General features: G+C 62.7%; 47 protein-coding genes and 1 pseudogene. 18 read left to right on the top strand and 30 right to left on the bottom strand.

What is annotated here, in order from left to right; genetic code table 11:
- Positions 1-60: 60 nt before the first annotated feature.
- The 8 genes and pseudogenes from DRB19_RS17605 to DRB19_RS17640 form a co-directional block, all read right to left on the bottom strand.
- Positions 61-381, bottom strand: coding sequence for a hypothetical protein (locus DRB19_RS17605; RefSeq protein ID WP_114187339.1), 321 nt, complete (start codon positions 379-381; stop codon positions 61-63).
- Complete coding sequence (locus DRB19_RS17610) at positions 372-1469, bottom strand: family 8 glycosyl hydrolase (protein ID WP_245439618.1); 1098 nt, start codon at positions 1467-1469, stop codon at positions 372-374. The genes DRB19_RS17605 and DRB19_RS17610 overlap by 10 nt, the downstream gene beginning before the upstream one ends.
- On the bottom strand, positions 1466-4048 hold the full coding sequence (locus DRB19_RS17615) for a cellulose biosynthesis cyclic di-GMP-binding regulatory protein BcsB (RefSeq protein WP_114187340.1): 2583 nt from the start codon (positions 4046-4048) through the stop codon (positions 1466-1468). Before DRB19_RS17615 ends, DRB19_RS17610 begins: the two co-directional genes overlap by 4 nt.
- Position 4049: 1 nt before the next feature.
- Positions 4050-6238, bottom strand: a pseudogene (gene bcsA, locus DRB19_RS17620) (UDP-forming cellulose synthase catalytic subunit).
- A gap of 164 nt (positions 6239-6402) precedes the next feature.
- Complete coding sequence (gene bcsN / locus DRB19_RS17625) at positions 6403-7284, bottom strand: cellulose biosynthesis protein BcsN (RefSeq protein ID WP_162815741.1); 882 nt, start codon at positions 7282-7284, stop codon at positions 6403-6405.
- A 337-nt stretch (positions 7285-7621) separates the two neighbouring features.
- On the bottom strand, positions 7622-8374 hold the full coding sequence (locus DRB19_RS17630) for a creatininase family protein (RefSeq protein WP_114187390.1): 753 nt from the start codon (positions 8372-8374) through the stop codon (positions 7622-7624).
- Positions 8371-9246 carry a Rid family hydrolase gene (locus tag DRB19_RS31705; RefSeq protein WP_114187342.1) on the bottom strand — a complete coding sequence of 292 codons (876 nt, stop codon included), beginning with the start codon at positions 9244-9246 and terminating at the stop codon, positions 8371-8373. The genes DRB19_RS17630 and DRB19_RS31705 overlap by 4 nt, the downstream gene beginning before the upstream one ends.
- 9 nt (positions 9247-9255) lie before the next feature.
- Complete coding sequence (locus DRB19_RS17640; protein ID WP_114187343.1) at positions 9256-10401, bottom strand: mandelate racemase/muconate lactonizing enzyme family protein; 1146 nt, start codon at positions 10399-10401, stop codon at positions 9256-9258.
- 138 nt (positions 10402-10539) lie between these two features.
- On the opposite strand from DRB19_RS17640, the gene DRB19_RS17645 reads away from it, so the two are divergent.
- Complete coding sequence (locus tag DRB19_RS17645) at positions 10540-11316, top strand: SDR family oxidoreductase (RefSeq protein ID WP_114187344.1); 777 nt, start codon at positions 10540-10542, stop codon at positions 11314-11316.
- On the opposite strand, the gene DRB19_RS17650 is transcribed toward DRB19_RS17645, so the two are convergent.
- From DRB19_RS17650 to DRB19_RS17660, 3 genes are read right to left on the bottom strand one after another with little or no spacing between them, the layout of a single operon-like run.
- Positions 11313-12197: a MurR/RpiR family transcriptional regulator gene (locus DRB19_RS17650; protein ID WP_114187345.1), complete on the bottom strand. Its 885-nt coding sequence runs from the start codon at positions 12195-12197 to the stop codon at positions 11313-11315. The genes DRB19_RS17645 and DRB19_RS17650 overlap by 4 nt on opposite strands.
- A 34-nt stretch (positions 12198-12231) precedes the next feature.
- The gene (locus DRB19_RS17655) at positions 12232-13224 is read right to left on the bottom strand and encodes a hypothetical protein (RefSeq protein ID WP_114187346.1); all 993 of its coding nucleotides are present in this window, start codon (positions 13222-13224) and stop codon (positions 12232-12234) included.
- Between the two features lie 24 nt (positions 13225-13248).
- Positions 13249-14220, bottom strand: a complete 972-nt coding sequence (locus DRB19_RS17660; protein WP_114187347.1) for an extracellular solute-binding protein — start codon at positions 14218-14220, stop codon at positions 13249-13251.
- A gap of 109 nt (positions 14221-14329) precedes the next feature.
- Here DRB19_RS17660 and DRB19_RS17665 point away from each other — a divergent pair, with 109 nt between their 5' ends.
- The 3 genes from DRB19_RS17665 to DRB19_RS17675 all read left to right on the top strand — a co-directional run bounded on the left by DRB19_RS17665 (position 14330) and on the right by DRB19_RS17675 (position 18487).
- Positions 14330-15409 (top strand): ABC transporter ATP-binding protein, encoded by a 1080-nt coding sequence (locus DRB19_RS17665; RefSeq protein WP_147021788.1) that lies wholly within the window; start codon positions 14330-14332, stop codon positions 15407-15409.
- The gene (locus DRB19_RS17670; protein ID WP_114187348.1) at positions 15406-17058 is read left to right on the top strand and encodes an ABC transporter permease; all 1653 of its coding nucleotides are present in this window, start codon (positions 15406-15408) and stop codon (positions 17056-17058) included. The genes DRB19_RS17665 and DRB19_RS17670 overlap by 4 nt, the downstream gene beginning before the upstream one ends.
- A 241-nt stretch (positions 17059-17299) precedes the next feature.
- On the top strand, positions 17300-18487 hold the full coding sequence (locus DRB19_RS17675) for a multidrug effflux MFS transporter (RefSeq protein WP_114187349.1): 1188 nt from the start codon (positions 17300-17302) through the stop codon (positions 18485-18487).
- Here the strand turns inward: DRB19_RS17675 and DRB19_RS17680 are convergent.
- Positions 18478-19374, bottom strand: a complete 897-nt coding sequence (locus DRB19_RS17680; RefSeq protein ID WP_114187350.1) for a LysR family transcriptional regulator — start codon at positions 19372-19374, stop codon at positions 18478-18480. The two genes, DRB19_RS17675 and DRB19_RS17680, sit on opposite strands and share 10 nt — an antisense overlap.
- 143 nt (positions 19375-19517) lie before the next feature.
- On the opposite strand from DRB19_RS17680, the gene DRB19_RS17685 reads away from it, so the two are divergent.
- Positions 19518-20714 (top strand): acyl-CoA dehydrogenase, encoded by a 1197-nt coding sequence (locus tag DRB19_RS17685; RefSeq protein WP_114187391.1) that lies wholly within the window; start codon positions 19518-19520, stop codon positions 20712-20714.
- A gap of 18 nt (positions 20715-20732) precedes the next feature.
- Entirely contained in the window at positions 20733-21908 is a 1176-nt protein-coding gene (locus DRB19_RS17690) for a CaiB/BaiF CoA transferase family protein (protein WP_114187351.1), read from the top strand.
- A 12-nt stretch (positions 21909-21920) separates the two neighbouring features.
- On the opposite strand, the gene DRB19_RS17695 is transcribed toward DRB19_RS17690, so the two are convergent.
- Positions 21921-22487 (bottom strand): TetR/AcrR family transcriptional regulator, encoded by a 567-nt coding sequence (locus DRB19_RS17695; RefSeq protein ID WP_114187352.1) that lies wholly within the window; start codon positions 22485-22487, stop codon positions 21921-21923.
- Between the two features lie 144 nt (positions 22488-22631).
- On the opposite strand from DRB19_RS17695, the gene DRB19_RS17700 reads away from it, so the two are divergent.
- Together DRB19_RS17700 and DRB19_RS17705 are read left to right on the top strand one after the other, a co-directional pair.
- Positions 22632-23765 carry an efflux RND transporter periplasmic adaptor subunit gene (locus DRB19_RS17700; RefSeq protein ID WP_114187353.1) on the top strand — a complete coding sequence of 378 codons (1134 nt, stop codon included), beginning with the start codon at positions 22632-22634 and terminating at the stop codon, positions 23763-23765.
- Between the two features lie 10 nt (positions 23766-23775).
- Positions 23776-26865: an efflux RND transporter permease subunit gene (locus DRB19_RS17705; RefSeq protein WP_114187354.1), complete on the top strand. Its 3090-nt coding sequence runs from the start codon at positions 23776-23778 to the stop codon at positions 26863-26865.
- 72 nt (positions 26866-26937) lie between these two features.
- Here DRB19_RS17705 and DRB19_RS17710 read toward each other — a convergent pair whose 3' ends face one another.
- From DRB19_RS17710 to DRB19_RS17740, 7 genes are all read right to left on the bottom strand, one after another.
- Positions 26938-27390 carry a Fur family transcriptional regulator gene (locus tag DRB19_RS17710; RefSeq protein WP_114187355.1) on the bottom strand — a complete coding sequence of 151 codons (453 nt, stop codon included), beginning with the start codon at positions 27388-27390 and terminating at the stop codon, positions 26938-26940.
- 185 nt (positions 27391-27575) lie between these two features.
- Positions 27576-27983 carry a Fur family transcriptional regulator gene (locus DRB19_RS17715; RefSeq protein ID WP_114187392.1) on the bottom strand — a complete coding sequence of 136 codons (408 nt, stop codon included), beginning with the start codon at positions 27981-27983 and terminating at the stop codon, positions 27576-27578.
- A gap of 143 nt (positions 27984-28126) precedes the next feature.
- Positions 28127-29302, bottom strand: a complete 1176-nt coding sequence (locus DRB19_RS17720; RefSeq protein ID WP_114187356.1) for a Gfo/Idh/MocA family protein — start codon at positions 29300-29302, stop codon at positions 28127-28129.
- A 5-nt stretch (positions 29303-29307) separates the two neighbouring features.
- The gene (locus DRB19_RS17725) at positions 29308-30384 is read right to left on the bottom strand and encodes a sugar phosphate isomerase/epimerase family protein (RefSeq protein WP_114187357.1); all 1077 of its coding nucleotides are present in this window, start codon (positions 30382-30384) and stop codon (positions 29308-29310) included.
- 128 nt (positions 30385-30512) lie between these two features.
- Positions 30513-31463, bottom strand: coding sequence for a substrate-binding domain-containing protein (locus tag DRB19_RS17730; RefSeq protein WP_114187358.1), 951 nt, complete (start codon positions 31461-31463; stop codon positions 30513-30515).
- A 63-nt stretch (positions 31464-31526) separates the two neighbouring features.
- Complete coding sequence (locus DRB19_RS17735) at positions 31527-32525, bottom strand: ABC transporter permease (RefSeq protein ID WP_114187359.1); 999 nt, start codon at positions 32523-32525, stop codon at positions 31527-31529.
- Positions 32522-34042 (bottom strand): sugar ABC transporter ATP-binding protein, encoded by a 1521-nt coding sequence (locus DRB19_RS17740; RefSeq protein ID WP_114187360.1) that lies wholly within the window; start codon positions 34040-34042, stop codon positions 32522-32524. The genes DRB19_RS17735 and DRB19_RS17740 overlap by 4 nt, the downstream gene beginning before the upstream one ends.
- Before the next feature lie 262 nt (positions 34043-34304).
- Here DRB19_RS17740 and DRB19_RS17745 point away from each other — a divergent pair, with 262 nt between their 5' ends.
- Positions 34305-35366 carry a LacI family DNA-binding transcriptional regulator gene (locus DRB19_RS17745; protein WP_162815742.1) on the top strand — a complete coding sequence of 354 codons (1062 nt, stop codon included), beginning with the start codon at positions 34305-34307 and terminating at the stop codon, positions 35364-35366.
- A gap of 57 nt (positions 35367-35423) precedes the next feature.
- On the opposite strand, the gene DRB19_RS17750 is transcribed toward DRB19_RS17745, so the two are convergent.
- The 4 genes from DRB19_RS17750 to DRB19_RS17765 all read right to left on the bottom strand — a co-directional run bounded on the left by DRB19_RS17750 (position 35424) and on the right by DRB19_RS17765 (position 41429).
- A complete protein-coding gene (locus DRB19_RS17750; RefSeq protein WP_373867373.1) occupies positions 35424-37952 on the bottom strand; it encodes a TRAP transporter permease in 2529 nt (842 codons plus the stop codon).
- A gap of 175 nt (positions 37953-38127) precedes the next feature.
- Positions 38128-39102 (bottom strand): TAXI family TRAP transporter solute-binding subunit, encoded by a 975-nt coding sequence (locus DRB19_RS17755; protein ID WP_114187363.1) that lies wholly within the window; start codon positions 39100-39102, stop codon positions 38128-38130.
- A gap of 96 nt (positions 39103-39198) precedes the next feature.
- On the bottom strand, positions 39199-40542 hold the full coding sequence (locus tag DRB19_RS17760; RefSeq protein ID WP_114187364.1) for an aspartate aminotransferase family protein: 1344 nt from the start codon (positions 40540-40542) through the stop codon (positions 39199-39201).
- Positions 40542-41429 (bottom strand): MurR/RpiR family transcriptional regulator, encoded by an 888-nt coding sequence (locus tag DRB19_RS17765; protein ID WP_114187365.1) that lies wholly within the window; start codon positions 41427-41429, stop codon positions 40542-40544. Before DRB19_RS17765 ends, DRB19_RS17760 begins: the two co-directional genes overlap by 1 nt.
- Before the next feature lie 88 nt (positions 41430-41517).
- Here DRB19_RS17765 and DRB19_RS17770 point away from each other — a divergent pair, with 88 nt between their 5' ends.
- From DRB19_RS17770 to DRB19_RS17805, 8 genes are all read left to right on the top strand, one after another.
- Positions 41518-42363 carry a beta-keto acid cleavage family enzyme gene (locus tag DRB19_RS17770; RefSeq protein ID WP_114187366.1) on the top strand — a complete coding sequence of 282 codons (846 nt, stop codon included), beginning with the start codon at positions 41518-41520 and terminating at the stop codon, positions 42361-42363.
- Positions 42364-42751: 388 nt separating this feature from the next.
- The gene (locus DRB19_RS17775) at positions 42752-44734 is read left to right on the top strand and encodes an AMP-dependent synthetase/ligase (protein WP_245439620.1); all 1983 of its coding nucleotides are present in this window, start codon (positions 42752-42754) and stop codon (positions 44732-44734) included.
- Positions 44731-45531: an ABC transporter ATP-binding protein gene (locus DRB19_RS17780; RefSeq protein WP_174799965.1), complete on the top strand. Its 801-nt coding sequence runs from the start codon at positions 44731-44733 to the stop codon at positions 45529-45531. The genes DRB19_RS17775 and DRB19_RS17780 overlap by 4 nt, the downstream gene beginning before the upstream one ends.
- A 9-nt stretch (positions 45532-45540) precedes the next feature.
- Positions 45541-46497, top strand: coding sequence for a branched-chain amino acid ABC transporter permease (locus DRB19_RS17785; protein WP_174799964.1), 957 nt, complete (start codon positions 45541-45543; stop codon positions 46495-46497).
- A 12-nt stretch (positions 46498-46509) separates the two neighbouring features.
- On the top strand, positions 46510-47595 hold the full coding sequence (locus DRB19_RS17790; RefSeq protein WP_114187368.1) for a branched-chain amino acid ABC transporter permease: 1086 nt from the start codon (positions 46510-46512) through the stop codon (positions 47593-47595).
- A gap of 82 nt (positions 47596-47677) precedes the next feature.
- On the top strand, positions 47678-49000 hold the full coding sequence (locus tag DRB19_RS17795; RefSeq protein WP_114187369.1) for an ABC transporter substrate-binding protein: 1323 nt from the start codon (positions 47678-47680) through the stop codon (positions 48998-49000).
- Positions 49001-49072: 72 nt separating this feature from the next.
- Positions 49073-49921, top strand: coding sequence for an ABC transporter ATP-binding protein (locus DRB19_RS17800; protein ID WP_114187370.1), 849 nt, complete (start codon positions 49073-49075; stop codon positions 49919-49921).
- 37 nt (positions 49922-49958) lie between these two features.
- Positions 49959-51191 carry a phenylacetate--CoA ligase family protein gene (locus DRB19_RS17805; protein WP_114187371.1) on the top strand — a complete coding sequence of 411 codons (1233 nt, stop codon included), beginning with the start codon at positions 49959-49961 and terminating at the stop codon, positions 51189-51191.
- Positions 51192-51203: 12 nt separating this feature from the next.
- Here DRB19_RS17805 and DRB19_RS17810 read toward each other — a convergent pair whose 3' ends face one another.
- A complete protein-coding gene (locus tag DRB19_RS17810; RefSeq protein ID WP_147021787.1) occupies positions 51204-51737 on the bottom strand; it encodes a hypothetical protein in 534 nt (177 codons plus the stop codon).
- Between the two features lie 346 nt (positions 51738-52083).
- Here DRB19_RS17810 and DRB19_RS17815 point away from each other — a divergent pair, with 346 nt between their 5' ends.
- The gene (locus DRB19_RS17815) at positions 52084-52464 is read left to right on the top strand and encodes a hypothetical protein (protein ID WP_245439622.1); all 381 of its coding nucleotides are present in this window, start codon (positions 52084-52086) and stop codon (positions 52462-52464) included.
- A 532-nt stretch (positions 52465-52996) separates the two neighbouring features.
- Here DRB19_RS17815 and DRB19_RS17820 read toward each other — a convergent pair.
- The 5 genes from DRB19_RS17820 to DRB19_RS17840 all read right to left on the bottom strand — a co-directional run bounded on the left by DRB19_RS17820 (position 52997) and on the right by DRB19_RS17840 (position 57582).
- Complete coding sequence (locus DRB19_RS17820) at positions 52997-53206, bottom strand: hypothetical protein (RefSeq protein WP_114187374.1); 210 nt, start codon at positions 53204-53206, stop codon at positions 52997-52999.
- A 115-nt stretch (positions 53207-53321) separates the two neighbouring features.
- Positions 53322-55172: an ABC transporter ATP-binding protein gene (locus DRB19_RS17825; RefSeq protein WP_114187375.1), complete on the bottom strand. Its 1851-nt coding sequence runs from the start codon at positions 55170-55172 to the stop codon at positions 53322-53324.
- 7 nt (positions 55173-55179) lie between these two features.
- The gene (locus tag DRB19_RS17830; RefSeq protein ID WP_114187376.1) at positions 55180-56352 is read right to left on the bottom strand and encodes a beta-glucosidase; all 1173 of its coding nucleotides are present in this window, start codon (positions 56350-56352) and stop codon (positions 55180-55182) included.
- A 478-nt stretch (positions 56353-56830) separates the two neighbouring features.
- Complete coding sequence (locus DRB19_RS17835) at positions 56831-57040, bottom strand: hypothetical protein (RefSeq protein WP_114187377.1); 210 nt, start codon at positions 57038-57040, stop codon at positions 56831-56833.
- Positions 57031-57582, bottom strand: a complete 552-nt coding sequence (locus DRB19_RS17840; protein WP_114187378.1) for a mechanosensitive ion channel family protein — start codon at positions 57580-57582, stop codon at positions 57031-57033. The genes DRB19_RS17835 and DRB19_RS17840 overlap by 10 nt, the downstream gene beginning before the upstream one ends.
- Positions 57583-57671: the final 89 nt, after the last annotated feature.

Below are 57671 nucleotides of genomic sequence, written 5' to 3' on the forward strand. Positions count from 1 at the left end.
ACGGATCGACCCTGGACGATCATGTCCCTCGGCCTGCGGGAGTGGGCGCACCGGTTCTGATCAGCGGGACTTGGTATAAAGGGTCCAGAGACGATCCACCAGAGGGTCCCGGACCACCACCGGCCCGGCCGACAGCTGCGACAGATCGGTGGGCGGGGTCCAGTTGGGATAGAGCGCGCGCAGCCTTGCGATCTCGGCGTCGACGCGGCGGGTATCACCCTGCGAGGCAAAGTATCGAAGCGCCGACTCGTCGACCTGCGGACCGGACGCGGGAGATGTTGCATTGGGCGCCGGGCGATTGTCGTCGCCGAATTGCTGAGCCAGAGCTGCAAAGCCAAGTCCCACGACCGCAATCGCTATGGCGCCACGAGCTAAAGGCATTTCGGGTACTTTTCACCAATCAGCGACATCGACAGGAGATACAGGGTCGAAGGGTAGTAGAGATCGGGCTCGAAAGTCCTGAGATCCGCCGGAACGGACGTTCCGTCGAGGGCGCAGGCCAAGGCGGCGGACATGGCCATGTAGCCCCGGTCCGTCAGCTTTTCCCGGACCTGTCCGGTCGTGACGTTGACCAGGCTCACGCCTTCCCCGCCCGACGACCAGCGCCGATGGGCCGTTCGAAGCCACTCCACATCAGTCATCCCCGCTCTCAAGAGGTAAAGGGGGATCCTTAATGAGTTGTAACCAAACTCGGGCGGAAAGCCCTCGGCCGGTCGAGTTTGCAGCCTGCTGCGGATCGAAAGCCAGTCTGCCGGAAGGCCGGCCCTACCGGATGTGGCTTGGCGCAGCAACACGAGGCCTTCGCGGCCAACTCCGGTCCAGTCATATTCCGGCGCCAGACCGGCCAGGACCGGAAACGCCTCGAAAATCCAGTAGGACAAGTTGATGACCGGGCCGTCCGGACGGTCGTCGGGTCCGAAACCCTGCGTACCTGGAAGAAGGAACACGCTGCCGCCATTGCGTCCGATGGCGTGCTTGCCGATGGCCTGAGCGAGCTTCTGCGCCGCCAGGGTGTACCCGCGATTGTTCCAGGCCGCGCCTGCCTTGGCCAGCGCATAGGCAATGAGGATATCGCCATCGCTGGCATTGTTGCGATCCGTCACGTGGGGCTTGGCGGCCGGATCCCATTTCCACACCGCAAGTCCGTCGTCGCGAATCAGGAACTCGGTTCGCGTGAAGGTCCAAATCTTTTCGAATGCTCCCTTGTCGTCCGCCGCGAAGGCGAGAAGCATTCCATAGCCCTGGCTTTCGCTGTGGCTGATATTGCCGTTGGCGTTGTCGACGACCCGCCCGGTGTTCTCGACGAAGCGCGATTGATAGGCGCCCCAATCGGACGCCGAGATCGTCCCGGCGATCTTCAACGGTTCGATGGTGGCGCCCCAGGACGGCTGCATGAGGCCCAACAGCATGAACGACGCGAGAAGAAAGCGTGTGAGGAAATGCGATCTTTCATTCGGGCGCTCCGTCATGACCGGCGTCCAAGACGGTTCAGGAGCAGGTAGGTCGCCGAGCCCAGCAGAATGCAGAAGATCACCATCACCAGGGCATACTGCAGGATGTTGATCGACATCCAGTTCGCAGCCACGAGCCGCAGATTCATGAAAGACAGAGGCTGGGTCTGGACGAACCCGACATCGTCGATTGGCCTGATGTCGAGCTTTGCTTCCGCCGGCTCGAGAGCCACGGCCTGGCCTGAGACCTGCGACCAGAGCAGCGGCGATGTCAGACGGGCCATTTCCTTGGCGAGCGCCTCCTCGGTCCGGGCTGTCACCACGGTCCATGATCCTGGTCCGCTGGTGCGGTTCTGAGCCAGGAGGAGGGTTGTGCGCTGGGGAGGTTCGTATGGAAGGTTGGTCGCGTCATCGAATTTCAGGGACGCCAGGGACAGGTTGAAGGTCTGCTCCATCCAGCCCCGGAGGGTGTCGAAAGTCTGCTGGAGAATGCCCCGACGCTGGAAGGTCTCCGTCCAGCGCTTGCGAATTTCCTCGGTCGAATTCAGATCACCCTGATCCAGGGTCATCCGGCCAGACGGAACGCCGCTACCCGCATTTCCGAGGAGCCCGTTGCTGCTTTCCGTGCCGCCAGGATTGAGGTTGGTCGGCGCGGGCGTGGATTGCCAGATCATACGGAGATTGTCCGAGACTTTCACGCGCCCCAGAAGCCCCGGCGGAAGCTGGTCGATGGTGCCGATGAAGATCACTGACTGATCGCCGGCGGTGGCCGCATTGGCGAATTGCGCACGCACGGGCTCACCCGAATCCCGCGCCATCCGGGCCAGGAGGGTGCCCGATGCGGCATAGTTCAACGGGTCGGGTCGGGCGAGAACGAAGGTTGCCGCCAGGTCGCCGTAAGGGAAGCCCCCGGTGCTCAACACGGCCAGATCCGGCTGGCGTCCCATCCGCCCGTAATCGGGAACGTCGAACGAGGTGCTGTCGAACAGAACGAAGCGATTTGTCTCCGACAGGGTCTCGCCGGGGGCGCACCGCTCGTCCGCATCGGTCAGGAGGATCGCCTCGAGCGACACGTGGTTGATCCCGGCCTTGAAGTTCTTCAGCGGAATCCTGATGAGATGCTGCCGAAAGACTCCGCTCCGGGACGTAATCGTCATCGTGGCGCTGATCCGGTCATTCACATAGATGTCGAAATGACTTCCAGGCTTGACGGCGGGCGTATAGGCCGCGTCCAGCATCAGAGCCGCCTCGCCATAATCGGTCGCATAAAAGTCCGACGGGAAATTGACCGCGAAGCGAACCCGGAGGCGACGCCCCGAAAACTCCTGCGTCGGCACGCCCATATCGGAGAAGCGGATCGAGCGCTCCCCAAGCACCGTGGGGATCTCCGGCCAATGCCACGATGCCGTGTCGACCGCGTTCCGCTCCACGCCGCGGGCATTGATCGCCGCGGTGCCGACGATGTTGATCGCGGTATCGAGATCGTTCCAGGTCGGTCCGGTCACGACCAGGAAAGGCGGGCTGTTCGTGGTGTCCTGCATCATGATCGAAAGCGGCTGCACGGCTGCCGCATCGGGCAGCGCCGCAACCATGCCGCGCAATTCGCTCGCGATGCCCATGATCACCCTGATGGTGCCGACCGGCGTCGGACCCGAATCCGACTCCACCACTTGGATGACCGGGTGCGCGTAGCGTCCCCGCAGGGCGATCATCTGAACGAGGCGCAGCAGGCGATCGCGGATCTCGGGGCGATACACCTTCGGGGCGACAACACGGATCGTCGTGACGCCCTTCACGTCGGCCCCGATGGCAGGCAGGTCCTCGAGGCTACGGAGAGTTCTGGTCGCACCGGCTGCGAAGACCAGTTTGGTGGATGCCGCGTCGACGTTGGTCCACAATTCGTAGGTCGACGCGATGGTGCAGTCGGTGCGGTGACGTTGGATCGCTTCCAGCCGGATGATGTTCTGCCCGCCGCGCAGAAGGCCGGCGCGGATCGGAATGACGGTCTGCTGAATGCCTTGAGCGGACGCGATGGGAATGTTGACGACGGTCTCTTCGTTGATCACAGCCCGCAGCCGCGAGGCTTCAGGCATCACAACCACTGCGTTCTGGTATCCGATGGAAATGCTTGCGCCGCTCGCGGCTTCATCGTGGGTCAGGTGGAAGGTCCAGCTCCGGCTGTCGTTCTCGCCGTCGAGGCGAACCGACTCGAAGGGCAGGAGCGGCCGCTCAAGCGGCTGACCGTTCCGCGACATGACGGAGTTCGTGGCGACTAGCTGCGCCGTGTCGGAGCGAGGCGCGCCGCTGGCCTGGGGAGGATTGGTGGCGCGGGGGCCTTGGGGCGCCATGTCGGGCGACGCTGGCGGTTTGGCGACCGGCTGCTGGGTCGACCGGGCCGGCCCGGCGGGAGCCGGCTGCATGCTGAAAGGAGCAGCCGTCGGAGGAGCGCCCTGTGGCCCGGATGGCGGCGGAGCCGGGGCTGTCGGAGCCGCGGCCGGCCGACCGGGCGACATGCTGAACGGCGTGCCCTGCGCGAAGGCGGGCTGAACCCCAGCAGCCCCGAAGGCGATCAGGAGGGAAGCCAGGAGCGCGCGCATGTCAGGCCTCCTTGACGGCCGGAGCCGGCGGAATGGAGGCGCCGAAACGCTGCAATCCCAGGAGATATCCGAGTCCGCGGCCGGTTTGGTAGAGCGACATGGTCAGGAACCATAGGGTACCGCGAAGTATGCCGATGTCCTGGTGCCGACGGGTCTGGAAGTGGCTCCACTGGTCCGAATTGGCAAAGGCCAGGTCGGCGATCAGACGGTGGTGCTCTGGTGTTTCGGTGAGAAAGCGGCAGCCGATCAGGACCCCCTTGTCGTCCATGCTCATCTTGCGGATCTCCAAGGGCAGTTGATTCACCGGAAGCTCGGAGAGCGGCTTGAACTCAAGGGTGCCGAGAGCTCCGCGCTTCATGCCCGGAAGGGATGATTGCGACAGGCGAATGTTGGCGCCTCCGACCGATACGTCCCGCACCGTGCCTTCGACCATCTTGTCGCCCATGAGGAACCGGCAGGGGCGATCGACGAGGACGCGATGGCTCTGTCGCCGGGTTGCCCGCTCGGAAACCACCCCGAGGGCGCAGCCTGCGATGATGAGGTTGACGAGGTTCCAGGCCCCGGTCACGAGGGTCACGTCGGCCTTGTAGGGTTCGGCCCAAACACGGACCGCTGTGGCCACGACCCCCAGCAGCAGGATTCCGAATACGATGAAGTAGGGGGCGCCCAGTTCCGACACCTGGCTCTGCCGCATGTCCTCGTTCTTCGCCGTGACCTTGAAGGTCGGCTTGCTCGGGTTGGCGATCACGGACAGGAGCGACGGCAGCAGATAGATGGTCTGAATGTACTCGTACAGATCCGAAATCCACGGCCAGCGGTAGCGGCCGTAGAGATAGTTCTGCATCATGAGGTTCACCATCATGTAGGTGGACGTGTAGGCCAGGAATTCGCCGCCCGACGCGGTAAAGATCTCCATCGAGAAGAACAGATAGCAGAGCGGCGAGATCAGGAAGCAGAAGCGGGTGAACGGAAACAGCCAGAACAGGGTGCTCGACATGTAGCACAGGCGCTGCGCGAACTTCAGGCCGCGCTTGAGCGGCGGGAAGCGGTAGCGCAGGATCTGCATCATGCCCATGCCCCAGCGGGAGCGCTGGCCGATGAAGCTGGCAAAGCTTTCCGGCTGCAAGCCTGCGATCAGCGGCTTGTCCACATAAAGGCTGCGCCAGCCGCGGGAATGGAGCTCGAGGGCGGTCTCGCAATCCTCGGTGATGCTCAGGCCGCTGAACCCGTTGGTCTCCTGCAGGGCGTCACGCTTGAGGATGGCAGCGGATCCGCAGAAGAAGGAAGCGTTCCATTTGTCGAGGCCGCGCTGGATGACGCCGTAGAACATCTCGTTCTCGGACGGCATCGTCGTGAAGGTGCCGAGATTTCGCTCCACAGGGTCGGGATTGATGAAGAAATGGGGCGTTTGGACCAGGAACAGGTCTTTTTCGGTGCTGAAGAAGCCGACGGTCTCGCGGAGAAAGTCCCGCGCCGGAGCATGATCGGCATCGAAGACGGCTACAAGGTCGCCGGTCGAGTGTTCGAGCCCGTTGTTGAGGTTGCCGGCCTTGGCGCTCTTGTTTCTCGCCCGTGTCAGGTAGTTGACCCCAAGAGCGGCGCAGAGTGCCTGGAGCTCCGCGCGGCGCTCCTGAGCCTCCTTGGCCGAGGCGGCGTTGGGGGAGTTGCACTTCTCATCCGTGCCGCCGTCGTCCAGAAGCCACACGGTCATCTTGTCGGCCGGATAGTCCATGCCCTTGGCGGCCGACAGGGTGGTGGCCAGCAGGTCGGAGCTCTCGTTGTAGCTGGGGCGAAGACGTCCACCGTCGGCACGTTCTCCGGATCGATTTCAGGCGGCTTGCGAGAGCGCAAGGGGCTGGAAACCACGAACAGGCTGAGAAACAGCATCAGGACGGAGTACATCTCCGCCAGGTATAGCAGAAAGGCCGGAATGTAGTTCGCCAGTTCCGAGATGGGCGGGAGCGTGCTGGTGGTTCGCCAGAGCACGTAGCGCAGGACGATTGCCGTGCCGAGAGCCAGCGCGATCAGGCGCCAAAGGCCCTGGGCGCGGAAGAATTTCAGCACGATCATGCTGGCGACGACCACCATGCCGGCGACAAGGTGCGTCTGAAGACTGATGGGAAGGGCGACGAGCAGGAAGATCAACGCAGCCGCCAAGGCCCAGAAGGCCACGATAAGACCCTTTTTCATCAGTCCAGGTTCTCTGTTGGCGGTTCTTGCGGGCGGTTGCTACGCATAATGGATGCCCTCTCAAGGGTCTATTACTATCTCCTTTGCGCCTTTGCTTCATATTTACGCAGCTATAGTGAACGAGTTCTGTGCGAAATCGTTCCAATGTAACATATGATAAGTTCTCAAGGAGTGGGCGGCGGAGGCACGACCGGATAGCCCTCGAGGGGGGCTGTTGGGCCTGCGGGAGGCGCGGGAATGACAGGAGCGGTTGGAATGGCGTCCGGCAGCACGGTGTCCTTGTCGACGAAGCCCGGCGTGTCTTTCTCTGTCGAGCGGACGATCGATCGCACCTGGGCGCGGGGCTGGCGGGTCACCGTGGTCTCGCTGGCTCCCAATCCAAGGGGAAAGATGGGCGCATCGGCTTCGCCGAGATGGGCCGGCGGCGCTGGCGGCGCACCATAGGGGTTCCATGATCCGGACCTGTAATAGGCCGGAATCGTAAAGCCGTACATGCTGCGCAGCAGTTGCGCTTCCGTCGCATCGGCGTCGCACAGCCGCAGCCGCACGGAGATCGACCCTCCGGGAACGAAAAGGGCCGCCTCCTTGGGCTCGATCAGCTGCCAGGCATAGAGGCAGTTGTCGCCTGCCGCCGAACGACCAACGGCAAATCCAAAAGGCCCATACTTGTTCTGGACGTAAAGAAGGGAGGTGCGCATGTCGACGCCGGGCACCCGCTCCTCCATCTCCTTCTGGACGATTTCCTGGTTCAGGCGGGGCGACCGCAGGGTGTCGTCGATCTCGGAGACGGTTTCCTGTTCCTTGGACAGCGTCACATAGAAGGCGTTCTGGCCCGTAGTCGCGGAGGCCGTCGACAGGGCAATCTCCTGTGTCAGGCCGTTCTGGTATTTCCGCTGGAGGACGGTGATCACCGCGGGGCCTCCCGGCGGGACAATGGCGGCCTGCGATGCCGGAACTTCAGTCATGAGCGTCGCGAAACCGAGCTCCCCCGGCGTCGAACAGCCGGCGGTGGCCAGCAGGGACGCCACAAGGGGAAGCGCCCTCAAGGCCCTTCCGGCCCAGAGCGCTCTGGGGCTGTGCCGCGAAGCTCCGAAACCTTTCCTATCCTCGGACGATGACTGGGGCATGGACCTAACTGATCTGGCGACTGACCGGTCAGCTGGCGTTGAGCTTGCGGGGCTTGGCCGGAGCTTCACTCACGCAGGCCAGCGCAGTCAGCTGGATGCTTAACCACACATGACCATTCATGGTTAACGAACCGTAAGGATGCCCCCGCTGGACCGGATTATCGCGGTCCGCTCCACCTTTTTGTCACGCCAGGCAGCCAGTAAGGGCTCGGGGGCGTCTGCCTGTGCCCCGAGAAGTCGCGACTGCCACGAGCCCTTATCGCATCGTGCGCACGATCTCCGACAGTGAGTCGACCACGAGTCCGGTAATCGCGCGTCCCTTCTCGGCCGAGGCGAGGCTGGGGTCCCCGACGACGCCGGAGCCCCCGGAGATTTCGGCCATGGTCCGAAACAGGGAGCCCTTGCCGCCGCGAAGCAGGTCGCTGTTCGCCCAATCGTACGTCATCACATGAGTGTGGCCCGGGATGAAATTGCGCCGAACGCTCGCATCGTCGATCAGGAGCATCAGCGACGTCTCGAATTCACAAGCATGTCCCACGCCGCCGAACGTGCTCTCCTGGACCCTGAGCAGCTCCTCCGTGGCGATGCGCCACCAAGTGAGCATCCCGATCCGGCAGTCCGGGTGGCGGGAGCCGAAGGATTCGAGGATGACCTGGCCGATGGCCTGATTGCCGCCGTGGCTGTTGAACAACAGGATGTTGCGAAAGCCGTGAGCCGCCACGGCACTCAGAATATCGCCCACATACGCGAGCAGCGTTTCATGGCGCACCGTGAGCGTGCCGGCGAAACTCATGTGATGCGCGGACGCGCAAACCACCACAGGCGGCAGGATGAGCACCCGATCGGACATGCGGGCATCCAGCTCGTTTAGGAAGTGCGCGCCGATGCGCGCATCCGTATCGAGTGGCAGGTGCGGGCCATGCTGCTCGATGGCCGCGATGTTGAGGATGACCGGGATCGACCGGTCGAGGGCTCCGATCTCCGGGCTCGTGAGCTTCTCCCATCTCATGGCTTCACCGCCCAAAGCTCGATTTCCACGATGAAGTCCCGCAGAAGCTTGGTCTCGACAGCGGTTCGGACAGGCAGCGGCGCAGGCATCATTTCGGCGTAAACCTCGTTGAAGGCGGGCCAGTCGTTGAGATCCGTCATGTAGACATTGACCTTGAACACATCGCCCAAGCCGCACCCGGCATTGCGCAGCTGCATGGCGCAGTTTTCCAAGGTGGCGCGTGCCTGGGTGCGGATGTCGGACCCAATAGTTTTGCCGTCCGGTCCGACAGCCGCCTGACCGGAAATCACCACCATCTTGCCGGGCGTGACCTCGAGAACCGGTGAGTATGGGCCCGAGCCGGGAGCCTGCATGGCGGCCGGCGCGCGCTTGACCGGGTCGGACGGGCAGCGGCTTCCCATGGGGTTGGGCAGGTAGCCCAGAAAACCGGCGATACGCCACCGACCCTCGACCAGGCGGCAGAAATATTGCGTCTGCCAGCGCAGGGTGATGGTCTCACCACCATCGAGCCGGATTGCACCGTCGAACTTTTTGCGCGCAAGGGCGAAGTCGCCCATGATCTCGATGTCGCGCAAGGCCGTCAGGCCGAAAATCGTATGGCGCAAAGGAGCGTCGCCGATCCGTCCCTTGAGCTCATCGGCGCCTGCGAGCCACGCCTCGCGATAACGGGCGATGTCCGCGTAAGTGACGCGCCAGCTGTCCGGATTGTCGGAGAAGCGGGCATCGATCCCGAAGAAGAGATCGGGCGCGAAATCCATGAAATGCGCATCCCAATCGCCGGCCACGAAGGCCTCGATATCCCGGCGGACCAGCATCTCCCAGATTGCATGCCGCGCCTCGTCGGCGGGCGGGAATGGGTTCACGTCGCTCATGATCGCCTCTTACTGGATGGTACGCTCGGAGACCTTGAAGCGGCGCACCGCGTCCTGATCGATTTCGATGCCGAGCCCAGGCCCCTCGGGCACGAGAATGTGCGGCGGCCGGATGGCGAGGGGCGTCTTGAGAAGGTCATGGGACCGGATCATGCGGCCGAAGATGTCGCTTGGCCACACGCAGCTCGCGGCCGCTGCCGCCTGATGGACATACATGGCTTCGAGAATGCCGAGATCCACCTCCGAACCGTGCCAGCAGTACAGGCCCGCCATATGCGCCAGGTTGGCCATGGAGTGAAATTTAGCGAGCCCGCCATTGAAGTTGAAGCCATCGACCGCCCCATGCGCGATAGCGTTCACCGCCTCATAAGGGCGCTGCCCCTGGAACACGTATGGCAGCGAGACGTGCAGCACCATCGGAATGGACGTGAACTGACGCAGGGCCGCGTAGTCCTGAACCATCCAGCGGGCAATGGGATCCTCAAGAAGCAGGACGTTTCCAACCTCCTCGAGCGCACGGAGGATCGGCCGCGCATTGCCGGAATTCTCCCAGCGCTGGTTGGGATCGAAGATCACCTTCATGCCGGGCGCGTATTCCTTGATCTTCCGGCACCAGGCAACCACGTCGTCGTCCAGGTCGCATTTGAACTTGATGCAGTCGAAACCCTGCTCATGGTACTGCCGCACCCATGGACCGATTTCGTCCACGGTACGGTGGCTCGACCAGGCGCTGATCTTCACATGAGAGCGGACCGCGCCGCCGAGAAGACGATGCAAGGGAACGCCGAGCGACTTGGCGTAAGCATCCCAGATGGCGCATTCGAATCCATCATATTCCCGGCACAGGGCAATGGGGAGATCCTGCAGGCACAGATCCGCGACGCTCTGGCCGAGGAGCAGATTCGAAATGCCCTCGATGGTGGCCCAGTTGTGGTCGCGGTAGAACTCGGACAGGCCGACTGTGCCGTCTTTGAGAGTCATGCGCATGATGAGCTTGGGCAGCTCGTCGAACTGGGTCGACCAGGCCTGCTTTCCGCCGACGGGCAGCATATGAAGCGGTTTGTTGAGGCTTTCCGAATTGATCACGCCCGGATGGGCCGGCACGATCACCTCCTCGAAATCGAGGCGCACGATGGTCTTGTCTTTGGAATCCATAAGGTCACCGGTCAGTCTTTGGTGACGAAACACTAGGATCAGAAACGTAGTTTAACAACGCATCTCTTCCATGAATTGCAGTTTCCCTGGCGAAAAATATCAATCAAGCTACATTTCGAATTCACGCGAGGACGCACCATGGGCCAGACGATCATCGTGACCGGCGGAGCAGGAGATATCGGACAGGCTCTCTGCCGCCGCTTCCTCTCGCATGGGCATACGGTTGCGATGCTGGACCGGGATGGCGGCGCGCTTGAGCGCGCCGCTATGGCCCTCGGCTCCCCGGCCGGTCTCGTTGGCGTCCAGGCGGACGTGACGGACCTCGCGTCCGTTCAGAACGCAGTTGCCCGCGTCGAAGGTCAATTCGGCGCAATCGACGTGCTGGTGAACAACGCGGGCGGTGTTGTCAGCCCGACGCTTGGCACGACCGGGGAGGCCGACTGGCTCGCCGATATCGAACTCAACCTCAACGGAGCCTGGCGCTGCGTGCGCGCCGTGCAGGACGGCATGGTGGCGCGGCGCAAGGGCGTGATCCTCAACATCTCGTCCGTGAATGGCTCCGGCATCTATGGTTATCCGGCCTACAGCTCCGCCAAGGCCGGCCTCATCCAGCTCACGCGATTCCTAGCGGTCGAATTCGGCCGACACGGCATTCGGTCGAACGCCATCGCGCCGGGCAGCGTCAAGACGCAGGCCTGGAAGGAGCGGGTGGAAAAGAACCCGGAGATCTTCGAGCGGCTGAAGCGCTGGTATCCGTTGGGTGACATCTGCCTGCCCGACGACATCGCAGGCGTCGCGGCGTTCCTCATCGGCCCGGACGCCCGCATGATCACCGGTGCGGTTGTCCCTGTGGATGGCGGCCTGTCCGTAGGTTCTGCCACGATGGCGCGGGAATTCTGCGGCGCTGAGTTTTAATCCCCGATCGGCTGGGCGTCCGTGTGCCCGTGCAAGGCCAGCAGCGTTGTCCTGATCCGGTGCAGCTTGCGGGCCGAGACCGGCTGCTTCAGGGCTCCCACGAGAGCCGACAAGCAATCGATGACGAGGAGCTGTCCATAGCGGGTTCGGTTCGGGAAGTTGAAATGCACCTCGTCGCCTGGAATATCCAAGGGCAGGCGGATGCTGGCCTGGAGCGCGAGGGGACTGCCCGGCATTGTCACGGCGACGACGACTGCGCCGCGCCCGGCGGCGATTGCTGCCGTATCCACGAGAGATTGGGGCTTGCCTGTCACCGAGAAGAACAGGAAGGCGTCGCCCTTGTCGGCGATAGCCGCCAGCATGTTCTGCTTGTAGGCATCGGCCGACGCCGTCACCGCAAGGCCGAACCGGAAGAGGCGGTTCTCCATCTCTTGCGCCATCACGGCCGAGGAGCCCCCGACGCCAAGGCACACGACCTTCCCGGCCTTGGCGATCACGGACGCGGCGGCCTTCAGGGCCTCCTCGTCGAGGCGCGCGAACGCCGTCGCGAGAGCGTCGAGCCCTGACTGATAAACCCTCTGCGCAATGGGTTCGGCATCGTCTGACTGAGCCTTGCGCTCCGCCTCGATATACATCCGCCCTACGGCATAATCCTGAGCCAGGCGGAGCTTGAAATCGCTAAAGCCGTCGCAGCCGATCCGGCGCGCAAACCGCATCACCGTAGGCTCGCTCACCTCGGCCTGGGCCGCGAAGGACTTGATGCTGATCCGGGTGGTGCCTTCGATATCCTGGAGAACCATTTCGGCAACACGCCGCTCCGCCTTTTTCAGGGTCGGCGCGATCTGCTCGATACTCTCGATCAGGCTGGCGGGGCGGTTCATTCTCTTGTCCCGGGAACGCCGAGCGCGTTCGTCTTTAGAATTTGACGCCCAGATAGGTGCGGTCGTCGGACCACATGGAGGTGGTCGAGCCCTTGGGCGAGGCATAGAGCAGGACCTTGGCCGGATCCGCGCGCTCGGCCTCCGCGAAGGCCTGCTCCCACGCGGCGACGCCGAAGTCATCCCCAGGTTTGAAGTAGCCGTCCGAGAAGATCTCGATCGTTTCCACTGCCTTGCGAGGGAGCCGCTCGACCCGGATCATGCGCTCCGGGACTTCGAAACCGTCGAGGCAGGGATAGCCGAGAAACAGGGCGGCATTGTTCTGGTAGCCGCCTTGCGCATTGACGATGCCGCCTTGGACGAGATTTTCGATGTCCACCCGGGGAACGTGGGGCAATGCCTCGAGATTGGCCGTAGTGGCCCGCTGCTCGATGAGCGCCATGTCGGAGGCATCAAGCGTGTCGGCCACAGCCTCCAAGGGCTGGCGGGTGCCGTGCCACGTGACCCGGCGAGACACCTGTTCGTGCTTGTCGGGATCGGCGGTTTTTCCGCCAATCACCGGCCAGGCCTGCCGACGCAGGATCGCGGTGATCAGGTCGAGGTCCTTTTCCACCCGCACGGTGTGGTCCCGGTTGATGCGCACGCCGCTGTCCCCAACCAGAACGATGTCCAGGGTTTCGTCCTGGACCAGCACGAGCGCAAGAGCCGCCGAAAGGCGCACGTTCCAATCGGATTGGGCCGCGTCGAAAATATTGTGCGTCTTGTAAGCGCCCCGGATCTTTTCCGTCAGCGTCCGGACCACGTCGAGGCCATCCCTGGGAGCATTGGGCGCGCTCAGCATGTGCTCGAGCGCGCCCTGGACGATGAAAGCCGCATACTGGCCCGAGAGCATCCCATCATAGCGAGTCCCAAGTCGGTCCGTGACCCCATCGATCACCGCATAGGCGCGGCCGGGCAGGATCACGAGGCGGTCCTCGTTGGTGTGAGGCGCGGACGGGTCCTTCGCCTCGGAGAATGCTTCGATCAGCATGATGGCTGCGCTGCTTTTACAGGCTCATCGGTTCTGCAGAGCCGTCTTCCACTTGGCGACCCAATCGTTTCGGTTCTGGGCCACCTTCTTGATGTCGTATTCCACGAGCTTGATCTCGCTCATCGGCTTGAGGCCGGCGCCGGTCACATCGTTGCGGACCGAGCGGCGGCCGATCTCCGAGACGAGCTGCTCCTGCACGGGCTTGGACAGAAGCCAGTCGATGAACGCCTTGCCGTTTTCCGCATGAGGCGCGCCCTTCACGAGCGCAACGCCGTCGGCCACCGTCGAGGATCCATCCTGCGGGTACACGATCGCCACGTTGCCGCCGCCCTTCACGTAGTCGAGGGCATTGTCTTCCAGGGTCAGGCCGACCAGCGCTTCGCCGTCATTGACGTAGCGCGGAACGGCGCCCGACGAATCCGACAGGTTCACGTTGGCCAGAATCTTGTTGTAGACGTCCCAGCCTTTCTCGCCATGGCCGATCAGAACAGTGGCAAGCTGCTGGAACGAGGAGCCCGAGGTGTCGGCGCGGGCTGACGAGATCTTGCCCTTCCATTTGGCGTCGCCGAGTTCCGCCCATGTCTTGGGATAATCGGCGGGCTTCAGTTCCTTGGTATTGACCGCCAGCACCAGCAGGATGCCCGTATAGGGGATCCATTCCGGGCTCACCTTGTAGTTCGGCAGGATGGCGGCGTCTTCCTTGGGCTTGTAGGTGGCGAGGAGGTCCTTGTTGTCCTCGAGCTGCTCGCCGCCGATGCTCCAGATCACGTCGGCCTTGGCCGAGGACGATTCCGCCTTGACGCGCTTGATGATGTCGCCGGATCCGGCCTTGACCACATCGACCTTGATGCCGGTTTCCTTCTCGAATTTCGGAACCAGCGCATCCACGATCGAGGCCTTGTGGGCCGTGTAGACGACCACTGATTTGTCCTGCGCCATGGCGGCGGCGCTCAAAGACACGAGCACCACGCCTGCGGTCAATCCAACTTTCAACATCCCATCCTCCCCGGATTAAGTAGCAAAGCTACGGCATTGTTGCTGAATGCCAGCAATTTTGTAAAGTCGTGCCCAATCAAGACGTAGTTATACGAAACAGGAGTGGGGCGTGGCCGATTTGAAGATCCAGGGTCTGGCCAAGAGCTACAGGGATGTGCGGGTCCTGGAGAACATCGATCTCGACATTGCGTCGGGGGAGTTTTTCACCCTTCTAGGGCCCAGCGGCTGTGGAAAAACCACGCTTTTGCGCACGATAGCGGGCTTCCAGCACCAGGACTGGGGCGAAATCATCGTCAAAGGCGAGCGCATCGACCACAAGCCGGCCCATAAGCGCGACATCGGCATGGTGTTCCAGGATTATGCAGTGTTTCCCCACCTGACGGTCGCCGAGAACGTGGCCTTCGGCCTGAAGGCGCGCGCGCTTCCCAAAGGCGAGATCGAAGCGCGCGTGGCCGAAAGCCTCAAGATGGTTCGCCTCGAAGGGTACCAGGACCGCCTGCCGGCGGAGATGTCCGGCGGCCAGCAGCAGCGCATCGGCCTAGCGCGTGCCATGGCGATCCGCCCGACCCTGCTTCTCATGGACGAGCCCCTGTCCAATCTCGACGCGAAGCTGCGTATCGAGTTGCGGGAGGATATCCGCGACATCCAGCGCCGCCTCGGCATCACCACCATCTACGTCACCCATGACCAGGAGGAGGCGCTGGCGGTCTCCGACCGCATCTGCGTCATGAACAAAGGCAATGTCGAACAGATCGGCACGCCCTTTGAAATCTACCGCAAGCCGCAGCGCCGGTTCGCCGCGTCCTTCGTCGGCACCATGAATTTCCTGCCGGGCCTGCTCGAAGGCGGACGCCTCGTCGTTGGACGCCAGACCGTTGCGTTCCCCGGCGCCGGTAGCCCCGGCATCGTCGAAGTCGCCATTCGGCCTGAAAACGTGCTGCTCGCCGGCATGGCAGGAAGCGGCCCGGCGATCTCCCTGGCGGGCGAGGTCCGCAAGGTCACCTTCCTGGGACGCGAGGCCCATTACACCCTCAAGACCGAAGCCGGAGAGATCGTCGCCCAGGTGGCCGATCCGGAACGGGACTTCATCGAGATGGAGGGCCGCCCGGTCGAAATCCGGTTGCCGCTGGACAAAATCGTCCTGTTCAGCTCGAACGGGGACGTGATCGATCTGGGAGCGGCCCGATGACGAGACGCCTGCGTTTCGATCTCTGGACGTTCGTGCTCATCGGCGCATGGGCGATCCTGCTGATCCTGCTGATCTGGCCGCTGTCGTCGATCCTGCGCGCGAGCCTGCTCGACAATGAAACGGGAGCCTTCTCCCTCGTTCATTATGTTCAGATCGCCACCACGAAGGTTTATCAGCGCGCCATCGGCAACACCCTGATCGCCGGCTTCGGCGGCATGACCGGCGCTCTCATCCTTGGCGTGACCCTGGCCTTCGTGACCACGCGGTTTCATATCTATGGCCGCGCGCTCATCCAGACGCTTGCCGTGGTTGCCCTCGTGTCCCCGCCCTTCATCGGGGCTTATGCGTGGATCGTGCTGTTTGGCGCAAGCGGGGTGGTCCGCAGGGGGCTGGATGCCATCGGCATTTCCATCCCGCCGCTCTACGGGGTCGCGGGTGTCATCCTGGTCTTCGCTTTCAAGTTCTTCCCGCATGTCTTCCTGATCACCTCAGGAGCGCTGGCGGCCATCAACCGATCCGTCGAGGAAGCCGCTGAGAGCCTGGGTGTTTCTCCGATGAAGCGGCTCTTCACGGTAACGTTTCCGCTGATCCTGCCGGCTATTTCCGCAAGCGCGCTTCTGACCTTCGTTCTGTCGATCGCGGATTTCGGCACGCCCCGCATCATCGGGCGCGACTTCAACGTGCTGGCCACGGAAGCCTTCAACCTCTATGGCAGCGAGGTCGGCGGCAATCCCGGCATGGCATCCGCGCTCAGCATCGTGCTGATCATCCTGTCGATGATCATCGTGTTCGGGCAGCGCTGGGTTCTGCGCAAGAACGTGTATCACAGCAATCTGATCAAGAAGCCGGAGCGCCAGCACGTCAGCGGCCTCAAGGCCCTTGGGCTGAACGCCCTGGCCTACGCCATCGTGCTCGTCGGCGCGTTGCCGGCCATCATCGTGGTGCTGTTCTCGTTCCGCCGCACCAGCGGGCCGGTGTTCCAGCCGGGCTTGAGCCTCCAAAGCTACGAGAGGGTGATCTCGACGGTGTCGGACCCGATCTGGAACACGCTCATCTTCTCGTCGATCGCGGTGGTGGCCATCGTCATTACAGGCACCCTGATCGGCTATCTGATCTCCCGGCGGCCGAGCATCGCCACGGGCGCGCTCGATGCGATCCTCATGGTTCCCTACGTGGTCCCGGGAATCGTGATGGGCATCGCCTTCATCACGCGCTTCAACGATCCGCCGTTCGCGCTGACCGGCACGGGCCTCATCATCATCATGGCGGTGTTCATCCGGCGTCTGCCCTATTCGGCGCGTTCGGTGGCAGCCTCCTTGAAACAGGTGGGACCGAACCTGGAGGACGCGGCCGTAAGCCTTGGCTATTCGCCCGGCAAGGCCTTCATGAAGGTGACGGTTCCGTTGATCGTGCCCGGCATTCTGGCCGGCGCGCTCATGAGCTTCGTGACCGCCATGAACGAGCTTTCATCCTCCCTGGTGCTTTATGTGGGCCGTACGATCACCATGCCGGTCCGCATCTATCTTTCGGTCATGGATGGCGAATACGGCACGGCCTCGGCTCTCTCCACCATCCTCCTGGTCATGACCGTGGCGGCGGTCTATGCCGCCTTCCACCTTTCGGGCCGGAAGGAGAGCGCGCTCCTCTGACCGGATCGCGCCTTGACTCCGCCTGAGGGCGCGCTTGCTGAGAGTACGCGGCCTCAGGATGAGATTCCCGTCTTGACCTCGGTGCGCCGTGGAATAAAAAGCAACTGTGCAACATGCGTGGATTCGTCCCGCGCTTGCGCCGGCTCCAACGCGTTGTCCTGTTGTTTTGCCTCCTACGTTTCATGAAAACGCGGGCCGTTTTCTCTTTCCGGTCCAATACCGGGTCCACGGAAGTCTTTTCATGAAATCCGCTTTCCTACGCAACGCGCTCGTCCTGGGCATGCTCTCGGCCATCGGGCCCTTCGCCATCGACATGTACTTGCCAGCCTTTCCGGCGATCGCGCGCGATCTGCAGGCCTATGTCAGCGCCGTGCAGATGAGCCTGATGAGCTTCTTCGTGGCGGTGGCGGTCTGCCAGATCGTCTATGGGCCGCTCTCCGACCGCTTCGGCCGCAAGCCGCCGATCTATTTCGGCCTGTCGCTCTTCATCCTGGGAGGCATCGGGTGCAGCTTCGCCCAGAGCGTGGAGGCGCTCATCGCTTTCCGGTTCCTGCAAGGGGTCGGCTCCTGCGCCACCATGGTGATTCCGCGGGCGATCATTCGCGATCTGCACACCGGACACGAGGCGGCTCGTCTCATGGCCACGACGATGCTGGTTTTCAGCGTCTCGCCGATTCTTGCTCCCCTGGCCGGAAGCACCCTGACCGAGTTCTTCGGCTGGCGGGTCATCTTCTGGGCCATTGCGGTTATTGGTCTTGGAGGATTGGCGGTCGTGTTCTTCCTTCTGCCGGAGACCCGGCAGGAGAGCGATGACAGGAAAGGCGTGGCTCAGGCATTCGCCACCTACAAAACTCTCCTGAAGGACCGGCATTTTCTCGGGCTCACGTTCATCGGCGGCTTCAGTCAGGCGAGCTTCTTTTCGTACCTGGCCGGTTCGTCGGTGATCTTCATCGAGCATTTCGGGCTATCGCCGTCCGCCTACAGCCTGGTCTTCGCCTCGAACGCCATCGCGTTCATCGGCAGTGCGCAGTTCAACAGCGTCTTCATGCGCCGCTTTGGCGCCGAGCGGGTGGTGCGCACCGCCATTGCGGGAGTCGCCGGGCTCACCAGCCTTCTGTTCATCCTGACGGTGGCCGGAATCGACAACGCCTACGTGCTGTGGGGCCTGCTGTTCCTGTCCTTCGGCTGCCTCGGTTATGTGATTCCCTCGACGGCGGTGCTCGCCCTGGAGGAGCATGGCTCCATCGCCGGAACGGCCTCGGCTCTCATGGGCACCCTGCAGCTCAGCACGGGCGCGGTGATGATCGTCCTGGTGAGCGCGTTTTATAATGGAACGTCGCTCTCCATGGTCTGCGCCATCCTGGCCTGTGGACTCATCGCCTTCACGTTGAGCCGGAGGACGTTGAAGCCGAAGCGCATCTATCCCTGACGGGTCTTGGCGATAAGCCAGTCGCGGAAGGAGCGTACAAGCGGGGCCTCCGCCTTGGGCTCAGGGTAGACCAGGTAATAAGCGCCGCTGCTCATGAGACTTTGCCGGAAGAGAATTTCGAGGCGGCCCGAGGCGAGTTCGTCGGTGATCAGGAATTGCGGGATCAACCCTGCGCCAAGGCCCGCCATCGCGGCCTGGGCCACCATGGCGAATTGCTCGAAGCGGGGACCGCGCAGGGGATTGCCGAGCTCCACCTGAGCACCAGCAAACCATTCGGCCCAGGCGGTTGGCCGTGTGCTCTGCTGGAGGAGCGTGGCCCGGATCAGGTCCTGAGGCGTCCGGATGTTTTCCTGCCGCCGGTAGGCCGGGCTGCACACCGGCACGCATTCCTCGTCCAGGAGATGCTCGCAGATCGCGCCGGGCCAGTGAGGTTGGCCGAAATGGATGGCGGCGTCGAAGGGCTCGGCGACGAAATCGAACGGCACGAGACGGACGCCGAAATTCACCGTGGCGTCCGGGTGCCGGGCAAAGAATTCCGGCATTCTCGGAATGAGCCAGCGGGTTCCGAAGGTGGGAAGAACCGCAAGGTTCAGCACGCCGCGGGTGCCCGACAGGGCAATGGCCTGATGGGTCGCATCGGACAGTTCGGCCAAAGTGGAACGCACGTTGGCCGCATACATGCGCCCCACATCGGTGAGCATGACGCGCTGCCGCGACCGGTGGAACAACGAGACGCCAAGGGAGTCCTCCAGTTGCTGGATCTGACGCGAGACGGCGCTCTGCGTCAGGTTCAGCTCTTCGGCCGCTCGGGACACGCTGCCATGGCGCGCCGTCGCCTCGAAGGCCAGGAGGTTGCCGACATTGGGGAGAAAGCCGCGACGGAGCAAACGTTCATTCCGTTTGAGAATAACCTGCTGCGAAGATGTCGCTTTACTTCGCCGCCGTCCAGAGCGATTTTGCGGCCCGAATTCAACGGGTTTGGCCGCCGCAGGCGGAAACCTCGACGCGACGCACGAGAAGGACATTCATCATGGCTGGCGCTCAAGACCTCGCAAAACTTCAATGGGAAGATCCGCTTCTCCTCGACGAGCTCCTGACGGACGACGAGCGCATGATCCGGGACACGGCCAGGGCCTATGCCCAGGACAAGCTTCTGCCGCGGGTCATCGAAGCCTACCGCGAGGAGCGGACCGACCGCGCCATCTTCAACGAAATGGGTGAGCTTGGCCTGTTGGGCGTGACCCTGCCGGACGATTACGGCTGCGCAGGAGCCTCCTATGTGGCCTATGGCCTCGTGGCGCGCGAAGTCGAGCGGGTCGATTCCGGCTACCGCTCCATGATGAGCGTTCAGTCCTCTCTGGTCATGTATCCGATCTATGCCTACGGCTCCGAGGAGCAGCGCCAAAAGTACCTGCCGAAACTCGCATCCGGCGAGTTCGTGGGCTGCTTCGGCCTGACCGAGCCGGATGCGGGCTCCGATCCCGGCGGCATGAAGACCCGCGCCGAGAAGATCGACGGCGGCTATCGCCTGACCGGCACCAAGATGTGGATCTCGAACTCGCCGATCGCGGACGTGTTCGTGGTTTGGGCCAAGTCGGCCGCCCATGACAACCAGATCCGCGGCTTCGTGCTCGACAAGGGCCTGAAGGGCCTGTCGGCTCCCAAGATCGGCGGCAAGCTGTCGCTTCGCGCCTCGATCACCGGTGAAATCGTCATGGACGGCGTCGAGGTGGGCGAGGATGCGCTTCTGCCGAACGTGTCCGGCCTGAGGGGGCCCTTCGGCTGCCTCAACCGGGCGCGCTACGGCATTTCCTGGGGGGCCATGGGCGCCGCCGAGGATTGCTGGCACCGGGCGCGTCAGTACACCCTCGACCGCAAGCAGTTCGACCGGCCGCTCGCCGCAACCCAGCTGGTGCAGAAGAAGCTTGCCGACATGATGACCGAGATCACGCTGGGCCTCCACGCCTCCCTGCGCGTCGGCCGTCTCTTCGATGAAGGCCGCATCGCGCCCGAGATGATCTCCCTCGTGAAGCGCAACAATTGCGGCAAGGCTCTCGACATCGCCCGCACGTCCCGCGACATGCACGGCGGCAACGGCATCCAGGAAGAGTACCACGTGATGCGTCACGCCCAGAACCTGGAAACGGTCAACACCTACGAGGGCACCCACGACGTCCACGCCCTGATCCTGGGCCGCGCGCAGACCGGCCTTCAGGCGTTCTTCTAAGACAGGGCGGACCACGTCATGACGAAGCCGCTGGAGGGCCTCAAGGTCCTGGAGCTTGCCCGCATTCTCGCCGGTCCGTGGGTGGGGCAGCTTCTTGCTGATCTCGGGGCCGACGTGGTGAAGGTGGAGCGCCCCGGCGCGGGTGATGATACCCGCGGCTGGGGGCCGCCCTTCATCGAAGGGTCCGACGGCGGCGATCTCTCGGCGGCTTACTTCCACTCCTGCAACCGGGGCAAGCGCTCCATCGCGGCGGATTTCGAGACGCCCGAGGGGCAGGAGTTGGTGCGCAGGCTCGCGGCGCATGCGGACGTGGTGATCGAGAACTTCAAGGTCGGGGGCTTGAAGAAATACGGCCTCGACTACGAGAGCCTCAAAAGCGTCAATCCCCGCCTCGTCTATTGCTCGATTACGGGCTTCGGCCAGAACGGACCCTATGCGGCCAGGGCCGGCTACGATTTCATGATCCAGGGCATGGGCGGCATCATGGACCTGACCGGCGACCCTGACGGGGAGCCGCAGAAAATCGGCGTGGCGTTTGCGGACATTTTTACCGGCGTCTATTCGGTTGTTGGCGTGCTGGCGGCCCTGCGCCGTCGCGACCAGACCGGGGAGGGGGCTCATTTGGACATGGCGCTTCTGGACGTGCAGACGAGCGTGTTGGCCAACCAGGCCATGAACTACCTGGCGTCCGGCCGCTCACCCCGCCGCATGGGCAATGCCCATCCGAACATCGTGCCCTATCAGGTCTTTCCCGTCGCCGACGGGCACGTGATCGTTGCCGTGGGCAATGACGGGCAGTTCGCCCGGTTCGTGGCGGTGCTCGGGCAGCCTGAGCTTGCCCAGGACAAGCGTTTCAACAGCAATGCGGGTCGGGTCGGTCACAGGGCCGAGCTGGTGCCCCTTTTGACGGAGCTGACGCTTAAATTCACCCGGGATGCGTTGCTGTCGGCGCTTGAGAAGCAGGGTGTTCCGGCGGGTCCCATCAATACCGTGGCGGATGTGTTCGCCGATCCGCAGGTCATCGCGCGGGGCATGAAGATCGACCTTCCCGCGCCCGACGCCAAGGCAGGCTCGATCCCGTCGGTTCGTTCCCCCATTGTGCTGGATGGAAAGCCGATGGCGGCCGAGCGCCCGTCGCCCCGTCTCGGGCAGCATACGGATGAGGTCCTGAGCGATCCGTCCTGGATGGCCTGACCAGCAGAGAGCTTAAGCCGCAATACCTTTGCTGAGAAGGCGGCCGACGGCCTGCACGACGCGCTCCCGGTCCTCTTCAGAGAAGGGGCTGATGTCGTGCATCTCCATGCTTCTAATGCCTTCGACCGCAAGCCAGGCCAGGAGGCTCGCGTCCACGTCCTCCGACGTCGTCTTCAATTGCTCGAGGGTTTGCTTGACCGTTTCGCGGACCGGTTCGAGAAGGCGCGGGTTCTCGGAAGAGGCTGCCAGCATGCCGGTGGCGACGTCCTTCATCTTGCCGCCACACATATTGAGCAACGTCTGGGTGCACAGGCGCGCCTCTAGGTTCGGACCTGGCTCCGCTCGCTGCCGGAGGGCCTCCTTCTCAGAGGTCACTTGGTCGATCAGGCGCTGGATCATGGCCTGAAGCAGCGCTTCCTTAGTAGGGAAATTGTAAAGAAGACCGCCTTTACTCAGGCCAGACCTTTCTGCGACAGCGTCCAACGTCAGGCGTCCCGATCCGATCTCGCTGACCAGCTCTGCAGCGGCATCGAGAATCTTCTCTCGGGAGCTCTTTCGACCTCGAACGCACGCGAACATTTACACCTCTTGCGCCTAAACCGTCCAGACGGTATATAAATAGCCCCATCGCCTTGGCGTCAAGTATACGTTGAGCTAAGGCCTTGTTGCGACGCTAAGACGAAGGTCCGGCTGCCGGACCCTGGAAAATCGGAAAAACCACCTATGAAACGGCGCATTGTAGTCTCCCTTGTGTTCATCCTCGCGATCGGACTCTGCGCCGGCTTGGTCTGGTTCAACTTCTTCCGCGACAAGATGATCCAGAACTTCTTCGCTACAATGCAGCCGCCGGCCCAGACCGTGTCGGCCGCCAAGGTCGAGACGAAGACCTGGACGCCCAGCATCACGGCGCTTGGCACGGCCAGAGCGGCCAACGGCGTCGACCTTGCGTTCGAGACGGCCGGCATCGTCAAGGAGATCAAGTTCAAGGCAAACCAGAACGTCCGCGCCGGCGAGGTTCTCGTTCAGCTTGACGATACGGTGGAGCGCGCGGACCTGACCGACGTGCAGGCGAATGTGAAGACAGCCGAGAGCAATTTCGAGCGTGCCAAGACCCTGTCCTCCCGTGGCTACGGCACGGAAGCGAATTTCGACCAGGCAAGCGCCCTCCTGGCCGCAGCCCGGTCCCGCCTCGCGCGCTTGCAGGCTACCATCGAGCAGAAGGCCCTGAAGGCGCCTTTCTCGGGCGTGATCGGCATTTCGCGGATCGATATCGGGCAATATCTGCAGCCTGGAACGGTCATTGCGAGCTTCCAGGACTTGTCCTCGATGAAGGTGGACTTCACCGTGCCGGAGCAGGACGCCGGCCAGGTCAAGCTCGGTCAGGAGGTGCGCCTCGGCGTAACCGCGACGGATCTTCCCTTCAAGGGCAAGGTCATCGGAAAGGATCCGCAGGTCGATCCGAAGACGCGGCTCGTCTCCGTCCAGGCTCTTGTGGAGAGCAACAAGGACCAATCCATCCTGCCGGGTCAGTTCCTCCACGTGGAGGCGATCCTGCCGGCCGAGCCGAACGTCATCACCGTGCCACAGACGGCCGTCATTACGAGCCTCTACGGAGATTACGTCTATACGATCGAGCAGGAAGAGAAGGCGGGCCAGCAGGTTCAGGTGACCAAGCAGGTCTTCGTGAAGACAGGGCGCCGCCGCGGGGGGACCCTGGAGGTTCTCTCGGGGCTGACGCAGGGTCAACAAGTCGTGGCGTCCGGCCAGAACAAGCTTCAGGCTGGTTCGACCGTCAAGATCGACAACACCATCGATGTGACGAAGTTCGACGCGACGAAGCTCGCCAACGGGCAATAGGCATACAGACATGAGTTTTACAGAGCTGTTTATCCGCCGCCCCGTCCTGTCGATGGTGGTGAGCCTCCTCATCCTGTTGCTTGGCGCACAGGGCTTGATGAGCCTCCAGGTGCGTCAGTACCCGGAGGTGGAAGAGACCACGATCACGATCACGACCACCTATACGGGTGCGAGCGCCGATCTGATGCAGGGCTTCATCAGCACGCCCATCGCCAAGTCGGTCTCCAGCGCCGAAGGCGTGGACTACGTCACCTCGCAGAGCCGTCTGGGCCTGAGCACGGTTTCCGTGCGCATGCGCCTCAACACGGATCCGAATGCGGCGCTCACGGAAGTGACCTCGAAGGTGCAGCAGGTTCGCGCCCAGTTGCCCACCGATGCGGAAGATCCGGTCATCGTGAAGGGAACAGGCCAAACCTTCGCCCTGATGTACATCACCTTCGCCAGCACCGAGATGAGCTCGGAGCAGGTTTCCGAGTTCCTGACGCGTGTCGTGCAGCCGCGCTTCGCCACCCTTGAGGGCGTCGGCGCGGCGGATATTCTCGGCGGCCGCGACTTCTCCATGCGCGTGTGGATCGACCCTGTCCGCCTTGCGGCCCGGGGCGTGACGGCCGGCGACGTGGTGACGGCGATCCGGTCGAGCAACTTTCTGGCCGCGCCCGGCAAGACCCAGAACGAATTCGTCGCTTATGCGCTCGAAATGCAGACCACGTTCCAGACGCCGGAGAGCTTCGGCACGCTTCCGATCCGCTCCAACGGCGATCAGGTCGTGCGTTTGAAAGACGTGGCCGACGTGGAGCTGGGGCCTGAGAGCACCGACACCAAGGTCAGCTTCAACAGCAAGGAAGGCACCTTCATCGGCATCACGCCGACGCCGGCCGCCAACCCGCTGACGGTGGCCGAGGAGGTCACCAAGGCCATCGACTCGATCCGTCCGACCTTGCCCAAGGGCATGACGGTCGAGATCGTCTATGACGCGTCGAACTTCATCTCGGCTTCGATCGAAGAGGTGTTCAAGACCATCGGCGAGGCAGCCCTCATCGTCGTGGTGGTGATCCTCCTGTTCCTCGGGTCCTTCCGGTCGGTTCTCATCCCGATCGTGACGATCCCGCTCTCGCTCGTGGGCGTCTGCTTCGTGCTTTATGCGTTGGGCTATTCGATCAACCTGCTGACCCTGCTGGCCATGGTGCTCGCCATCGGTCTCGTGGTGGACGACGCCATCGTGGTGCTGGAGAATATTCACCGGCATATCGAGGAGGGTCTGAAGCCTGTCGATGCGGCCATCGTCGGCATGAAGGAGATCTTCGTTCCGATCGTGTCCATGACGATCACCCTTGCGGCCGTGTACGCGCCGATCGGGTTCACGCAAGGCTTGACCGGCACCTTGTTCCGGGAATTCGCCTTCACGCTTGCAGGCTCGGTCATTATCTCGGGCATCATCGCCGTGACGCTCTCGCCCATGATGTCGTCGAAGCTCCTGAAGCCTCACGGACACGGTGGGCAGAAGGGCTTCGCGGGCTTTGTGGATCGCACCTTCACGCGTCTTGAGAACTGGTATGGGAGGCGGCTTTCGGGTTCGCTCAACTCCCGTCCGGTCACGCTCGTCATCGTCATCGCGCTGCTCGCCACCACGGCGTTCATGTTCACCAAGACCTCGTCGGAGCTTGCGCCGGAAGAGGATCAGGGCGCCTATCTGGGCATCGTCAATGCGCCGCAATACGCGACCGGTGACTACACCCAGGCCTTCGCGGCCCAGTTCACCGGGGCGGCCGAGAAGATCCCTGAGATCGATGACAGCTTCCTCATCATCGGCATCGATGGCGGCGGCGGCGGTTTCGTGGGCTTCAAGCTCAAGGAATGGAGCGAGCGCCAGAAGAAGGGTGCCCAGACCAAGCAGGAGATCCAGAACCTCCTGAACGAGAACGCCGGCCTGCAAGCCTTCGTGTTCGCGCCTCCGTCCCTGCCGGGTGCAGGCGGCGGATTGCCGATCCAGTACGTGCTGCGCACCATCAGCGACCCCTCCCAAGCCTACGAGGTTGCGGAGCAGGTCAAGCAGAGGGCCATGAAGTCCGGCAAGTTCATCGTGGTTCAGAACTCGGTGAGCTACCAGACGCCGCGGGCGCGCATCATCGTGGACCGGGACCGGGCGGCAGCGCTCGGCGTGCCGGTCAGCGAGATCGGCAACACCCTCGGGGCGCTCGTCGGCGGCGCGCCGATTTCCAAATTCGACCGCGACAACCGCAGCTATGACGTCATCAGCCAGGTGCGTCAGGTCGATCGGCTGAATCCGGAGCGCCTGGGCGACTACTATGTCCGCGCGGCCGACGGCTCGATGGTTCCGATCTCGGCGCTCGTCCGCATCGAGACCAACGCTGCGCCGGCGGCGATCGAACAGTTCAACCAGTTGAACGCCGCGACCCTTTCGGCTCTGCCCCTGCCGGGCGTGACCACGTCCGAAGGGCTTCAGCTTCTGCGCTCGATCGCCCAGGAGGTCATGCCGCAAGGCTTCTATGAGGATTATGCCGGTCAGTCGCGGCTGGAGGTTCAGGAGGGGAGTTCGATCGCGCTCGCCTTCGGTCTCGCCATCATCGTGATTTATCTGGTGCTGGCGGCGCAGTTCGAGAGCTTCCGGGATCCGTTCATCATCATGATGTCGGTGCCGCTCTCCATGTTCGGCGCCATGATCTTCCTGAATCTCGGGCTTGCGACCCTCAACATCTACACCGAGGTCGGTCTGATCACCCTTGTGGGCCTGATCACCAAGCACGGCATTCTGATGGTGGAGTTCGCAAACGACCTCAAGGAGAAGCGCGGGGTCGGCAAGCGGGAGGCCATCGAAGAGGCCGCCCGGGTGCGCCTGCGGCCGATCCTGATGACCACGGCCGCCATGGTGCTCGGCGTGGCGCCGCTGCTCTATGCCAGCGGCGCGGGCGCGGCGGCTCGGTTCTCCATGGGCCTCGTGATCGCCTCGGGCATGTCGATCGGCACGATCTTCACCCTGTTCGTGGTTCCGATGTTCTACACGTACATCTCCCGCGAGATCCCGCGACGCGAGAAGGCCGAGGAGCCTCAGGTTCCACACCGGGCCATCGCGGCGGAATAACGAAAAGGCCGGGCAATTGCCCGGCCTTTTGATTCGTACGGTATGGCAGGCGCTCCGGCGCCTGCCTGCCTGTTAGCGGGCGATCTCGCCTTCAACCTCGACGAACGGGGACAGGGCCTTGAATCCCGCCTGCTCGGCAGCCTTCTTGACGGCTTCCGCCACTTCGGCCGAATGGATCTCGACCGTCTCGCCGGTCTTCGCGTCCACGAACATGACCTTCATGGCGTTCATTTCCGGCTGGCCATGGGACACGACGTAGGAGTTCTGCGTTGCGAGGCGATGGACCAGGCCAGCATCGCGAAGGAAGTCCAAGGCCCGGTAGATCGTCACCGGCGCGAGGCGCTTCTTGTCGCTGCTCAGACGGTCGACGAGGTCGTAGGCGCCAACCGGTCCTCCGCTTTGAACGAGTTCGCGGTAGACACGCTCCCGGATCGGCGTCAACCGAAGGTTATTCTCCCGACAAAGATCGTCGGCACGACGGAGGAGGCTTTCCTCCTCTTCTTTCCTGAGGGCTCGGGCGCTCATGAACCTAGCTCCTGTTACTAAGACACCTATACGTTCATATAGGTAAAGCTTCGCTTGTACAATGTGTTATCGTTGCAATTTGTGCTTGCATTCGTGCACAATCTGAAGCCGCCCGTCCAGTTTTTTGCATGCGCCGAGGAACGTGGGTAAAATTTCCTATGAGGCGATTGTGCGCCTGGGGCCGGTCACTTGGCGCAGGAGTCACAAAGGCCGCGAACTTCGACCGTTACCTTCTTGGGGCAGAAGGCGTTGGCGTCGCTCCAATGGGCCAATCGCTCGCCGATCATGGAATCGGTGAACTCCTTCACCGACCCGCAGGCTTCGCAGATGGCAAAGGCCGCCATCTCGTGATGATGGGGATGCTTGCAAGTCACATAGGCGTTGAGGCTCTCGAGCCGGTGGGCGAGCCCCTTCTCGATCAGCTTGTCGAGGGAGCGATAGACGGTCGGTGGGGTGACCGCCCCCTGGGCGCGCATAAGGTCCAGCACCTCATAGGCCGAGAGGGGGCTTTGAGCCGCGTCCAGAATCCGGTGAACGCGCTTTTGCGTCTCGTTCAATTCATCCAGAGCGTGGTGGTGATGCGTCGAGGCCATGAGGAAATCCAGCTGCTCCGGATAGATAGGATCCGCGGACGCCATTGTGAATGAGCGTCACACGGCCTTCGTGACGGAATACCCTCATGCTGGCAAGCATCGACGTCGCAACGTTGGGCCCGGACAATCGGACCCACCTTGTGCTAGAGCTCGACCCACGCCGCCTTCCGCTGGGATGATCGCACCGCCGCCTCGATGAAGCGAACCCCCCGAACCCCATGCTCCACCGTCGGAGCCTGCAGGGAGAATGTGTTGGGCTCCCGGCCCTCGAGCCTTGCGGCGATCTGCTCGGCAATATCGACGTATAGTTGCGCGAAGCCCTCCAGATATCCCTCGGGGTGACCGCCTGGAATACGGGAGGCTGCCTGGGAGACCTCGTTCGAGCCCGCCCCATTGCGGCGGATGAGACGAGGCGGCTCGCCCAAGGGGGAGTAGATCAGGACGTTGGGGTTTTCCTGCTGCCAGTCGAGGCCGCCCTTCTCGCCATAGACCCGGATGCGAAGGCCGTTCTCGAGCCCCGCCGCCACTTGGCTGCACCACAGCATGCCCCGGGCGCCGGATGCGAAGCGCAGCATCATGTGGGCGTTGTCGTCGAGCCTGCGCCCCTCCACGAAAGTGTGGAGTTCGGCGGAAAGCGCCTCTACCTCATCGCCCACGATGAACTCGGCGAGATTGAACGCGTGGGTGCCGATGTCCCCCACGGCTCCGGCCGGTCCCGAACGCGCAGGGTCGGTCCGCCACTCGGCCTGTTTACTCCCGGATTCCTCCACGCGGGTGGCAAGCCAGTCCTGGGCGTATTCCACCTGCACCACGCGGATTGGTCCGAGATCGCCGGCCTTCACCATGGCCCGGGCCTGCCGCACCAGGGGATAGCCCGTATAGTTGTGCGTCACCGCGAAGACGAGGCCTGATTCCTGCGCCAGCTTGGCGAGCTGTTCGGCCTCCCGCCTCGTGGTCGTCAGAGGCTTGTCGCAGATCACGTGGATGCCGGCCTTCAAGAATGCTCGCGCGGCTGCCGCATGGGCGTGGTTTGGCGTCACGATGGCGACCGCGTCGATCCCGTCCTTCAGGCGGCGTTCCCGACGGGCCATTTCGTTGAAATCGCCATAGACGCGATCCGGCTTCAAGAGCAGGTCCTGGCCCGACAGCCGCGCCCGTTCCGGGTCTGACGAAAGAGCGCCCGCCACCAGCTCCCACCGGTCGTCGAGCCGGGCCGCGATCCGGTGCACCGCGCCGATGAAGGCGCCGCGTCCGCCGCCGACCATGCCGAGGCGAAGGCGGCGGCTCAACTTCTGGTCCTGTGATCCCGTGATGCTCATGAAGGCTACTCCGCCGCTGCCCGAAGGGACTCGATGCCGAGCATCCGCCGGTTGGCGGCCTCGTCCGTCCCGCCAGCCGCGAAATCGTCGAATGCCTTTTCCGTCACGCGGATGATGTGGGCCTTGATGAATTCCGCGCCCTCGCGGGCGCCGTCCTCCGGGTGCTTGAGGGCGCATTCCCATTCCAGCACCGCCCATGAATCGTAGTCGTACTGGGCAAGCTTGGAGAAGATGGCCCCGAAATCCACCTGCCCGTCGCCGAGCGAGCGGAACCGGCCTGCGCGATTGATCCAGCTCTCGTAGCCGCCATAGACGCCGACGCGCCCTGACGGATTGAACTCCGCGTCCTTGGCGTGAAACGCCTTGATGCGCTCGTGATAGAGATCGATGAAGGCCACGTAATCGAGCTGCTGCAGCAGGAAATGGCTCGGATCGTAGTTGATGCAGGCCCGCTTGTGTCCGCCGACCGCATCCACGAAGCGCTCGAAAGTCGCCCCGTCGTGGATGTCCTCGCCTGGATGGATCTCGTAGGCCACGTCGCAGCCTGCATCCTCATAGGCATCCAGGATGGGACGCCAGCGCCGTCCCAATTCCTCGAAGGCGGTTTCTACAAGACCGGCGGGACGCTGCGGCCACGGGTACATGAACGGCCAGGCGAGCGCGCCCGAGAACGTCACGCTGGCATTCAGCCCGAGACAGCGGGAGGCTTTCGCCGCCAGGAGCATCTGGTCGACCGCCCAAGCCTGCCGGGCTTTCGGATTGCCTCGGACCTCCGGAGCCGCAAACCCGTCGAAGGCCTCGTCAAAGGCCGGATGAACCGCCACGAGCTGCCCTTGCAAGTGGGTCGACAGTTCGGTGATTTCGAGCCCATGGCCGCGAACGATGCCTTGCACCTCATCGCAATAAGCGTCCGACTCGGCGGCCCTTTTCAGGTCGAAGAGACGCGCGTCCCAGGTCGGGATCTGGACGCCCTTGTAGCCAAGGGACGCTGCCCAGCCGCAGATGGAATCGAGCGAGTTGAACGGGGCCTCGTCGCCGGCGAACTGGGCGAGGAAGAGGCCAGGGCCCTTCATGGTCTTCATGAGCGAACTCCCGAGGTGGCAAGGTGGCGTCAAGCAACAAGAGGACAAAGGAAAGCCGCCCTGACGGATCAGGCAGCTTACCGTTGTCCTCGCCCCTCCCGGTCGGGAAGGGCGAGAGACTTCGGAGCTTAGAACGGTGAGTTCGGGAAGTAGTGGTTCTTCGCGTTGTCCTTCGTGATCAGCTCGGCGTTGATCACGTAGGTGCCGCGCATGGGCGCATTGGCGAAGAACTGGCCCGCCGTCACGTACATGGCGGTGGAGATCATCGCCGGCGGATACGACACGTTGGCCGGGGTCATCTTGTCGCCGTCCATGACGCGCTTGACGATGTCCTTCATGCCGGCGCCGCCGAGGACGAACTTGACGTCGTCGCGCTTCGCCTGCCGGATGGCTTCCATGACGCCCAGCGCCATGTCGTCGTCCGAGGCCCAGACCGCGTCGATCTTCGGGTGCTTGGACAGGTAGTCCTGCATCACCCGGAAGGCGTCGTCCCGGTTCCAGTTGGCGTATTGCTTGTCGATCACCTTCACGCCCGAGCCTTGGAGGGCTTTCTCGAAGTTCGTGACGCGCTCCTCGTCGATCACGGTCGGGATGCCGCGGAAGATCACTACGTTGCCCTGCTTCAGGTTATCGACGAAATACTTGCCGGCGACGCGGCCGAATTCCGGGTTGTTGCCGGCCACATAGATGTCCTGGATCGACGGATCTTTCAGGCCACGGTCGACCACCGTAATGAACGTGCCGCGCTTCTTGACCTCGTTCACCGGATTGGTGAGCTCGTCCGAGTTGAACGGCAGGACCACGAGGGCGTCGATCTTCTGGGCGGACAGATCGTCAAGGGCGTTTGCCTGCGACGCGCCGTCCGGAGATGTCTTCACCACGACCTTGAGGCCCGGATAGGCCTTTTCCAGCGCCTTGGCGGTTTCCTGGGCGTGATAGACCACGCCGCCGGTCCAGCCATGGGTGGCGGCCGGAATCGAGACGCCGATGGTCACGCTCTTCTGTTGGGCCAGAGCGGCCGTGGTCAGCCCTGCCAGAAGGCCTGCCGCGGTTGCCAGTTTCAGTGCCGTTCCTCTCATGTATTCCTCCCTGAGGGGTTTGTTGATCGAGCCCTTCTCGGTTCCGGCGGGCTCGCACCGGCTTCATCGCCCGCGCTGAAGAGAGCGCTGCACGAGCATGGCGATAATGATAATGGCGCCCTGCACCGCGCCCACGAGAAACTCGGAGACGAAGTTCGACAGCACCATGATGTTGGCGACAAGTTCCAGAATGATGGCGCCGGCCACCGTGCCCCAAACCCGGCCGAGGCCACCTCTAAGGGCTGTTCCGCCGATCACCACGGCGGTGATCGCCTGCAGCTCCCAGAGCAGGCCGGTGGTGGGCGTCGCCGAGCCGAGGCGCGGCACGTAGATCAGAATGGCGATGCCGACGCAGATGCCCTGGATCACATAGGTAAGGGTGCGCACGCGCCAGATCGGAACGCCAGAATAGCGCGCCACGTCCTCATTGGAGCCAAGGGCGATCACGTGCCGGCCGAACGACGTCTTGTAGAGGATGAGCGCTCCGATGGCGGCGACGACCACGAACGCGATGATCGGGACGGGAACGCCCGCGATGTCGCCGAAATAGACAGGTCGATAAAGCTCGCGCAATTCGGAATTGCGCATGGTGATGGTACCGCCCGCCGCCAGCCAGATTACCAGCGAGCGGAAGATGCCCATGGTGCCGAGGGTCACAATGAAGGGTTCGATGCGCCCGAAGGTGACGATGAGCCCGTTCGCCAAGCCGCAGGCCGCGCCGAGGGAAACCGCCACGAGCATGCCGAGCGCAAGGGTGCTCACGCCCGGAGCACCGAGCCAGTTCAGGGTCAGGATCATGACGCCTGCCACCAGCGCCGCCATGGAGCCGACCGAAAGGTCGAGGCCGCCGCCGGAGATCACGAAGGTCGCGCCCACCGCGATGATGGCGATGAAGGCCGAACGGGTGACCACGTTGAGAATGTTCGAAGCCGTCAGGAAATCCGGATTGATGAGTGCGCCCGCGATGGCGAGCACGATAAGGGCCAGGAAAGGCGAGAGGGCTCGCATATCCAGGCTGAACTTGCGCCTTGAGGCGTCGGTGCGAAGCGCGGTTTCCGTCATACGTGGCCCGCGGCGATTTCCGCCGCCCTTTCCTCATGAACACCAGTTGCGAGATAGACGATCGCATCCTCCGAAAGATCGGCCTGCTCGACCTCTCCGGCGACCTGTCCGTTGCGCATCACGACGACCCGATGACACAGGCCGATCAGCTCCTGCATCTCGGACGAGATCACGATGACGGAGCGGCCCTGCTCGGCCAGGGACGCAATGAAGCGATAGATCTGTTCCTTGGTGCCGATATCGACGCCGCGCGTGGGCTCGTCGATGATGACGATGCGGGGCTCGATCAGCATCATCTTGGCTAAGAGGAGCTTCTGCTGGTTGCCGCCGGAGAGCTGCCCCGCCAGAAGATCGCGCCGCCGCGTCCGGATGTCGAAATCCTTGATGGCCTCGTCGAGGGTCCGCTCCTCGCCGGCCACGTCGATGAAGGAGCCTCGGGTGAACTTCTCCAACGCCGCGAGCGTCAGGTTCACGCGCAGGTTCTGTTGCAGCAGCAGGCCCTTGCCCTTGCGGTCTTCCGACAAATAGACGACGCCTGCCGCCATGGCCTCCCGGGCGTCGCTGAAATGAACCTTGGTGCCGTCGAGGGTCACCGCGCCCTGGCTCGGACGCAGGCCCACCAGGCCCTCGAACAGCTCGGTGCGGCCCGCGCCGATCAGGCCGCCGAACCCGAGGATCTCGCCGCGCCGCAGCTTAAAGGATGCGTTCTCCACGTAGCCGGGCACGCTCATGTCCCGAACCGTCAGGATCGTCTGATCGGAGGCGGTTGCGGGTTTTTCCGGGTAGAGTTTGGACATGTCGCGCCCCACCATTAGCCGGGCCATTTCGAGGGGCTCAAGTCCCTCGATGTCACGGGTCGTGATCAGGCGGCCGTCGCGCAGCACGGTGACACGGTCGGCGACCACCTTCACCTCGTTGAGGCGGTGAGAAATGTAGAGAACCGCCACTCCTTGGGACCGCAGGCGGCGGATGATCTGGAAAAGGCTTTCGGCCTCGATCGGGGTCAGCACGGCCGTTGGTTCGTCGAAGGCCACCACCTTGTGCGGGACGAGCAACGCGCGGGCGATCTGAACGAGCTGGCGGTCCGCAATCGACAGGCGGCCCACAACCCGGTCCGGATCGATGGAAACGCCGAGTTCGTCAAGAACCGCGCGGGTCCGTTCCCGCATGGCCCTGTCATCGACAAAGCCGTAGCGCCGCAATTCGCGCCCGAGGAAAAGGTTTTGTGCAACGGTGAGGTCTTGGGCGAGCAGGATTTCCTGGTGGACCAGGACGATCCCCTTGCCCTCGGCCTCCACCGGGCCGGAAAAACTGATGGGCTGGCCGTCGAGATGGAGACTACCCTTCGTCGGCGTCAGATGACCCGACAGGATACGCATGAGGGTCGATTTCCCGGCGCCGTTCTCGCCGATGACCGCATGAACTTCGCCCGCCTGCAGGTCGAGCGAAATGCCGCTCAAGACCTCGATCGGGCCGAAGGATTTCGAAATGTGATCTGCGCGAAGAACAGAAGCCATAAGCTGCTCCGGCCCGTGTTGAACGGAATCGGCCCGCCTGCCTGTGGAAGGCGGTTTATCGGCGCGGTTGCGCCGGCCAAAAATCAGCCAAATGGAATGTGAGCGTGCATCTGTTTCCTCCGGCCTCTGGTGCAGTCCTCTTCTGGGACTTTTCGATCACGTCAGGCATTGCCAAGACCGGCAGCCGCATGATGTAATCGATTACATCCACTTTACCGCAATGGGCGCATCTGTCAAACAGGGCCCCGAAGGGCAGGGGATCATGGACGAGGTTGGACGCACAGGCGCAGCGCAAGCAGATGATGCGCCCGCCCGGGCTGTGCGGATCCAGGACGTCGCAAGACTTGCCGAGGTCTCGACTGCGACAGTCAGCCGGGCGCTGGCAACGCCCGAGCGGGTGTCCGTGGAGGCGCGGGCTCGCGTGCTGGAGGCCATCGCCAGGACCGGTTACGTTCCCAACCCCGCCGCACGGTCCCTGCGCTCGCAGAAGACCTACATGGTGCTGGTGGTTCTGCCGGACCTGTCCAACACGTTCTTTTCAAAAATTCTGCGGGGGATCGAGGAGACCTTGTTCGAGGCCGGATACGGCATGATCATCAGCGATCTCGATGGCTCACCGGAGAAGGAAGCGCATTTCGCCGCCTTCACGGCCGCAGGACGCGTTGACGGTGCCATTCTTCTCAACGGCCACCTCTTCGGGCAAAGCCGCGACGGCAAGGGATCGGCCGCTAAGCTCAACATCCCGCTCGTGGCGCTCTGCGAGGCCATCCCCGACGCCGACATTCCCCAAATCGAGATCGACAACAGGGCCGCGGCGCGCCGGATGACGCAGCATCTCGCCCAACTCGGGCACAGAAGCATCGCGTATGTCAGCGGCCCTGCGCAGAACGTGCTCGAGCGGGAGCGGTTTCGTGGCTATCGCGACGGTCTGCGCGCATCTGCCCTCCCATTCGATCCTGATCTCGTCGTGTCAGGCGACTACACCCTCGAATCCGGTGTGCGGGCAGGCGAGGACCTGCTGGCCCGCGCTAAGCGCCCAACAGCGGTCTTCTGCACGAGCGACGAAATGGCGATCGGCCTCGTCCGCACCTTGTCGTCTGCGGGCGTCAGGGTGCCCGAAGATATCTCGGTCGCGGGCTTCGACGATATCGAATTCGCCGCCGTGGCCCAACCGGCTCTCACGACGATTCACCAGCCCCGGCGGGAACTCGGCCAGACGGCAGCCACCGTGCTCATCGATCTGCTGCAGGGACGCACGACTCCCAAGCGCATCCGGCTGAAGACGGACCTGATCACGCGGAACAGCGTCTCATCGCCTCGTTGAACACAGAACCAGGCAAAGCTCGCGCAGTCATGCAAGTGTTGCCTGGCTCCATTTCAGTCAGGTGGCCGGTTTCGCTGTGGCGGCGACCGGAGCCCCTATGACGCTTGATGACCTGACCCGCCGCCTCTGCAGCCACCAGATCGCTACCGCTAGTGCGAGTGCCGGAAGATAGACCCAGAACAGGGACGGACGGCCCGGAGCCGGCTGGATCACGGAGACGACCTGGAAGCCCGGCTCGAGCCCGATTCGTTTTGCATAGGAGCCGAACACCACATTGCTGATGGTCACCTGATCTCCTAGGCCCGTCACGGTCAGACCTGCCGCGCGCAGCCGCTCCTGAGGCGTCGGCTTGGGATCACCAAGGCTCAGGCTCACGGTCTTGCGGATGTCGTCGCCTTCGATGTTCATGCCCTCGACCACAAAGGCGATTCGCTGGTCCGCCGGAGCCTCCGCGACCTTCGTCATCAACTCGCGTGCCGGCAGTTCCACCGTTGCCGGATAGAGCTGGTTGAGCCACCAGTCCGGACGGAACAGGGCGAAGCACACGACAAGCAGAACAGCGCTCTCCCACAAGCGGCTGCGGGTCGCGAAGTAGTTCATGGTGGCCGCCGAGAAGAGCAGGATCGCCACCATGTTGACCGCAACGACGATCGCCGTGTCGGTCCAATTCTCGACGCCAATGAGCAGCATGGCTGGGTTGAAGATGAAGACGAACGGAAGAATGGCGGTGCGCAACGAATAGAGCGCGCCCTGGAATCCCGTGGCGATCGGGTCCTCCCGGGAGATGGCCGCCGCCGCAAAGGCCGCGAGCCCCACCGGCGGGGTGATGTCCGCCATGATGCCGAAATAGAACACGAACATGTGGACCGCGATAAGCGGGATCGCGAGCCCCGCCTGAGCGCCGAGCTCGACCACGACGGGCGCCATGAGTGTCGCGACGAGGATGTAGTTCGCGGTGGTTGGAATGCCCATGCCGAGGATCAGGCTGATGACCGCGATCAGGCACAGCATGACGATGACATTGCCGCCGGAGATGAACTCGACCACTTCCGTCATCATGAGACCGAGGCCGGTCAGCGTGATCGTGCCGACAACGATGCCTGCCGTCGCGGTCGCGATGGCGATGCCGATCATGTTGCGGGCGCCGAGCGCAAGACCATCGACCAGATCGGCAAACGCGGCGCGCGCGGCCTGCCCGATGGATTGCCTGCGGAACAGGGCAAGCAGGGGACGACGGGTTGCCACGATGGCGATGATCGACGTGGTCGCCCAGAAGGCCGAGAGCCCAGGAGACATCTCCTCGATCATCAGGCACCACAGGAGGACCACCAGCGGGATGAGGAAGTCGAGCCCCGTCCGCGTCACGTCCCAGGCCCGCGGAAGGATGAGGATCGGCGAGTTTGGATCGTCCAGCTCCAGATCGGGGTAGCGCGCCGCATAGGCGAGGGTCGCGAGATAGATCGCGAGCGCCGCGACCCCGAGAATCCATGGGGCGCTCGCGCCGAACGCGGCTTGGGCCCCCAGGACGCCGTAATAGAGGAGGCACAGGACCAAGACGGAGCCGCTGAGGCCGAGGCCGGTGCGCAGAAGACGCGTCTTGGCAGGCAGCGCCTCGCGCGGGATGGGCTTCGCGCCGATCTTGAGGGCCTCGAGATGCACGATGTACAAAAGCGCCACGTAGGAGGCGATTGCAGGAAGCAGAGCGTGCTTCACGATCTCCGAATAGGGGATGCCGACATATTCCACCATCAGGAAGGCGGCGGCACCCATGACGGGCGGCATGATCTGGCCATTAATCGAGGAGGCGGCCTCGATGGCGCCGGCCTTCACGCCGGACAGACCGGTTCGCTTCATGAGCGGGATCGTGAAGATGCCGCCCGACACGACGTTCGACACAGAGGAGCCCGAGACGACGCCGTTGAGGGCAGACGACACGACGGCGACTTTTGCTGGCCCGCCACGCAGGTGGCCGAGAAGCGCGATGGAGATCTGCATCATCCAGTTGCCGGCGCCCGCCTTATCGAGAAGCGTGCCGAACAGGACGAAAAGGAACACGAAACTCGTGGAGACACCGAGCGCGATGCCAAAGACGCCTTCGGTCGTCAGCCATTGATGCTGAAGGAATTTCGACATCGACGCTCCCTTGTGAAGCATCACGTCGGGCATGTACGGACCGGCGAACGTATAGAAGATGAACACCGAGGCGACGATCACCATGGGAAGGCCGAGCGCCCGGCGCGTTGCCTCCAGCAGCAGCAGGATGCCGATGCCCGCTGTGACGAGATCGATCATGATCGGCTGGCCGGGGCGCGTCGCAAGCTCCCGGTAGAATAGGAACAGGTAGGATCCCGCAAAGGCTCCCGCGAGCGCCAGGATCCAGTCCGCGATGGGCACATAAGCCCGTGGGGACGACTTGAAGGCCGGATAGGCCATGAAGGCGAGGAAGAGGCCAAGGCCGAGATGAATGGCGCGCGCCTCCGTGTCGTTCAGGATGCCGATGCCGAACGTGAAGGGAAGCGGCGAGGCGTACCAGATCTGGAAGAGCGACCAGGCAATGGCCACGGCCGTGATGATCGTTGCGGTCAATCCGGTGGGCTTGCGGCCTCCCGTATCGGCCTCGGCCACCAGCTGCTCCAGTTCCGCGGACGGGGCGAGGGCGGGCTTCTCAATCGTCGACATGGCAAATTTCCTTCGTCCCCAATAAGGTAAGGGGCGGCATCAGCCGCCCCTATTGTACTCGGCCTGAGGCTGGTCGCCCAGCTTACTGCAGCCAGCCCTTTTCCTTGTAGTACTTGGCCGCGCCCGGATGCAGCGGAGCCGAGAGGCCGTCCTTGACCATCTTGGCCGGGTCGAGGTTCGCGAAGGCCGGGTGCAGGGACTTGAACTCGTTGAAGTTCTCGAACACGGCCTTAGTCACCGCATAGACCGTCTCGTCCGGCACCTTGGCGGAGGTTACCATCGTAGCGAGCACGCCATAGGTCTCCGTCGGCTGCGGGTTGTTGGCATAGAGGCCGCCCGGGATCGTCGCCTTGGCGTAGTAGGGCTTGTCGGCCAGGAGCTTGTCGACCGCAGGACCCGTGATCGACACGAGCTTGGCGCCGCAGGTGGTGGTCGGGTCCTGGATGTTGGCGGACGGATGTCCGACGCCGTAGAAGAACGCGTCGATCTTGTTGTCGCACAGCGCCGGGCCGTGCTCGTCGGCCTTGAGCTCGGACGCGAGCGAGAAGTCGGAAAGCTTCCAGCCCAGCGTGGTGAGGAGCTCTTCCATGGAGGCGCGGGTGCCGGAGCCCGGATTGCCCACGTTCACGCGCTTGCCCTTCAGTTCCTCGAACTTTGTGGCATTCGCTTCCTTGCGGGCCAGAACGGTGAACGGCTCCGGGTGAACCGAGAAGACCGCGCGCAGATCCTCGAAGGCGCCGCCTTCCTTGAAGGCTCCCATGCCCTTGAGGGAGTTGAACTGCACATCCGACTGGGTGAGGCCGAAATCGAGCTCGCCTGCCTTGATGGTGTTGACGTTGTAGGCCGAGCCACCGGTGGATTCCACCGAGCAGCGGATGCCGTGGGTCTTGCGATCCTTGTTGACCAAACGGCAGACTGCACCGCCCACCGCATAATACACGCCGGTCACGCCGCCCGTCCCGATGGTGGCAAATTTCTGCTGGGCCTCGGCCGGAAAAGCCGTGAACGCAAGGGCGGCAACAGCCGCTCCGGTTAAGGATTTCGTGAGCATCTTCATCGTGTCGTCCCTCTTTTGGGCCCGGATTCCACCGGGCTTGAACAATCATAACGATTGATTTTCTTCTCGCATTCGAAGGCTATTCTGCGCAAATCGTCAAGCAGCCCTCGTTTTGACTCCCGTAATCGCTGCATCCACGGCATCGCCCAGACGCTCTACGATGGCGTCAACCATGGGAGCATCGATGATGAACGGAGGAGCCAAGAGTACGTGGTCGCCGCGCGCTCCGTCGATGGTTCCCCCCATGGGATAGACCATGAGGCCTCGAGCCATCGCCTCGCGCTTGATCCGCGCGTGGAGTTTCTCCTTGGGGTCGAAGGTCGCTTTCGTCGAGCGGTCTTCTACGAGTTCAACCGCAATGAAAAGCCCGCGGCCGCGAATATCCCCAACATTAGGGTGATTGCCGAACCGCTCGCCGAGACGGCGGGTGAGGTGCGCACCCATCCTCTTCACGTTGTCGAGCAGGCCGTCGCGGCGGATGACGTCTTGAACGGCAAGGCTCGCCGCGCAGGCCATGGGGTGCCCGAGATAGGTGTGGCCATGCTGGAAGAAGCCCGTCCCCTTCGCGAATGCATCGAAGATATGCTGGCCCAACAGCACGGCTCCGACGGGCTGGTATCCGCCGCCGAGACCCTTGGCGATGGTCATGATGTCTGGTGAGACGCCGTCCTGCTCGCAGGCATGGAGCGTTCCCGTGCGGCCCATGCCGCACATGACCTCGTCCAGGATGAGGAGCACGCCGTAGCGATCGCAGATTGCCCGGACGCGTTTGAGATAATCGGCGACCGGCGGCACGGCTCCTGCGGTCGCGCCAACCACGGTCTCGGCCACGAAGGCCATGACGGATTCGGGGCCCAGTTCGAGGATCTTGTCTTCAAGCGCCTGGGCGGCCCGCGCCGCATAATCCTGATCGGTCTCTCCCGGCTGCTGGTAACGGTAGGCGAAGCACGGATCGATGTGGTGGGTCTCGACCAAGAGGGGACGGAACTGCGTCCTGCGCCACTCGTTCCCGCCTGTCGCAAGCGCCCCGAGGGTGTTGCCATGATAGCTCTGGCGGCGGGCGATGATGTTCCGACGCTCCGGCTTGCCGATCTCGACGAAGTACTGCCGCGCCATTTTGAGGGCAGCCTCAACCGCCTCCGATCCGCCGGATACGAAGTAGACGTGGGACAATCCCGAAGGAGCATCCTCGATCAGACGGTCGGCCAGGGCCTCTGCAGGCTCCGTGGTAAAGAAGCTCGTATGCGCATAGGCAAGCCTGTCGGCCTGTGCGTGGAGAGCGGCTGTCACGTAAGGGTGTCCATGTCCGAGGCAGGAGACCGCCGCGCCGCCGGAGGCATCGATGTAGGCCCGTCCGTCGGCATCGAAGATTTCGACGCCCTTGCCGCCAACCGCCAACGGGTAGCTGTTGTGGATTTGACGATGAAGAATACGGGTCATCAGAATCTCCTGCCGTCCTGCGGCGACCAGTGGATATTGAAGGCATTCAGCTGATCCTCGGTTTGCCGGAGCGCCTTCAGGGAGGCGTCTCCGCCCCGTCCGGCCACAAGGGCCGCCAAAATCTCGCCCACGGCGAAAACGGGTGTCATCGCGTGGAAGAATGATGGGCTGTCCGTGGAAACGAGAATGCTTGATCGTGCGACCTGGGCTAACGGCGACACGGCGCTGTCGGTGACGGCCACGATCGGGATGCCCTGCCTATGGGCGTAGTGTGCAACCTCGACCGTTGCGCGGGTATAAGGCTCGACGCTGACCGCAAACAGTGCGTCCTTGGCGGTTGCGGAGCGGATCGGATCCATTCCCATGCCGGCTGTTGAATCCAGCAAAACGGCCTTCTCGCCGAGGAGCGAGAGAACGTAGGCCATGTGCCAAGCCACCGTGTGCGATGAGCGCAAACCAAGGCAGTAGACCCTCCGGGCCGAGGCCAACAGGGCCGCCGCATCGGTAAGCCTATCGAGCGTGCCCGGTTCGCCGAGTCGTTCGATATGGGAGTTGAGGCGCGCGACGATGTCCGTTGCCAGGGCTTTCTCGCCCTTTGCCTTCTGGCTGGCCACCTGGGCTCCGGCGCGACCGGCAAAACTGAGGCGGCCATTGCGGATGGCCTGCGCATAAAGCTCGCGGACCGCGTCGTATCCGTCGAGGCCCAGTCTTTTCGCAAGCCGCGTCATGGTTGCCGGCGGCACGCCCGCTTGCCGCGCCTGCTCGCGCATGGACAGAAGAGCGACGTCGCCCGGCCGATCGAGAACATACTTGGCCGCGGTCTGAAGCTGCGCCGGCATCCCGTCGTATGCCTCGATGATCTGAGTAGCCAGGGGTGCGGGATCCATGAGCGCAGGATAAGGCTGCTTTACGGCCCATGCAACATATGTTCTATTTCTGACTGGGGATGAAACAGACGGATCAAAAGGCGCTGAGATGCACGAACGGTCACAATCGACATCCGAACTCTCTCCGGTCAGCATCGCGGTGGCTCCGAATGGCGGCCGGCGCACGAAGGCCGATCATCCGGCTGTGCCGATGACGCCTGAGGAGCTGGCCCGGACGGCGGTGGAGTGCCTCGATGCCGGCGCCTGCATGATCCATGTCCATGTCCGGAACGCCGAGGGACGCCATCTCCTCGACGTGGACGCTTATGCGCAGGCGACGGCAGCGATCCGCGAAGCGGTTGGAGAGCGCCTCGTGATCCAGATCACCAGCGAAGCGCTCGGGATCTACAAGCCGGAGGAGCAAATGGCCGTCACCCGCGCGGTGCGGCCGGAGGCCGTTTCCCTGGCCTTGCGTGAACTCGCACCGGACGAGGCGTCCGAGCAGGCCTTCGCGGAATTCCTGACTTGGCTCCATCGGGAGCGCGTCGCTCCCCAGATCATCCTCTACTCTCCTGAGGAGGCCATCCGGCTCACCGACTTTCAGAAGCGCGGGATGATCCCATTCGAAAATCTTCCGGTTCTCTATGTTTTGGGCCGCTATACGGTCAGTCAGACATCGCGGCCGGCAGACCTTCTCCCGTTCATCGCGCCCGAGATGCCCGTCTTCCTCGACTGGATGACGTGCGCCTTCGGCCGCTACGAGACCGCATGCGTGACGGCTGCCGCTCTTTTGGGTGGGAATGTCCGGGTCGGGTTCGAAAACAATGTCGATCTCCCCAATGGCGAGAGGGCGGGCTCGAACGCGGAACTCGTCGGCCAGACGGCAAAGGCCCTTAAAGCCTGTGGGGTCGCCTTGGCGGATGCAGCCTTTCTGCGGAGCGCCTGGTCGCGCTGAAGAGTTGCTGCAAGGTGGGAACGGATGGTCTGTCTCGGGCCAAGAAGAGCTCCGTCGAAGAGTTTTGTCGGAGCGTATAGGCGCTCGCTAGCCCGTTCGGCGGGTGATGTGGCGCTGCCGAATCCTATCGTTCGACAGAAAACTCATTCCCGTGATGGGATTTCTTTTTGGCGCCTCGGCCCCGAAAGCCGGTCGAGACGCAAAACTATTATCCCATGGTAGTGGTCGCGGGTCCAAGGTCGGCCCTTGTCGATCCCCGCCAGCCGATACAGAATGCAACCCGATAAAGCTCGAGAACGAGCGCTTGCGCAGATCAATCTGCGCGCCAGAGGAAACGTAGCCGTACCGTGTGCTGATCGGGCATGCGGTGCTCCAGGAGGTGACGTCGGTGACGACGGCAGCAGGCTCGCGCGATGATACCTTCCCAAAGCTGCTCGCACGAAACGCGCGCATCCGTCCCCATAGGATAGCCTTCCGGCACAAGGACCTAGGCATCTGGCAGTCCTGGACGTGGGCCGAGGTCTACGAGACCGTCCAGGCCTATGCTGGCGGGCTGCGGGCGCTTGGCCTGGAGCGCGGAGGCAGAATCGCCGTGGTCGGACATAACCGGCCCTATCTGTACTGGACCATGATCGCCGCCCAATGGATCGGCGCGATTCCGATTCCGGTCTACGCGGATTCGGTCGCGGAGGAGATGGCCTTTGTGCTCGCTCACGCCGAGGTCACTCATGCTGCGGTGCAAGATCAAGAGCAGGTCGACAAACTCCTGTCCGTTTCAGACCAGATGCCACAGCTCGGCCGTATCCTCTACGACGAAGATCGGGGTTTGAGGGACTACGATCACAGCCGCCTGCATTCGATCCGCTCCGTCATCGAAGAGGGCCGCACCCGTTTGGCGGAGGCATCCGAGAAGGAAAGATCCGAGCAGGAGCTGAGAGCTGGGCAGGGCTCAGAACTTGCGATCATCCTTTACACCTCGGGCACCACAGGTCGTCCCAAAGGCGTCATGCTGACATTCGACAGCGTGATCGCCGCCGCGGAGATCGGTTGTGACTTCGACAAGCTCGATGAAACGGACGAGATCATCGCCTATCTGCCGATCGCCTGGGTGGGTGATCACATCTTCTCCTACGCACAGGCCATCCTCTCGGGCCTGTGCGTCAATTGTCCAGAGAATCCGGAGACCATCGCGGAGGATCGCCGGGAGGTCGGAGCGACCTATGTGTTCGCGCCCCCGCGGGTCTTCGAGAGCATGCTGACCCTCACCATGGTGCGCATCGAGGATGCGAGCGCGTTGAAGCGGCGCATGTTCAAGTTCTTCATCGATCATGCCAGCAAGGTGGGGGAGAAAATCCTGAACCGCGAGGCCGGGGTCGGCCTATGGGACCGCTTCCTTTGGCATGTGGGCAATGTCCTCGTTTATGCGCCTCTTCGGAACCGCTTTGGCATGACGAGGGTCAAGGTCGGCTACACGGCCGGCGAAGCCATCGGGCCTGAAATTTTCAGGTTCTACCGCTCGATCGGCGTGAACCTGAAGCAGCTCTACGGTCAGACCGAAGCATCCGTTTACATCACCATGCAGCCCGATGGGGAGATCCGCGCCGACACCGTGGGGCGTCCCGCTCCGCGCGTCGAGATCCGCATCGACGACAATGGGGAGGTTCTCTACCGCTCCCCTGGCGTTTTCGTCGGTTACTACAAGGACGATGCCAAGACGGCCGAGACCAAGTCGCCCGACGGTTTCGTGCGCTCGGGCGATGCCGGGTTCTTCGACGAGACCGGCCATCTCAAGATCATCGACCGGGCCAAGGACGTGGGAAAGATGCAGGACGGTTCCCTCTTCCCGCCCAAATACATCGAGAACAAATTGAAGTTCTATCCGAACATCAAGGAAGCGGTTTGTTTCGGCGACGGGCGGGACTTCGTCGGATGCTTCATCAACATCGACCTCGTGGCGGTCAGCAACTGGGCCGAACGGAACGGCGTGACTTATGCGTCCTACCAGGAACTCGCAGGCCATCCGCTCGTCTACGACATGATCCAAGGCCACGTGGACGAGGTCAATCGCTCCCTCGCGTCGGAGCCGCGCATGGGAGGCGCGCAGATCAGGCGCTTCCTGATCCTGCACAAGGAGCTCGACGCCGACGACGGGGAGCTGACGCGCACCCAAAAGGTCCGCCGCAGCTTCATCGCCGAACGCTACGATCCGCTGATCCAGGCGCTTTATAACGGAACGATGGAGGCGGACATCTCCACGGAGGTGACGTTCGAGGACGGGCGCAAGGGCGTGATTTCGGCCAGGGTCAAGGTCAGGGACATGACGCTCTATCCGGCCGAATGGGCGGCATCGCTGCCGGAGGCTGCCGAATGAGAGCGCCCGACAATCCCGTTGCGGCCAAGCAGGACGTGCTACTCGCAGTCGACAACGTGTCGCTCGGCTTCGGCGGCGTAAAGGCGCTGTCCGATGTGTCCTTCGACATCCGCAAAGGCGAGATCCGCGCCATTATCGGCCCCAACGGCGCCGGCAAGACCTCGATGCTCAACTGCATCAACGGCTTTTATTACCCCACCGAGGGACAGATCACCTTCAAGGGCGTGAAACGGCCCAAGATGCGACCCTATCTGGCGGCCCGGGGCGGCATTGCTCGCACGTTCCAGAACGTGGCCCTGTTCAAGAGCATGTCGACCCTCGACAACATCATGGCCGGGCGCTCCCTCAAGATGCATGCGAATTTCTTCTGGCAGCTCTTCCGCCACGGCCCGGCGATGAAGGAGGAGGCTGCCCACCGGCGCGTGGTGGAGGACATCATCGACTTTCTCGAGATCCAGCACATCCGGAAGACGCCCGTGGGACGGCTTCCATACGGGCTGCAAAAGCGTGTGGAACTGGGCCGGGCGCTCGCCATGGAGCCGGAACTCCTGCTGCTGGACGAGCCGATGGCCGGCATGAACCTCGAGGAGAAGGAGGACATGTCCCGCTTCATCTTCGAGGTGAACCAGCAGTTCGGCACGACCATCGCGCTGATCGAGCACGACATGGGCGTCGTGATGGACCTGTCCGACCGAGTGGTGGTGCTGGAATACGGCCGCAAGATCGCCGATGGCACGCCCGATGAGGTGAAGCGCGACCAGCGCGTCATCGACGCCTATCTCGGCGTGGCCCATTAAGGAGCGGCGATGGACATCCTCTACAAGATCTTCGTCGAGCCTTTCCTGTTCATGGTGGAGGCGCCGGATCTTCTTATCCAAACCCTGTGGGAGGGGCTCGTCTCGGGGGTGCTCTATGCGCTGATCGCCCTTGGGTTCGTGTTGATCTTCAAAGCCTCGGGCGTGTTCAATTTCGCGCAAGGCATCATGGTGGTCTTCTCCGCCCTGATCCTCGTCGGTCTCTATGAGAAAGGCGTGCCGGCCTTCCTGGCGCTTCTTCTCGCCATTGGGGCGATGCTCGTTCTCGCGGTGGCGGTGGAAAGGGTGGTGCTGCGGCCCCTGGTCAATCAGCCCGACATCATCCTGTTTATGGCGACCTTCGGCCTGACCTACTTCCTGATCGGATTGGGCGAGCTGATCTTCGGCGGCAATCCGAAGGAAATGATCACCAGCGCCCTGTTCCTGCCCCAAGGCACGACTGAACTGGAGATGTTTGGCGGGCTCGTGCGCTTTCAGCATCTCGACATCGCGGCCGCCGTCATTGCGTCCATCATGATCGGCGTGCTGGCCGTGTTCTTCTCCAAGACCCGGATCGGGCGCGCCCTTCGGGCCGTCGCCGACAGCCACAAGGCGGCGCTGTCGGTCGGCATTTCGCTCAATCAGATCTGGGTCATCGTCTGGTTCGCGGCCGGCATCGTGGCGCTGGTGGCCGGCATCATGTGGGGCGCGCGTTCGGGCGTATCTTTCTCGCTCCAGATCATCGCCCTCAAGGCGCTCCCGGTTCTCATTCTTGGAGGGTTCACGTCCATTCCAGGCGCGATCATCGGCGGACTCATCATCGGCGTCGGCGAGAAGCTGGGCGAATTTTACTGGGGGCCGCTTGTCGGTGGCGGCATCGAAACCTGGCTGGCCTACGTCATTGCTCTTCTGTTCCTGCTCTACAGGCCGCAAGGCCTGTTCGGCGAGAAGATCATCGAACGGATTTGAGGGAGATCCCGATTGCTCTATCGCGAGGCCGGCCAATACAAGACGAACTACGCCGCCGACATGGCGATTTTCCCCCTGCGTGAGGACCGGGTCGGAATTGCGATCATCATCCTGGCGGCCTACTCGCTGGCTTTCCTGGGCAACAGCTTCCTGCTCCAAGCGGTGATGATCCCGTTCCTGGTCTTTTCGCTGGCGGCCATCGGCCTCAACATCCTGACGGGGTACACGGGTCTCCTGTCCCTCGGGACCGGGGCCTTCATGGGGGTCGGAGCCTACGCCTGCTACAAGCTGATGACGGCGTTTCCAGGCGTGAACGTCATCGTGTGGATCTTCGCGTCCGGCTTCTTCTCCGCCGCCGTGGGCGCGCTCTTCGGGCTGCCGTCCTTGCGCATCAAGGGTTTCTACCTCGCGGTGGCGACGCTTGCGGCGCAGTTCTTCCTGCAATGGTGCTTCATTCGAATCCCGTGGCTCGTCAACTACAACGTCTCGGGAGCCCTCGATGCGCCTCTGCGCACGCTGTTCGGCGTTCCGGTCGTCGGCGCGACCGCAACGCCGCAGACCCGCTATCTGGTGGTCCTGACCATCGTCATCCTGCTCACATGGATTGCATCGAACTTGGTTCACGGCCGCATCGGCCGGGCATGGATCGCGATCCGCGACATGGACCTCGCGGCTGAGCTCATGGGCATCAGGCCGCTTCAAACCAAGCTTTTGGCCTTTGCCGTGTCGTCCTATTACTGCGGCGTCGCCGGAGCCCTTCTCGTGTTCCTCTGGTACGGCGGCGCGGAATACGATGTCTTCAACATCAACCAGTCGTTCTTCATCCTGTTCATGGTGATCATCGGCGGATTGGGCAGCCTGATCGGCTCGTTCTTCGGCGCGGCTCTGATCTTCATCATGCCGATCGTTCTCGGCATCGTGTTGCCGGCGATGCTCTCGCCCTTCGGTCTGTCCGTGGGCGCCGATGTGATCGAGCATCTGCGCTTCATGATCGTGGGAGCGCTCATCATCTTTTTCCTGATCGTCGAACCGCACGGGCTCGCGCGACTTTGGCAGATTGGCAAACAGAAGCTCCTGGTCTGGCCGTTCCCCTATTGACGGCAGGCCCGCCGGAAACGGCGCAAAGGAGACGAAAGCTCATAAGCGGCTCGAAAGGGCCGGATAACAACGGAGGAAACACATGGCCTTTCGAAAACTAAGCCTAGGACTGGCAGTTGCTACCCTTGTAGGAGGCACGGCTCTGCCAGCGGTTGCGCAGGATTCGATCTACGTCCCCCTGTTCACCTATAGAACCGGACCTTTCGCCGGCTCCGGCACCCATATCGCGGACGGGATGCACGACTACCTGCAGATGCTGAACCAGCGTGATGGCGGCATTGGCGGCGTGAAACTCGTCCTTGAGGAATGCGAGACCGGCTACGACACTAAAAAGGGCGTCGAGTGCTACGAGGCCGTGAAGGGCAAGAACCCGGTCATCGTGAATCCCTGGTCGACCGGCATTACGCTCCCGCTGATCCCGCGCGCCGCCGTGGACAAGATCCCGATCCTGTCCATGGCCTACGGACTGTCCGCCTCGGCCAGGGGCGACATCTTCCCGTGGGTCTTCAATCCGCCGAGCACCTACTGGGACGGCCTGTCGATGATCGTCAAATATATCGGCGAGAAGGAAGGCGGCCTTGACAAGCTCAAAGGCAAGAAGATCGGTTTCCTGCATCTCGATGCGAGCTTCGGCAAGGAGCCGATCCCGCTTCTGGAGGAGCTTTCAAAATCGATCGGCTTCGAGGTGAAGCTCTATCCGATTGCCGCCCAGGACATGCAGAACCAGTCATCGCAATGGTTGAACGCACGACGCGACCGGCCGGATTACATGATCATGTGGGGCTGGGGCTCCATGAACGGGGCTGCCATCAAGGAGGCGGTGCGCTCAGGCTACCCGATGGACAAGTTCTATTCCGTGTGGTGGCCTGGTGAGGACGATGCCAGAAGCGGCGGCGCTGGCGCGAAGGGCTTCAAGATGCTCAACTGGCACGCGGTGGGAACGAATTTCCCAGCCCTCCAGGACATCGTGAAGAACGTTGTCGACAAGGGGATGTCGAAAGCCTCCAAGGACAAGGTAGGAGAGCTTCTCTACAACCGCGGCGTCTACAACTCCCTGCTGATCGCTGAAGGCATCGCGACGGCCCAGAAACTCACGGGCAAGAAAGCTGTGACCGGCGAGGACGTGCGCCGCGGCATGGAGAACATCAAGCTCGATCCGGCCCGCCTGAAGGAACTCGGCCTCGAAGGCTTCACGGAACAGCTCGTCCTGTCGTGCTCCGACCACAACGGCCACCGGGCCGCGTTCATGCAGGAATGGGACGGAACCAAGTGGGTGAAGATCAGCGATCCGATCGAGCCGATGACCGACCGCGTCCGCGCCCAGCTTGAGGCTGCGGCGAAGGATTATGCGGAGAAAAACGCCGGCTGGCCCAAGCGCACGGAAGCTTGCGACAAGGCAAGCTGATCGACAGCTCTGAAAGGAGCATGCAGGCCGGTGACGGTCTGCATGCTCCAGCAAGTTTCAAAGGAAACCCCGATGAGCACCGCAGTCCGGACGCAGACGCCGAGTGAACCCGCGACAGGCGAGATCGTCCTCGCGGTCAACAACATTGAGGTCATCTACGACCACGTGATTCTTGTTCTCAAAGGTGTCTCACTCAATGTTCCTCGCGGCGGCATCGTGGCGTTGCTCGGCGCAAACGGCGCAGGCAAGACCACGACCCTGAAGGCGATCTCGAACCTGCTTCGGGCCGAGCGAGGAGAGGTCACGAAGGGCAGCATCGAGTTCGCCGGCGAACGGGTAGATCGGCTGTCTCCGAACGAGCTCGTGCGCCGTGGGTGCATCCAGGTTCTCGAAGGGCGGCACTGTTTCGGTCACCTGACCATCGAGGAAAACCTTCTCACCGGCGCTTTCACGCGCCGGGATGGGAATGCGGCGATCAAGCGCGACCTCGAAGCAATCTACGAATACTTCCCGCGCCTGAAGCAGCGGCGCGGTTCCATGGCGGGCTATACGTCAGGCGGCGAGCAGCAGATGTGCGCCATCGGCAGGGCCATGATGTCCCGTCCGACGATGATCCTGCTGGATGAGCCCTCCATGGGCCTTGCGCCCCAGATCGTGGAGGAGATCTTCGAGATCGTCCGCAAGCTCAACAGCACGGAGGGCGTGTCGCTCCTTCTCGCCGAGCAGAACACCAACATGGCGCTGAAATACGCCACGTACGGCTACATCCTTGAAACCGGGCGCGTCGTCATGGACGGTCCGGCGCAGATGCTGCGCAAGAACGAGGATGTGAAAGAGTTCTACCTAGGCGTCTCCGAGGGAGACCGGAAGTCGTTCCGCAACGTGAAAAGCTACAAGCGCCGCAAGCGCTGGCTGGCCTGAGCCGCTCTGCCGCGTCATGCATAACGGGAGACAGACTGTGACCGATGCCTTTGACGCGCTCGAAGTTCGCGATCCGGCGCAACGGGAAGCGGATATTTTTGCGCGCCTTCCCGAGATTCTCAAAGGCGCCGCCGCCGCGCCGGCCTATGCCGAACGCTTCAAGGGGATCGACCTCGAGCGCGTGGTCAGCCGCGAGGCGCTTGCGGCACTTCCGGTTCTGCGCAAGTCGGAGCTGCCTGCCCTGCAAAAGGCCGCGGCCCCTTTCGGCGGCCTCGTATCCCATTCCCCCGGCTCCTACGGACGCCTATTCACGTCCCCAGGGCCGATCTTCGAGCCCGAAGCGAGAGGCACCGATCCATGGCGCGCCGCGCGTGGGCTCTTCGCAGCCGGCTTCCGCAAGGGCGATGTCGTCCTCAACACGTTCAGCTACCACCTGACGCCGGGCGGATTCATCATGGATTCCGGCGCGCGGGCCCTCGGCTGCGCGGTTATTCCGGCAGGACCGGGCAATACGGAGCAGCAATTCGAACTGATCGAAGCCTACCGTCCGGCAGCTTATTGCGGCACGCCGGACTTTCTCAAGATCCTCCTCGACGGAGCGGCGGCTGCCGGGCGGGACGTTTCGTCCATCAAACGCGCGCTCGTATCCGGCGCGGCCTTTCCCAAATCCCTGCAGGATGAGTTCGCGGACCGGGGCATCGATGCCTATCAGGCCTATGCCACCGCCGATCTGGGCTTCATCGCCTATGAAACCGCAGCCCGGAACGGCCTGGTGGTGAACGAGGACATCATCGTCGAGATCGTGCGTCCCGGAACTGGCGACCCCGTTCCAGAGGGCGAGGTCGGCGAGATCGTGGTGACGACCCTCGATCCGTTTCACCCTTGGATCCGCCTTGCCCTCGGCGACCTCACGGCCGCGATGCCGGGCCTGAGCGTACGCGGGCGCACCAACATGCGTATTAAAGGATGGATGGGGCGGGCTGACCAATCCACCAAGGTGAAGGGAATGTTCGTCAGACCGGAGCAGGTCGCGGAAATCAGTCGTCGTCACCCCGGCCTCGGGCGGCTACGACTCGTCGTGACCCGCGCCGGGGAGGTTGACGACATGATGTTGAAGGTCGAGGCGGAAAAGCCTGACGACGTTCTTGCGGTCGAGATCGCTCGCACGCTTCAAGGCGTCATGAAGCTGAAAGGCTCCGTGTCTTTCACAGCTCCAGGCAGCCTTCCGAATGACGGGAAGGTCATTTCTGACGAGCGGACGTATGATTGAGTGGCAGAGACCTCAGTAGAGGTCTCCCACCACCTCTTGGATCCTTTCCTCACCGGGCCTGACAAGCACGTTCATGCGGCGGCCGTCCGGGAACTCGATCGTCCGAAGGGTCATGACTTCGAGCGGCCGTCCAACGAGCCGCTGACGGCCTGCACCAATCCGGTCGGCTGTCACGACCTGAGGCTTACTGCGTGCGGCAATGGCCTTGCGTGGGGTTTGGCGGTTCGGACGCTCCGTGACGACCTTGGGTGTTGATCGTGTTCTGGCCACAGAAGTGGCTTTCTTCCGGGTAGGTGGTTCAGCGCGTTTGCTCTCCCGCGGCGATTCCCTGGCATCGACGGGAGCAGCTTTGACCGGATTGGATGCCGTGCTTTCAGTAGCCGGCGAGGGCGTGGAAGGCGCCGCCGGAGGCACGGCGGACTGGCTGGGCGAAGGCGCGCCGGTTTGGGGAGCAGCTCCCCCTTCGCCCGGTGGATCGACCCAGGGGCGATCCGTCTGGGCAAGGGCGGTGGACCCGATTGCCAGCAGGCCCAGTAGCGAGCTCACGCCCAGCATCCGTCTCATCCCGCCCGTCATAACCACCTCCCGCACAAACTCTCTTAAGAGAACGCTGCTGTGGCCGGTTCCGGTTCCACGACAATTGTCGCTGCTCGTCGATATGGCGCAGCCCGGTCCGGCGCAGCGCCCGATGAGGAAGTCGGCGGGTCCGACGGATGAGACGGAAGCCTCATTGGGACAGCCATGTCATCGGCTTGCGGGAACGGCCGAGGCTTGACGCGGTTCATACGGTGAGGGCGATGCCCTTTGAAATTTTGCCGTGACGGCAGACTGAATCATTCTGGACCGTTCGCTTTGCGTGGATATCCCGCGTGAGCCCATTATGGAGCCCTCCTTGGCCACCCGCTCAGATCATTCCGATGTCCCGCCGACCCGTACGATCGACCCGATCGATCCGCCGCCTGCGTCCGACCGGCCAACCACGGCGATGCTGAAGGGCGATATCGACAGCGGACGGACCGGCGACAAGAACCCTGTCTTCGATCCGGGCCTCTCACCCCTTGGGACCGACGACGAGGCAGCCGGCACGCCGCCAAGCCCCTTCCGGGTTGCCTTGGCGCGTCGCTATGAGAATGTCGAGCGTTGGATGAAGGGTGCGCGGAGAACGGGCGCTGCCCATAACAAGCAGGACGGTTTCCCGGTGGTCTTCGTCAGCTTCATTGGAGCTGTCGGTGCCATCCTGGTGGTCGGCATATGGATGGCGAGAGCCGTTTAGAAATCGGAGTTGCAGTTAAGCTTTGAACGTAAAAGCATGTCTGGACAACGGGACCCAAAGCGGTCGCGCAGATCGGTGCTTTATTGCTGGATCTGCATAGGCCGGATGATTTGAATCTCCGTCAAAATAAGGTGCATGGAATCACCCTTGAGACGCGAGGGAGCCCTCCGTCCGGAGGCCGCCCCAAAAGGAGCGGGTCTCTCCAACGGGAATCTCACGATCCCTTTCACTTAGGACCTTGCTGTGTTTCAGGCGGTATCACCGCATCGAGCGGATTAGGCCTGCCCTCCGTCACAGGGTTCTCGCCAACAACCTCCTGATAGTCGCGTGTCGATCCGCCGCCCCCATAGCCGGCGGAATCGCCGAAATCGCGTTCCGCCGGATCCGACGCCGGTCCGAGGTTGGGGACGTCACTGTTGGCCCGTTCAGGCTCTCGCCCTTCATTGGCAGGGCCTGAGGCTTGGATGTTTCGGGTCGGGCATGGGGTCTCCTCTCAGGGTTGGAGGTAATTAGGTCACCGAGAGTATGTCGCCTAACCGTGGCCGCGGTTTTGCTTGCGGTTGTCCACCCCTTCGTTCGCCTGGCCTTGGCCCTGCGTCTTGGGAACGCCACCGCCGCCATCGCCGTGATGAGGATGATGCCCAGCATCCTTGCTGTGGCCCTTCGGAACAGCTTCGTCGCTTCGGTCGGGCACGTGCCCCTTCTGCTTCTCGCTGCGATTGTTGTGATTCCGGCTGGTCATGCTTCACCTTTGTGTTCAATACGCCACCGCCGGACTTCCCGGCTTGGCCGCCTTTTCTGTTGCGCCCTTGCAACGAGAGACGATACCAATCATCGGAGTCATTTGTTCCCGAACGTTAGGCCGCATCCTCGACGATTTCATCAAGTGACAGTCCTTCGGCCTGCAGACGCCACATTCGATCGAAGAGGCCGCGCTGCTGGCGAAGGTCCATGGCGGTTCCGTCCTCGACAATGCGGCCGCCCATCATCACGATAATCCGGTCGAATGCCGTCAGGGTGGACAGGCGGTGTGCAACGGCGATCACCGTCCGGTCCCGCATGAGACGTACGAGGGCTTTCTGCACCTCCATCTCCGATTCAGTATCGAGGGCCGACGTTGCTTCGTCGAGGATGATGATCGGCGCATCCTTCAGGAAGGCGCGCGCAATGCCAATCCGCTGCCGCTGACCGCCAGAAAGCTTCATGCCCCGCTCGCCGACCACCGTCGCATAGCCGTCTGGAAGCGAGCAGACAAAACCGTCGCAATAAGCCGCACGGGCTGCCGCGAAAACTTCCTCGTCTGTGGCATCGGGACGTCCGAACCGGATATTCTCCATGACCGTGCGGTGGAAAAGCGATATCTCCTGCGGAACAACCGAGAGCGCAGTGCGCAGGCTGTCCTGACTGACCGATCGTATCGACTGCCCGTCTATGACGATTTCGCCTTTCTGCACGTCGTAGAGTCGTTGCAGGATGTGGATCAATGTCGACTTGCCGGCTCCGGATGGTCCGACAATGCCAACTTTCTGCCCCGCCGGAATTCGCAGGTCGATGTCGTGCACGGCGTCGCGTCCGCCTCCATAGGCAAAGCTGACGTCCCGGAACTCGATCGTGCCGCCCCTTGACTTCAGATCGGGTGCGTTCGGGCTGTCGCACACGGATTGTGGCTGACCAATCACCCGCAGCGTTTCATCAATGTAGCCGAACTGCTGAACCATATCGACAAGCGACAAGGCCATGTCACGGGACCCATGTAGGATCCGGAACGTCAAAGCGCTCACCACAACCACGTCGCCAGGGGTAATCTGGCCAGTGCTCCACAGGTGCACGCACCAGGACAGCATGGCGCCTGCCATTACCCAAAGCGAAATGTCATGGATTACGCGCGCCTTTTCCGTATACATCCAGCTCGCTCGCTGAGCCGTGGCTTCCACCTGGAAATCGTGGGCCAGCCGCTCCCGCTCCCGCCGGCGCGCCGAAAAGGCTTTGACGGCCCACATGTTGGAGATCACGTCGATCAATTCGCCGCTGACATGATTGGAGCGGCCCGCATAGGTTCGGTGATAGTGGTGTCCCCTCTCGCCGAACAGGATCAGCCCGCCTGTCACGATCACGACGAATACGGCGAGCGTCGTCATCATGCGCCAGTCGACAAGCGAGAAGACAATGAGGGCGCCGATGAAGTCGACGAAGGGCGGTAGCACCCGCCACACTACAGTGTTGGTCAGTGCGCCGAAATTTCCAGCCGTCGAGGTGATGCGCTGACCGAGAGAGCCGGCCAGATTCTCGGCAAAATAGCGCATCGGTTGACCATTGAGATAGTCAAAGAGATCGAGCCTCATCGCGACGCCGACGCCGAGCGTGGTGCGGCACCCCAGCCAACCGCTCAATCGCCACAGGACGCTCTCCACGGCTATCAGGCTGATGAACAGGGAGAGCGCCGTCCAAGCGGCGCTGTTGCCGTCTCGCGGGCCAGCCATCGCATCGACGAGGAGCTTCATCACGTACTGAACGGCAACCGCACAACTTGCGGCGGCGATCACCATGATGATGAGCGCTGCGAACTGTAGAGGCCGGGTCCGAATATAGTGGAGAATGAAGGCCTTGGGACCGCGCAGGAAAGGCGGTGGTGGATTGTCGCCGGTAGGTCCTGCGGCAAATCGGGAGTGGCGGCGCGCCAGTATCGGAAAGCTCAGATCGGTCCACATGACAGAATTACTCTGCTGCGGCGAGCGTACCCGCCTGGGTGTTCGCGACGGTGTCAAGTTCGCGGAAAAGCTCCTGCTGACGGCTCAACTCACGGGCCAACGGAGCGCAGACGGATCTCCGTCCATGGTCATCGACGGCGGAGAGGAGGCCGACATGGCAGATGCGCTCGTTATCCCAGCCCGGATAATCGATGATAGGATAGAGACAGACTCCCTCCATCGGAACACCTGCCTCCATGGCCTCGCGAACTTCGGCGCAGACGTAATGAAGCCAGGATGGTCGTCCCGAGCCTTCGGCTCCGGTCTCCGCCATGAGAATGGGTCGGCCATAGCGCCGGTGCACTTCAATCAGCATGTCATGTAAGGGGCGGTAGGCGTGATGGCCCAACGGGATCGTCGGCCCGGCGTGATACCATTGATTGTCCGGGTAGTAATTGACCCCGACGATATCGATGAATTCGGCTGCTCCGCCCAGTTCCGGCTCCAGCCGACCGGCCAGCATTTCCAATACCTCGAATTGGGAGAGGCGGTACGTCTCGGCGCCGCGGATGTGATGTTCGTCTCCCAGGCCGCCCTCGACATTGATGAGCGGTTCTGCGGTGATGAAACGTGCTCGCCGGTCCACCGCGCGGATTCCATCGATAGCCGCGATGGTCGCTCGCACGAGCTGGCGCTTCAGATCAGGTCCGCGTTGGTGGCAGCAGGGATTGAAACGGCCCACCTCGCCCCCGGCCCATGCCCAGTAGGAGATCTCGTTGATCGGGCAATAAAAGGCATCGCCCTCGGTCTCGTCACGCACGAGCTGGGCGGCGCCAGTGGCGAAGCGCGCGAACCGATCGACAAAATTCGGTGACCAAATATCAAGATCGTCGGGCCAGCCATAATGGCACAGATCCCAGGTGATTTGTGTTCCGTTGGCCCGTGCCGCCCGGAGCATGGGCAGAACACTCGACCAATTATAATGCCCTGGAACGGTCTCGATGAGATGCCAGCGAAGTCCATCGCGGGCTGACGTTATGCCGTGGTGGGAGAGAAGGCGATAATCCTCGGCTACCAAGCGCTCGTGTCCGGTTGCGGCGAGCAGATCAAGCCGCTGGCCATCAAAGCGACGATGGCTCGAACACTCGAAGCCGCCAAGGAAAAAGCTCCGGAACAGGGAGGGGGAAGAGGGCAAGATCATACCAAGTTGATCCTTAGATTGCGGCGCTGTTTTGCCAGGACATGGCGGCTGCCTGACTTGGACTCGGCCCAGCACGAGGCCAAACTAAATTGTTGTGGACCTAGGGCATAAGGAGCGGCGGGAGCACCGCGCCGATCAGCCTCCAACAATCGCGATCGAAATATGTTCCGGTAAATCAATCAATCATTGGGGCTACGCGGCAATGTCGTAATACTTGCCTTGATGCTTGACATTGGATGACTAACAACAACGGTTTAGATAGTTTTGCCGCATCGGAATATTCCGCAGAGAGCTTGATTCTAGCCCGAAGATCCTGCCGAAGATCAAAGCTCTGTCGTCATACCGCGAAGCTTGCCCCGACAACGTCATGGAGGATTTGTCATCCTCCAATCGCCGCCATGTCATTCCATTGGATCCGGCAAATCTCAGGACCATATGGGCTCCTGCCACGGTCACGTTTGGTGACGCTTCGAGCGAGTCATGCCCCCGCCCGCGCGGGCCGGTTCTTCTCATCAACCACAACCTCGTTCATGTGACGCGAAGGGGCCGGATCGACCTCCGGGGGCCAGCCTTCCCGTTGCCGGCGGCGATCCCCGTCGGCTTCCTCCGTCTGGTCGTGCAGGAGAACGACATTGGTGGGGTAGGGCAGATCGATGCCAGCCGCGGTCAGCGCCTGCTTCACGGCCAAGATTCGCGCCCCTGGACATGAACCACATCGGATCGCTTCGAGTCGGTCCACCAGCGAACGCGGACATTGACCGTCGAGCCAGCAAGTTCCCAGGCAAAAGCCTCCGGTGGCGGGTCGCCCGCGACGCCGTCAACATTCCGGATAGCGTCGATGATGATCGCGCAGGCCCGCTCGATGTCGTCGCCGTAGCCGATGCCGACATCGTACTGGCTGCGGCGCAGCGGGAAGGCCGTGTTGACCGTCACGGCGTCGGTGTAGACGGAGCTGTTGATGATCTGGTCGCCTTGTCGGAAGGGCTGCCGCAGGAGGATGAGAAGTCCGGCCAGCCAGTTCTGCAGGATATCCTTGAAAGCAAAACCGATGGCGATGGAGCCGATGCCGAGGGTCGAGAGGAGATTCGCCGGGCTGATCGACGGGAAGATGATGGTGGCGACAATGAGCAGGCCGAGCCCAATGACGCCCCGGCGTGCTGCGCCCGCCAGCATAAGAGCCAAGTCCGGTCGGCTGCGCTGCTTGAACACCCGCAGCACGGCGCGGCGCACGACACCGGGCGGCGATCATCGACAGGACGAAGACGAGGAGCGCGATGCCAAGATTGGGAAGGATTCACCAGAAGCCCTCGATGTAGCTC

Source organism: Microvirga aerophila (genome assembly GCF_003332305.1).
Taxonomy (GTDB): Bacteria; Pseudomonadota; Alphaproteobacteria; order Rhizobiales; family Beijerinckiaceae; genus Microvirga; species Microvirga aerophila.

Excerpts from the sequence above, each read along its gene's own strand:
- DRB19_RS17700 (WP_114187353.1), top strand. The coding sequence starts at position 22,632 with ATGAAACGGCGCATTGTAGTCTCCCTTGTGTTCATCCTCGCGATCGGA.
- DRB19_RS17705 (WP_114187354.1), top strand. The coding sequence starts at position 23,776 with ATGAGTTTTACAGAGCTGTTTATCCGCCGCCCCGTCCTGTCGATGGTG.
- DRB19_RS17740 (WP_114187360.1), bottom strand. The coding sequence starts at position 34,042 with ATGGCTTCTGTTCTTCGCGCAGATCACATTTCGAAATCCTTCGGCCCG.
- DRB19_RS17765 (WP_114187365.1), bottom strand. The coding sequence starts at position 41,429 with ATGGATCCCGCACCCCTGGCTACTCAGATCATCGAGGCATACGACGGG.
- DRB19_RS17615 (WP_114187340.1), bottom strand. The coding sequence starts at position 4,048 with ATGCGCGCGCTCCTGGCTTCCCTCCTGATCGCCTTCGGGGCTGCTGGG.
- DRB19_RS31705 (WP_114187342.1), bottom strand. The coding sequence starts at position 9,246 with ATGAGCGACGTGAACCCATTCCCGCCCGCCGACGAGGCGCGGCATGCA.
- DRB19_RS17800 (WP_114187370.1), top strand. The coding sequence starts at position 49,073 with ATGAGCACCGCAGTCCGGACGCAGACGCCGAGTGAACCCGCGACAGGC.
- DRB19_RS17670 (WP_114187348.1), top strand. The coding sequence starts at position 15,406 with ATGACGAGACGCCTGCGTTTCGATCTCTGGACGTTCGTGCTCATCGGC.
- DRB19_RS17725 (WP_114187357.1), bottom strand. The coding sequence starts at position 30,384 with ATGAAGACCATGAAGGGCCCTGGCCTCTTCCTCGCCCAGTTCGCCGGC.
- DRB19_RS17605 (WP_114187339.1), bottom strand. The coding sequence starts at position 381 with ATGCCTTTAGCTCGTGGCGCCATAGCGATTGCGGTCGTGGGACTTGGC.
- DRB19_RS17610 (WP_245439618.1), bottom strand. The coding sequence starts at position 1,469 with ATGACGGAGCGCCCGAATGAAAGATCGCATTTCCTCACACGCTTTCTT.
- DRB19_RS17785 (WP_174799964.1), top strand. The coding sequence starts at position 45,541 with ATGGACATCCTCTACAAGATCTTCGTCGAGCCTTTCCTGTTCATGGTG.
- DRB19_RS17820 (WP_114187374.1), bottom strand. The coding sequence starts at position 53,206 with ATGACCAGCCGGAATCACAACAATCGCAGCGAGAAGCAGAAGGGGCAC.
- DRB19_RS17655 (WP_114187346.1), bottom strand. The coding sequence starts at position 13,224 with ATGCTGATCGAAGCATTCTCCGAGGCGAAGGACCCGTCCGCGCCTCAC.
- DRB19_RS17640 (WP_114187343.1), bottom strand. The coding sequence starts at position 10,401 with ATGGATTCCAAAGACAAGACCATCGTGCGCCTCGATTTCGAGGAGGTG.
- DRB19_RS17660 (WP_114187347.1), bottom strand. The coding sequence starts at position 14,220 with ATGTTGAAAGTTGGATTGACCGCAGGCGTGGTGCTCGTGTCTTTGAGC.
- DRB19_RS17675 (WP_114187349.1), top strand. The coding sequence starts at position 17,300 with ATGAAATCCGCTTTCCTACGCAACGCGCTCGTCCTGGGCATGCTCTCG.
- DRB19_RS17685 (WP_114187391.1), top strand. The coding sequence starts at position 19,518 with ATGGCTGGCGCTCAAGACCTCGCAAAACTTCAATGGGAAGATCCGCTT.
- DRB19_RS17780 (WP_174799965.1), top strand. The coding sequence starts at position 44,731 with ATGAGAGCGCCCGACAATCCCGTTGCGGCCAAGCAGGACGTGCTACTC.
- DRB19_RS17795 (WP_114187369.1), top strand. The coding sequence starts at position 47,678 with ATGGCCTTTCGAAAACTAAGCCTAGGACTGGCAGTTGCTACCCTTGTA.
- DRB19_RS17830 (WP_114187376.1), bottom strand. The coding sequence starts at position 56,352 with ATGATCTTGCCCTCTTCCCCCTCCCTGTTCCGGAGCTTTTTCCTTGGC.
- DRB19_RS17630 (WP_114187390.1), bottom strand. The coding sequence starts at position 8,374 with ATGAGATGGGAGAAGCTCACGAGCCCGGAGATCGGAGCCCTCGACCGG.
- DRB19_RS17760 (WP_114187364.1), bottom strand. The coding sequence starts at position 40,542 with ATGACCCGTATTCTTCATCGTCAAATCCACAACAGCTACCCGTTGGCG.
- DRB19_RS17755 (WP_114187363.1), bottom strand. The coding sequence starts at position 39,102 with ATGAAGATGCTCACGAAATCCTTAACCGGAGCGGCTGTTGCCGCCCTT.
- DRB19_RS17645 (WP_114187344.1), top strand. The coding sequence starts at position 10,540 with ATGGGCCAGACGATCATCGTGACCGGCGGAGCAGGAGATATCGGACAG.
- DRB19_RS17710 (WP_114187355.1), bottom strand. The coding sequence starts at position 27,390 with ATGAGCGCCCGAGCCCTCAGGAAAGAAGAGGAGGAAAGCCTCCTCCGT.
- DRB19_RS17715 (WP_114187392.1), bottom strand. The coding sequence starts at position 27,983 with ATGGCCTCGACGCATCACCACCACGCTCTGGATGAATTGAACGAGACG.
- DRB19_RS17720 (WP_114187356.1), bottom strand. The coding sequence starts at position 29,302 with ATGAGCATCACGGGATCACAGGACCAGAAGTTGAGCCGCCGCCTTCGC.
- DRB19_RS17650 (WP_114187345.1), bottom strand. The coding sequence starts at position 12,197 with ATGAACCGCCCCGCCAGCCTGATCGAGAGTATCGAGCAGATCGCGCCG.
- DRB19_RS17695 (WP_114187352.1), bottom strand. The coding sequence starts at position 22,487 with ATGTTCGCGTGCGTTCGAGGTCGAAAGAGCTCCCGAGAGAAGATTCTC.
- DRB19_RS17735 (WP_114187359.1), bottom strand. The coding sequence starts at position 32,525 with ATGACGGAAACCGCGCTTCGCACCGACGCCTCAAGGCGCAAGTTCAGC.
- DRB19_RS17770 (WP_114187366.1), top strand. The coding sequence starts at position 41,518 with ATGCACGAACGGTCACAATCGACATCCGAACTCTCTCCGGTCAGCATC.
- DRB19_RS17825 (WP_114187375.1), bottom strand. The coding sequence starts at position 55,172 with ATGTGGACCGATCTGAGCTTTCCGATACTGGCGCGCCGCCACTCCCGA.
- DRB19_RS17745 (WP_162815742.1), top strand. The coding sequence starts at position 34,305 with ATGGACGAGGTTGGACGCACAGGCGCAGCGCAAGCAGATGATGCGCCC.
- DRB19_RS17690 (WP_114187351.1), top strand. The coding sequence starts at position 20,733 with ATGACGAAGCCGCTGGAGGGCCTCAAGGTCCTGGAGCTTGCCCGCATT.
- DRB19_RS17730 (WP_114187358.1), bottom strand. The coding sequence starts at position 31,463 with ATGAGAGGAACGGCACTGAAACTGGCAACCGCGGCAGGCCTTCTGGCA.